This window comes from Aeromonas encheleia, assembly GCF_900637545.1.
In the GTDB taxonomy this organism is placed as follows: domain Bacteria; phylum Pseudomonadota; class Gammaproteobacteria; order Enterobacterales; family Aeromonadaceae; genus Aeromonas; species Aeromonas encheleia.
In genome coordinates, this window is the sequence record NZ_LR134376.1 from 123,583 (window position 1) to 180,408 (window position 56,826).

At 63.9% G+C, this 56,826-nt stretch carries 52 protein-coding genes and 1 tRNA gene (1 of these 53 only partly in view); 21 read left to right on the forward strand and 32 right to left on the reverse strand.

Annotation, left to right across the window (positions count from 1 at the left end; all coding sequences use genetic code 11):
- Positions 1-14: 14 nt before the first annotated feature.
- Positions 15-1,259 (forward strand): malic enzyme-like NAD(P)-binding protein, encoded by a 1,245-nt coding sequence (locus EL255_RS00590; RefSeq protein WP_042654427.1) that lies wholly within the window; start codon positions 15-17, stop codon positions 1,257-1,259.
- A gap of 94 nt (positions 1,260-1,353) precedes the next feature.
- On the opposite strand, the gene EL255_RS00595 is transcribed toward EL255_RS00590, so the two are convergent.
- The 4 genes from EL255_RS00595 to trmA form a co-directional block, all read right to left on the reverse strand.
- Complete coding sequence (locus EL255_RS00595) at positions 1,354-1,557, reverse strand: hypothetical protein (protein ID WP_042654426.1); 204 nt, start codon at positions 1,555-1,557, stop codon at positions 1,354-1,356.
- 54 nt (positions 1,558-1,611) lie between these two features.
- The gene (gene rstB, locus EL255_RS00600; RefSeq protein WP_042654425.1) at positions 1,612-2,937 is read right to left on the reverse strand and encodes a two-component system sensor histidine kinase RstB; all 1,326 of its coding nucleotides are present in this window, start codon (positions 2,935-2,937) and stop codon (positions 1,612-1,614) included.
- Between the two features lie 63 nt (positions 2,938-3,000).
- On the reverse strand, positions 3,001-3,705 hold the full coding sequence (gene rstA / locus EL255_RS00605; RefSeq protein ID WP_042654478.1) for a two-component system response regulator RstA: 705 nt from the start codon (positions 3,703-3,705) through the stop codon (positions 3,001-3,003).
- 134 nt (positions 3,706-3,839) lie between these two features.
- The gene (gene trmA, locus EL255_RS00610) at positions 3,840-4,946 is read right to left on the reverse strand and encodes a tRNA (uridine(54)-C5)-methyltransferase TrmA (protein ID WP_042654424.1); all 1,107 of its coding nucleotides are present in this window, start codon (positions 4,944-4,946) and stop codon (positions 3,840-3,842) included.
- Positions 4,947-5,115: 169 nt separating this feature from the next.
- On the opposite strand from trmA, the gene EL255_RS00615 reads away from it, so the two are divergent.
- Together EL255_RS00615 and EL255_RS00620 are read left to right on the forward strand one after the other, a co-directional pair.
- Positions 5,116-6,243 carry a DUF5610 domain-containing protein gene (locus EL255_RS00615; RefSeq protein WP_042654423.1) on the forward strand — a complete coding sequence of 376 codons (1,128 nt, stop codon included), beginning with the start codon at positions 5,116-5,118 and terminating at the stop codon, positions 6,241-6,243.
- Between the two features lie 95 nt (positions 6,244-6,338).
- The gene (locus EL255_RS00620; protein WP_042654422.1) at positions 6,339-6,872 is read left to right on the forward strand and encodes an ATP--cob(I)alamin adenosyltransferase; all 534 of its coding nucleotides are present in this window, start codon (positions 6,339-6,341) and stop codon (positions 6,870-6,872) included.
- A gap of 48 nt (positions 6,873-6,920) precedes the next feature.
- Here the strand turns inward: EL255_RS00620 and malZ are convergent, their stop codons facing one another.
- From malZ to EL255_RS00665, 9 genes are all read right to left on the reverse strand, one after another.
- Positions 6,921-8,750 (reverse strand): maltodextrin glucosidase, encoded by a 1,830-nt coding sequence (gene malZ, locus EL255_RS00625; protein WP_042654421.1) that lies wholly within the window; start codon positions 8,748-8,750, stop codon positions 6,921-6,923.
- Positions 8,751-8,870: 120 nt separating this feature from the next.
- A complete protein-coding gene (locus tag EL255_RS00630) occupies positions 8,871-9,719 on the reverse strand; it encodes an HDOD domain-containing protein (protein ID WP_042654420.1) in 849 nt (282 codons plus the stop codon).
- A gap of 69 nt (positions 9,720-9,788) precedes the next feature.
- On the reverse strand, positions 9,789-10,208 hold the full coding sequence (locus tag EL255_RS00635) for an META domain-containing protein (protein ID WP_042654419.1): 420 nt from the start codon (positions 10,206-10,208) through the stop codon (positions 9,789-9,791).
- Positions 10,209-10,491: 283 nt separating this feature from the next.
- Positions 10,492-11,853 (reverse strand): molecular chaperone, encoded by a 1,362-nt coding sequence (gene yegD / locus EL255_RS00640; protein WP_042654418.1) that lies wholly within the window; start codon positions 11,851-11,853, stop codon positions 10,492-10,494.
- Positions 11,854-11,955: 102 nt separating this feature from the next.
- Positions 11,956-12,945: a 2-hydroxyacid dehydrogenase gene (locus EL255_RS00645; RefSeq protein ID WP_042654417.1), complete on the reverse strand. Its 990-nt coding sequence runs from the start codon at positions 12,943-12,945 to the stop codon at positions 11,956-11,958.
- Positions 12,946-13,022: 77 nt separating this feature from the next.
- Entirely contained in the window at positions 13,023-13,487 is a 465-nt protein-coding gene (locus EL255_RS00650) for a CreA family protein (RefSeq protein WP_042654416.1), read from the reverse strand.
- Between the two features lie 16 nt (positions 13,488-13,503).
- Positions 13,504-13,953, reverse strand: coding sequence for an Mpo1 family 2-hydroxy fatty acid dioxygenase (locus EL255_RS00655; protein ID WP_042654415.1), 450 nt, complete (start codon positions 13,951-13,953; stop codon positions 13,504-13,506).
- A 103-nt stretch (positions 13,954-14,056) separates the two neighbouring features.
- On the reverse strand, positions 14,057-14,920 hold the full coding sequence (locus tag EL255_RS00660; RefSeq protein ID WP_042654414.1) for a type 2 periplasmic-binding domain-containing protein: 864 nt from the start codon (positions 14,918-14,920) through the stop codon (positions 14,057-14,059).
- 51 nt (positions 14,921-14,971) lie between these two features.
- The gene (locus tag EL255_RS00665) at positions 14,972-15,358 is read right to left on the reverse strand and encodes a TraR/DksA family transcriptional regulator (RefSeq protein ID WP_042654413.1); all 387 of its coding nucleotides are present in this window, start codon (positions 15,356-15,358) and stop codon (positions 14,972-14,974) included.
- Between the two features lie 463 nt (positions 15,359-15,821).
- On the opposite strand from EL255_RS00665, the gene EL255_RS00670 reads away from it, so the two are divergent.
- The 9 genes from EL255_RS00670 (at position 15,822) to EL255_RS00710 (ending at position 25,232) form a co-directional block, all read left to right on the forward strand.
- Positions 15,822-17,153: a glutamine synthetase family protein gene (locus EL255_RS00670; RefSeq protein ID WP_042654412.1), complete on the forward strand. Its 1,332-nt coding sequence runs from the start codon at positions 15,822-15,824 to the stop codon at positions 17,151-17,153.
- A gap of 356 nt (positions 17,154-17,509) precedes the next feature.
- Positions 17,510-18,871 carry an aspartate aminotransferase family protein gene (locus tag EL255_RS00675; protein ID WP_042654411.1) on the forward strand — a complete coding sequence of 454 codons (1,362 nt, stop codon included), beginning with the start codon at positions 17,510-17,512 and terminating at the stop codon, positions 18,869-18,871.
- Between the two features lie 54 nt (positions 18,872-18,925).
- On the forward strand, positions 18,926-20,023 hold the full coding sequence (locus EL255_RS00680) for an extracellular solute-binding protein (RefSeq protein ID WP_042654410.1): 1,098 nt from the start codon (positions 18,926-18,928) through the stop codon (positions 20,021-20,023).
- A 123-nt stretch (positions 20,024-20,146) separates the two neighbouring features.
- A complete protein-coding gene (locus tag EL255_RS00685) occupies positions 20,147-21,226 on the forward strand; it encodes a polyamine ABC transporter substrate-binding protein (RefSeq protein ID WP_232018890.1) in 1,080 nt (359 codons plus the stop codon).
- Positions 21,227-21,302: 76 nt separating this feature from the next.
- Positions 21,303-22,457: a polyamine ABC transporter ATP-binding protein gene (potA, locus tag EL255_RS00690; RefSeq protein ID WP_033129005.1), complete on the forward strand. Its 1,155-nt coding sequence runs from the start codon at positions 21,303-21,305 to the stop codon at positions 22,455-22,457.
- Positions 22,454-23,359: an ABC transporter permease subunit gene (locus EL255_RS00695; RefSeq protein ID WP_042654408.1), complete on the forward strand. Its 906-nt coding sequence runs from the start codon at positions 22,454-22,456 to the stop codon at positions 23,357-23,359. Before potA ends, EL255_RS00695 begins: the two co-directional genes overlap by 4 nt.
- Positions 23,356-24,198: an ABC transporter permease subunit gene (locus EL255_RS00700; protein WP_042654407.1), complete on the forward strand. Its 843-nt coding sequence runs from the start codon at positions 23,356-23,358 to the stop codon at positions 24,196-24,198. The genes EL255_RS00695 and EL255_RS00700 overlap by 4 nt, the downstream gene beginning before the upstream one ends.
- Before the next feature lie 89 nt (positions 24,199-24,287).
- Complete coding sequence (locus tag EL255_RS00705; protein WP_042654406.1) at positions 24,288-25,016, forward strand: MOSC domain-containing protein; 729 nt, start codon at positions 24,288-24,290, stop codon at positions 25,014-25,016.
- Positions 25,017-25,155: 139 nt separating this feature from the next.
- Positions 25,156-25,232: transfer RNA gene (locus tag EL255_RS00710), tRNA-Pro, on the forward strand.
- A gap of 117 nt (positions 25,233-25,349) precedes the next feature.
- On the opposite strand, the gene EL255_RS21290 is transcribed toward EL255_RS00710, so the two are convergent.
- Entirely contained in the window at positions 25,350-25,505 is a 156-nt protein-coding gene (locus EL255_RS21290) for a hypothetical protein (protein ID WP_157013113.1), read from the reverse strand.
- A 458-nt stretch (positions 25,506-25,963) separates the two neighbouring features.
- On the opposite strand from EL255_RS21290, the gene EL255_RS00715 reads away from it, so the two are divergent.
- Positions 25,964-28,942, forward strand: a complete 2,979-nt coding sequence (locus EL255_RS00715) for a hypothetical protein (protein WP_048823175.1) — start codon at positions 25,964-25,966, stop codon at positions 28,940-28,942.
- Between the two features lie 925 nt (positions 28,943-29,867).
- On the opposite strand, the gene EL255_RS00720 is transcribed toward EL255_RS00715, so the two are convergent.
- A complete protein-coding gene (locus EL255_RS00720; protein WP_042654404.1) occupies positions 29,868-30,395 on the reverse strand; it encodes an AbiTii domain-containing protein in 528 nt (175 codons plus the stop codon).
- 123 nt (positions 30,396-30,518) lie between these two features.
- The gene (locus EL255_RS00725; protein ID WP_042654403.1) at positions 30,519-30,983 is read right to left on the reverse strand and encodes a thioesterase family protein; all 465 of its coding nucleotides are present in this window, start codon (positions 30,981-30,983) and stop codon (positions 30,519-30,521) included.
- A gap of 133 nt (positions 30,984-31,116) precedes the next feature.
- Here EL255_RS00725 and recQ point away from each other — a divergent pair, with 133 nt between their 5' ends.
- Positions 31,117-32,952: an ATP-dependent DNA helicase RecQ gene (gene recQ, locus EL255_RS00730; RefSeq protein ID WP_042654402.1), complete on the forward strand. Its 1,836-nt coding sequence runs from the start codon at positions 31,117-31,119 to the stop codon at positions 32,950-32,952.
- Between the two features lie 43 nt (positions 32,953-32,995).
- On the opposite strand, the gene EL255_RS00735 is transcribed toward recQ, so the two are convergent.
- Entirely contained in the window at positions 32,996-33,298 is a 303-nt protein-coding gene (locus EL255_RS00735) for a c-type cytochrome (protein WP_042654401.1), read from the reverse strand.
- Between the two features lie 106 nt (positions 33,299-33,404).
- On the opposite strand from EL255_RS00735, the gene EL255_RS00740 reads away from it, so the two are divergent.
- The 3 genes from EL255_RS00740 (at position 33,405) to EL255_RS00750 (ending at position 36,015) form a co-directional block, all read left to right on the forward strand.
- A complete protein-coding gene (locus EL255_RS00740; protein WP_042654476.1) occupies positions 33,405-34,832 on the forward strand; it encodes a protein adenylyltransferase SelO in 1,428 nt (475 codons plus the stop codon).
- A 10-nt stretch (positions 34,833-34,842) separates the two neighbouring features.
- The gene (locus tag EL255_RS00745; RefSeq protein ID WP_042654400.1) at positions 34,843-35,130 is read left to right on the forward strand and encodes a DUF3630 family protein; all 288 of its coding nucleotides are present in this window, start codon (positions 34,843-34,845) and stop codon (positions 35,128-35,130) included.
- A gap of 210 nt (positions 35,131-35,340) precedes the next feature.
- Entirely contained in the window at positions 35,341-36,015 is a 675-nt protein-coding gene (locus tag EL255_RS00750) for a 7-cyano-7-deazaguanine/7-aminomethyl-7-deazaguanine transporter (protein ID WP_042654399.1), read from the forward strand.
- 272 nt (positions 36,016-36,287) lie between these two features.
- Here EL255_RS00750 and rraA read toward each other — a convergent pair whose 3' ends face one another.
- The 7 genes from rraA to EL255_RS00785 form a co-directional block, all read right to left on the reverse strand.
- Entirely contained in the window at positions 36,288-36,773 is a 486-nt protein-coding gene (gene rraA, locus EL255_RS00755; RefSeq protein WP_042654398.1) for a ribonuclease E activity regulator RraA, read from the reverse strand.
- 267 nt (positions 36,774-37,040) lie between these two features.
- A complete protein-coding gene (gene mgtE / locus EL255_RS00760) occupies positions 37,041-38,465 on the reverse strand; it encodes a magnesium transporter (protein WP_042654397.1) in 1,425 nt (474 codons plus the stop codon).
- 144 nt (positions 38,466-38,609) lie between these two features.
- Positions 38,610-40,016: a siroheme synthase CysG gene (gene cysG, locus EL255_RS00765; protein ID WP_042654396.1), complete on the reverse strand. Its 1,407-nt coding sequence runs from the start codon at positions 40,014-40,016 to the stop codon at positions 38,610-38,612.
- A 12-nt stretch (positions 40,017-40,028) separates the two neighbouring features.
- On the reverse strand, positions 40,029-40,841 hold the full coding sequence (gene nirC, locus EL255_RS00770; protein WP_042654395.1) for a nitrite transporter NirC: 813 nt from the start codon (positions 40,839-40,841) through the stop codon (positions 40,029-40,031).
- Between the two features lie 51 nt (positions 40,842-40,892).
- Positions 40,893-41,210, reverse strand: a complete 318-nt coding sequence (gene nirD, locus EL255_RS00775) for a nitrite reductase small subunit NirD (RefSeq protein WP_042654475.1) — start codon at positions 41,208-41,210, stop codon at positions 40,893-40,895.
- A complete protein-coding gene (gene nirB, locus EL255_RS00780) occupies positions 41,210-43,756 on the reverse strand; it encodes a nitrite reductase large subunit NirB (protein WP_042654394.1) in 2,547 nt (848 codons plus the stop codon). The genes nirD and nirB overlap by 1 nt, the downstream gene beginning before the upstream one ends.
- Positions 43,757-44,140: 384 nt before the next feature.
- Positions 44,141-45,061, reverse strand: coding sequence for a LysR family transcriptional regulator (locus EL255_RS00785; RefSeq protein WP_042654393.1), 921 nt, complete (start codon positions 45,059-45,061; stop codon positions 44,141-44,143).
- Positions 45,062-45,240: 179 nt separating this feature from the next.
- On the opposite strand from EL255_RS00785, the gene EL255_RS00790 reads away from it, so the two are divergent.
- Positions 45,241-46,647 carry an MFS transporter gene (locus tag EL255_RS00790; protein WP_408608792.1) on the forward strand — a complete coding sequence of 469 codons (1,407 nt, stop codon included), beginning with the start codon at positions 45,241-45,243 and terminating at the stop codon, positions 46,645-46,647.
- 74 nt (positions 46,648-46,721) lie between these two features.
- On the opposite strand, the gene hslU is transcribed toward EL255_RS00790, so the two are convergent.
- From hslU to argS, 4 genes are all read right to left on the reverse strand, one after another.
- Complete coding sequence (gene hslU, locus EL255_RS00795) at positions 46,722-48,050, reverse strand: ATP-dependent protease ATPase subunit HslU (RefSeq protein WP_042654391.1); 1,329 nt, start codon at positions 48,048-48,050, stop codon at positions 46,722-46,724.
- Between the two features lie 62 nt (positions 48,051-48,112).
- Entirely contained in the window at positions 48,113-48,661 is a 549-nt protein-coding gene (gene hslV, locus EL255_RS00800; RefSeq protein ID WP_042654390.1) for an ATP-dependent protease subunit HslV, read from the reverse strand.
- A 189-nt stretch (positions 48,662-48,850) separates the two neighbouring features.
- Positions 48,851-49,660, reverse strand: a complete 810-nt coding sequence (locus tag EL255_RS00805) for an SPOR domain-containing protein (RefSeq protein ID WP_042654389.1) — start codon at positions 49,658-49,660, stop codon at positions 48,851-48,853.
- A 3-nt stretch (positions 49,661-49,663) separates the two neighbouring features.
- Entirely contained in the window at positions 49,664-51,409 is a 1,746-nt protein-coding gene (gene argS, locus EL255_RS00810; RefSeq protein WP_042654388.1) for an arginine--tRNA ligase, read from the reverse strand.
- 314 nt (positions 51,410-51,723) lie between these two features.
- Between argS and EL255_RS00815 the strand changes: the two genes are divergently transcribed.
- From EL255_RS00815 to EL255_RS00825, 3 genes are all read left to right on the forward strand, one after another.
- Positions 51,724-52,290, forward strand: coding sequence for an LON peptidase substrate-binding domain-containing protein (locus EL255_RS00815; RefSeq protein WP_042654474.1), 567 nt, complete (start codon positions 51,724-51,726; stop codon positions 52,288-52,290).
- A gap of 125 nt (positions 52,291-52,415) precedes the next feature.
- Positions 52,416-52,985, forward strand: a complete 570-nt coding sequence (locus EL255_RS00820) for a sigma-70 family RNA polymerase sigma factor (RefSeq protein WP_042654387.1) — start codon at positions 52,416-52,418, stop codon at positions 52,983-52,985.
- Entirely contained in the window at positions 52,978-53,634 is a 657-nt protein-coding gene (locus tag EL255_RS00825; RefSeq protein ID WP_042654386.1) for a ChrR family anti-sigma-E factor, read from the forward strand. The genes EL255_RS00820 and EL255_RS00825 overlap by 8 nt, the downstream gene beginning before the upstream one ends.
- A gap of 64 nt (positions 53,635-53,698) precedes the next feature.
- Here the strand turns inward: EL255_RS00825 and bacA are convergent, their stop codons facing one another.
- The 4 genes from bacA to galK all read right to left on the reverse strand — a co-directional run.
- Positions 53,699-54,514 carry an undecaprenyl-diphosphate phosphatase gene (gene bacA / locus EL255_RS00830; protein WP_042654385.1) on the reverse strand — a complete coding sequence of 272 codons (816 nt, stop codon included), beginning with the start codon at positions 54,512-54,514 and terminating at the stop codon, positions 53,699-53,701.
- A 110-nt stretch (positions 54,515-54,624) separates the two neighbouring features.
- A complete protein-coding gene (locus EL255_RS00835; protein ID WP_042654384.1) occupies positions 54,625-55,620 on the reverse strand; it encodes an aldo/keto reductase in 996 nt (331 codons plus the stop codon).
- Positions 55,621-55,798: 178 nt separating this feature from the next.
- Complete coding sequence (locus EL255_RS00840; RefSeq protein WP_042654383.1) at positions 55,799-56,767, reverse strand: aldose epimerase family protein; 969 nt, start codon at positions 56,765-56,767, stop codon at positions 55,799-55,801.
- On the reverse strand, positions 56,764-56,826 hold the 3' portion of the coding sequence (galK, locus tag EL255_RS00845) for a galactokinase (protein ID WP_042654382.1). Its footprint extends 1,089 nt past the window's final position; 63 of the gene's 1,152 nt are visible here — the last part of the coding sequence; its start codon lies off the right edge, out of view; it ends in the stop codon at positions 56,764-56,766. Before galK ends, EL255_RS00840 begins: the two co-directional genes overlap by 4 nt.

Here is a 56,826-nt window from a genome sequence, read left to right on the forward strand (position 1 = left end):
TATCGGGGTCCCCCATGTCCGATCTGCGTCAGCAAGCGCTCGATTACCACGCCCAGCCCGTTCCCGGCAAGATTGCCATCGCCCTCACCAAGCCTGCCGAAACCGCCCATGATCTGGCGCTGGCCTACAGCCCGGGCGTCGCCGAGCCGGTGCGCGAGATCGCCGCCAACCCGGAAGATGCCTACCGCTACACCGGCAAGGGCAATCTGGTGGCCGTCATCTCCAACGGCACCGCCATCCTGGGGCTGGGCAATCTGGGCCCGCTGGCCTCCAAGCCGGTGATGGAGGGCAAGGCCCTGCTGTTCAAGCGCTTCGCCGGCATCGACGCCATCGACATAGAGGTCAAGCACGAGACCAGCGCGCAGTTCATCGACACTGTGGCGGCCATCGCCGACACCTTCGGTGGCATCAACCTGGAAGACATCAAGGCGCCGGAGTGCTTCGAGATCGAGCAGGCGCTGATCGCCCGTTGCGACATCCCGGTGTTCCACGATGATCAACACGGCACCGCCATCGTCACCGCCGCCGGCCTGCTCAACGCGCTGGAAGTGCAGGGCAAGCGCATCGAGCAGAGCCGCATCGTCTGCATGGGCGCCGGCGCGGCCGCCACCGCCTGCATGGATCTGCTGATCAAGTGCGGCGCCCGCCCCGAGCACATCTTCATGCTGGATCGGCAGGGGGTGATCCACAGCGGTCGCACCGACCTGAACCAGTACAAGCAACGTTTCGCCAACGACACCCCACTGCGCACCCTGATGGAGGCGATCGAGGGGGCCGATGTGTTCGTCGGCGTCTCGGGCCCGGACGTGTTGCCGGCCGAGGCGGTGGCCCTGATGGCGCCGCGCCCGGTGATCTTCGCCTGCTCCAACCCGGATCCCGAGATCAAGCCCGCCCTGGCGCACTCGGTGCGCAGCGATCTCATCATGGGCACGGGTCGCTCCGACTATCCGAACCAGATCAACAACGTCATCTGCTTCCCCTTCATCTTCCGCGGCGCGCTGGACGCCCGCGCCAGCCGCATCAACGACGCCATGAAGATCGCCGCGGTGGAGGCCATTCGCGGCCTGGTCAAGGAGCCGGTGCCGGCCGAGGTGCTGACTGCCGCCGGGGTGAGCGAGCTGTGCTTCGGCAAGGATTACGTCATTCCCAAGCCGATGGATGCCCGCCTGTTGCCGCGGGTGGCCCGTGCCGTGGCGCTGGCCGCGGTCGAGTCGGGGGTGGCCCGCGTCGCGTTGCCGGCGGACTACATGCTGGACTGAATCGCGGAGCGGGCCCCAGGCTCGCCAGCGGTAACAACAGAAGGGGCCCCGTATTGGGGCCCCTTCTCGTTAAGGCAAAGCCGAACTGTTGCTATCAGGCCTTGGGGGTTGCAGCCGTGGGTTTGGTCTTGGTGGTAGGCGCGACGGCGGTGTGGGCTGCCTTGTGGTGGTGTTTTTTCACGACCTTGGTCTGAGTCGCATGGGTGGCCGGCGTCGCCGGGGTGGCGGTGGCGGCCATGGTGAAGCCGGAGGTCAGGGCGAAGACAGCGGCCAGACTCAGGGGGATCAGCTTGTTCATATTCCAGTTCCTCGTTCGGGTTGATGGTATGGAGCTTTTCTCCATGGCTTCATCCTAGGGCTGTTCCCGATCCGCTTCAGTGAGTGGCTGGTGACGGTTTGTATCCAAATGTACCGGCAGCCGCAGGCAGAAGCAGGCGCCGCTCGCCGCAGGCAACAGCTGCACCTCGCCGCCGTGGTGGCGGGCGATGCTGCGCACTATGGCGAGCCCGAGTCCGGCCCCGCCGGTGCGCCTGTCCCGGCTCTGATCCAGCCGCACGAAGGGCTCGAAGATCTGGGGCGCGAGCGCGGGCTCTATGCCGGGGCCGTCGTCGCTCACCATCAGCAGATAGTCATCCTGTTGCCGCGCCATGCTCAGGCTCACCCGGCCGGCCGCGTGGCGCAGGGCATTGCCGATGAGGTTCTCCAGCGCCCGCTCCAGCAGCCTGGCATCCCCCCGCCAGGGCAGTGGCCCCGGGGGGATAGTGAAGTCGAGTCGCTTGTCCGGCCGCAGGGCCTGCCAGTCCCCCAGCCGTTCCCGGGCCCAGCCACCCAGCTCCAGCTCGCTGCACTGCAGCGGCAGGGACGGGCGATCGAGGCGGGCGTAGGTGAGCATCTCCTCGATGAGGGAGTCCAGCGCCCCGAGGTCGCGCTCCAGCCCCTGCCGATCCGCCTCGCTCGGCGGCGGCTCCAGCATGGCGAGCCGGTAGCGCAGCCTGACCAGGGGGGTGCGCAGCTCGTGGGCGATGGCGTCGGTCAGCTGCTTGCGGCTGGCCAGCATGGCCTGCAACTGCTCGGCCATCTGATCGAAGGTGCGGCCGACCCTGGCCAGGCTGCTGCCGGCGGGCAGGCCGGTGCGGCTGGAGAGATCGCCGTCGCCGACCCGGCGCGCGGTCTGCTCCAGTTGCTGCAGGCCGCGCCAGTGGGGCCGCAGCCAGAGCAGGATGGGCAGGCCGAGGGAGAGGCCGATGAGCAGCAGCAGGCCCACGTCGACCCAGTGCAGCTCGTGCAGGTAGGAGAGATAGGGCACGGGGCCGACGATCAGCACCTGATCGGTCTTGGGAATGCGCTGCAGGAAGGTGTCGTCCTCCTCGACGATGACGATGTTGCCCGCCTCGAGGAAGGCCTGATCGTCGCTGGCCAGCGGCTGGTTGGCGAGGGGCCCTATCTGCAGCGGCAGGTTGAGCTGACGGCTCTGCTCCGCCATGCGGGCGGGCCAATGCTCGGCCGGCAGCCGTGCCAGCTCGCCGGTGAGCAGGCCGAGGGAGCCTTGCATCATGCGTTCAAGATAGCGGTCACCGGCCCGCTCGGCGCTGACCTGATAGACCAGGCCGATCAGCAGGATGGCGAGGCCGAAGCAGCCGATCAGCAGCAGGTAGAACTGGATAAACAGGCGACGCATTGGCGCTCTCCCTGTGGGCAGAAGTGGGGGCTGGCCGTCGGCACTGGGCCGCCAGGCGCCCGATCAGTCCCAGGCCTGGGGGACCAGCAGATAACCCTTCTGGCGCACCGTCTTGATCCGGGTCGGGTTGTTGGGGTCATCCCCCAGCCGGCGCCGCAGGCGGGAGATGGCGACGTCCATGCTGCGATCCTGACCGTCGTAGTCGCGCCCCCGCAGGCTGCGAAACAGCGCTTCCCGCCCCAGGATCTGGCCGGCGTGGCAGGCCAGCTCCCACAGCAGATCGAAGTCGGCGGTGGAGAGCGGGATGCTGGTGCCAGCCAGCCGCACGTCCCGGCCCGGGCCGTCGATCTGCAGGCGGCCGAACTGCAGGCGCTGGGGCGGCGCGCTGGGCACGGCCGCGGCCGGCGCCCCCTGCTGGCGGAACTGGACCCGCAGCCGGGCCAGCAGCACGGGCGGTGGCGTGGTCTTGAGGATGTAGTCGTTGGCCCCGAGCTCCAGGCTGAGGATCTGGTTCATGTCGCTGTCGAGCGAAGTGAGCATGACGATGGGGCCCTGGAAGCGCGGCCGCAGATCCCGGCACAGGGAGAGGCCGTCCTGACCCGGCAGCATGATGTCGAGCAGCACCAGATCCGGCTGCTCGGCCAGGACTCTGGCCAGCGCCAGATCGCCTCTGGTCTCCAGCAGGACCTCGATATCGTGGCGGCCCAGCCAGCTGCTGATGAGCTGGCCTATCTCGGGATCATCTTCAACAAAGAGAACGCGTGGCATGGTGGCGTGACACCCCGGCAATGGCGCGGATGCGCGTGCCGCCAGCATAACGGCTCCCCCCGCTCTCTGCACCGGGATAAATAATCAAACAGGGCCCTTGGGCCCTGTCGTCATATTGGTTGCTGCCGCCTGCGTTATCTCGCCTTGCGCTTCAAGTAGACCCCGGCTTCCATATGATGGGTCCAGGGGAACTGGTCGAACAGCGCGAAGCGGGCGATCTCGTGGGTCTCGCCGAGGACCTGCATGTTGGCCTGCAGGGTCTCGGGGTTGCAGGAGATGTAGAGGATGTTGTCGTACTCCTGCACCAGCTTGACGGTGGCGTCGTCGAGCCCGGCGCGGGGCGGGTCGACGAAGATGGTGTTGCACTGGTAGCTCGCGAGATCGACCCCCTTGAGGCGGTTGAACTCCCGCTCGCCGCGCATCGCCATGGTGAACTCCTCCGCCGACATGCGCAGTATGATGACGTTGTCCACCCCGTTGGCGGCGATGTTGAATTGGGCGGAATCCACGCTCGGCTTGGCGATCTCGGTGGCCAGCACCTTGCGGAAGTTCTGGGCCAGGGCGATGGAGAAGTTGCCGTTGCCGCAGTAGAGCTCCAGCAGGTCACCGTCGCTCCCCCTGGTCACGTCCAGCGCCCAGCCCAGCATCTGCTGGTTAATCTCGGCGTTGGGCTGGGTGAAGCTGTTCTCCACCTGTTGGTAGATGAGTTGGCGGCCCTGCACCGTCAGCTGCTCGATGACGAACTCCTCCCCCAGGCAGATCTTCTGCTTGTGGGCGCGGCCGATCAGTCGCAGATCGAAGCCCTTGGCGCGCAGCTCGGCCTGCAGCGCCGCGGCGGCCGGTTGCCACTCCGCCTCGAGCCGACGGTGATAGAGCAGGCTGACACACAGCTGGCCGGATAGGGTGGAGAGGTAATCGATCTGGAACAGCTTCTTGCGCAGCACCGGGTGCGGGCGCAGGCCCTCGAGCAGCACCGGCATCAGCTGGTTGATGAGGCGGCTGGCGGTGGGGAACTGCTCGACCCGGATGATCTCCTTGGTAGCCGGGGCATACATGCAGTGGAAGAGGTCATCTCCCTCGTGCCAGATGCGGAACTCGGCGCGCATCCGGTAGTGCTCGGCGGGCGAGGCATGCACCTCCAGCGCGGGTGGATTGCAAGCGGCGAACAGCTCGGTGAGGCGGGCGCTCTTCTCGTCGAGCTGGGCCTGGTAGTCGGCGGGGGTCCGCTGGGATTGGGTCATTGATACCTCGCATGCACCGGGCAGGGCCGGACAGAAACCGGGGGAAGGCCAGAGGCCATCCAAAGGGGCCAGATTGTAAAAGCCAGCCGCAGATTCTCCAAGTTTTTATGGTCAAGAAGTGTGCAGTCAGGCCGATAACCGATCCACCACCATGGCGGGAGGAAGGATTATGCAGATAGATGGCGTGGGCGCGGCCCAACCCAAGGGAGTGGGTGCCTCCCCCAAGGCACCTCAGCAGGCGGCGGCAAAGCAGGCGGAGGAGGGGGAGGCGGTCACCCTGAACCGGCCGCCCAAGTGGGCGCAGGTGCTGATCCAGCAGGCGCTGCAGTTCACGCTTGAGCTCCATGGCCAGCGCTATCAGGCGCCCAAGAATCAGGAGTTCAAACTGAACCCGCCGGAGCCGATCACCCCGGAGACCCTGTTCGACTTCCAGTCGGTGGCGGACAACGTGCTGCAATTTGTCAGCGGGCGGTTGGGGGCAGCGCGCTCGGATGGCAAGAGCGATGACGAGCTGGCCGAGATGATGGCGCAGGCGCGCAAGGGGGTCGACATGGGCTTCAGCGGCGCCAGGGAGCAGCTCGGCGACTGGGCCACCGACAACGAGGAGATCAAGACCGGCATCGATAAGAGCTACAAGCTGATCCAGGATGGGTTGGAGTCCTTCGAGCAGGAGTTCTTCGGCGAGGTCTCGACCACGGATCTGGGGGCGGCCAAGATGGCCAGCCGGCAGCAGGCCTTCCTCGAGATAGAGACCCGGGATGGGGACCAGCTGATGCTGCGCTTCAGCGACAGCTGGCAGTTCAAGTCCCGCCGTGAGGAGGGCTTCAGCCTGAAGTCGAGCCAGAGCTTCGACTTCTCGCTGCAAGGGGCGCTCAGCGGCGACGAGATGGAGGCCATCGGCAAGCTGGTCAAGGGGTTGGACGACCTGGCCGGCCAGTTCTTCGGCGGGGATGACAAGACGCTGGCGGACAGGCTGAGCGCGCTGCAACTGGATGACAGCCAGCTGGCCTCTTACTCCCTCAAGTTCAGGCAGAGCAGCAAGCTGAGCCAGGCCTATCAGGGGGCTCACTCGCTGCAGGAGAGCCTGAAGCCGCTGGCGGACTATCTGCCCCTGCTGGGCCAGTGGCAGCGAGGGGCCGATGCCGCGCTGCCTGCTTCCTCCCAGCAGGCGCTGACGCCGGCGGTGCTGGCGGCGCGGGGTCAGACCGATCCGGCCCAGAGTGCGGGCTTTGTCGGCTTCAATCAGCGGATGCTGGAGGCCATGAGACTGCTCGGCCAGCAGATGGCGACGAGCTAGCCTGGCGCCATCGGCCCTGCCGACCCTGGGTACGGGTCGTTTGCCAGTCCGGGCCCGGGCTGGCAAACTGCCCTTTTCTCCAGCCAGAAGATGCCATGAACCCCAAGAAACCGAGAGACAAGCGCGAGCTCTGCTACCCCTTCATCTTCGAGACTCAGTTCCAGTGCGACTACGAGATCGCCACCGACGAGCTCTGCTGTCAGGTGGGGGCCGTGCTGGCGCAGCTGGCACCCAAGGCCGATACCGAGGCCATGCTGGCCGATCTGGGGGCCCTGCAGCGGCTCATCTACAACCTCAACGGCTCGGTGCGCGGCAAGCTGGGGATCTTCGAGGCGGATCTGGACTGGTTGAAGGGGCGTTACGATCACTACAACGAGGCGAGTCGTGGCCGGGTCACCGGCTTCGTGCTGCCCCAGGGGCCGCAACCCATCCCCACCCTGCATCTGTGCCGTTGCGGCAGCAAGAAGGTGGTGCGGCTGCTGGTGCGACTGGAGGAGAGCGGCGTGCGCTTCGATCCCATCCTCTACCGCTTCGCCAACCTGCTCGCGAACTTCTTCTTCGTGCTGACCGTCTACCTCAAGCAGGCCTGGGACGTGCCGGAAGTACCCTACGTCAGCATCAACTACTGAGCCTGAGCGCCAACAAAAACCGGAGCATCTGCTCCGGTTTTTTTTATCTCAGCTCGAGAGCAGCACCCTGGCCGAGTTGGCCGGGATGGTGAGTTGCAGCTGGCCCTGCACCACCTCGAACTTGTCGCCGTTGAAGGCGTCGGTGAAGCGGCTGGCGGGGCTGGCGGTCTGCCACAGGGGCAGGCTGATGGTGCGCGGTTCGGTGGGGTGGCGGTTGCAGGCCACCACCACCTGATCGCTCTGCAGGGTGCGGACGAACACATAGCTGTGGGGGCCGGCGTAGAGGGTCTGGATGTCCCCCCGGCGCAGGGCGGGCCGCTGCTTGCGCAGCTGGATCAGGCGCCGATAGTGATCGTGCAGCACATGATCCCAGTCGGTGGTCTCCCAGGGGAAGCAGCGCCGGCAGTCCGGATCGTTGCCACCGGAGAGGCCCACCTCGTCGCCGTAGTAGATGGACGGTACGCCTATGTAGGTGAGCAGCAGGGTGGCAGCCAGCCGCATGCGCTGCTTGTCCTCCCCCAGCAGGTGGAGGAAGCGGGCGGTGTCGTGGCTGTCCAGCAGGTTGAACTGGGCCAGCTGGTTCTTGAACGGGATGTGGGCCCGCGCCAGCTTGAGCCAGCTGTCCAGCTCCTCGGCGCTGATCCTGATGGGGTGATAGGCGATGTCCTGCGCCGCCAGGAAGGCGCGAATGGGGTGGGCGAAGCCGTAGTAGTTCATGGCGCCGTCCTCCTGATCCCCCTGCAGCCACTGGCTCGCCTCGAAGAAGTGCTCGCCGAGCACGTAAGCGTCCGGGTTCTCCTGCTTCACTGCGCCGCGAATGGCGCGCACGTGGCCGCGGTTGCCCATGGCCGTGCCACGTTCCCCCAGCATGTGGATGACGTCGAAGCGCCAGCCGTCGATCTGGTAGGGGGTGCGCATCCAGTAGCGCAGGATGGCGTTGTCGGCGCGATAGACGGCGTCCTGCACCTGGGCGCTGGCGAAGTCGAGCTTGGGCAGGCTGCGGATCCCCTTCCAGCTGACGTAATCCCCCTCCTGATCGAAGGTGTAGAAGCTGCGCCAGGGGGAATCCGGGTTGCTCTTGGCCCCCAGCGGCGGGCAGAACCAGGGGTGTTCGGTCGAGGTGTGGTTGACCACGGCATCCAGGATGATCCTCATGCCGCGCTGATGCAGGTTGCGGGTCAGCTCGGCGAACTGGGCATTGCTGCCGAGGTGCGGGTCGACGCCGTAGTAGTCCTGGGTGTCGTACTTGTGGTTGCTCGGCGAGTCGAAGATGGGGTTGAGGTAGAGCGCCGTGATGCCGAGGGACTGCAGGTAGTGCAGCTTGGCATCGATGCCCGCCAGATCGCCGCCGTAGAATTCACAGGCGGCATGGCCCTCCTCGTGCCGGCTGACCGGCTCTCCCCAGGCCTTGCTGATGACGGCCTTGCCCCGGTATTCGTACTCGTGATGACGCACGCTGAGGGAGGGGTCGCCGTTGCAGAAGCGGTCGGGGAAGATCTGGTAGAACACCTGATCCTGTACCCAGGCCGGCGGCTGATGCAGGCTGTTGAAGCGAAAATGCTGCTCGCGCGGCGGCATGGCGGCGCTGACACCGGCCCCGTGCAGCCACCACTGCTGCTCATCGGTGAGGCACTTGAAGCAGTAGAGGTGGATGTCCTGCCCCCTGGCCAGCGGCAGCTCGACCTGCCAGACCTGCAGCCGATCCCGGGTCGAGACCGGGGTCATGGCCAGCAGGTACTCCTCGTTGTCCGGCTCGTGGCGCAGCCACACCTCCCGGATCGGGCTGTCCAGCTCGCTGAACAGGGTGAGCAACAGGGCATCGGCACGCTCTTTGAACCAGGGTGCCACCTGGGGGTGAAACAGGAAGGGAGGAGTCATGATGTCTACTGCGTCAGAAGGTCGGCGAGGGCCATATTACTACCCTGTTCGTGAAGTTGTGGGTGTTGACCGACCAGAGTGAGACGGGGATCGGACCCGCTCTGGTCGGCCACCGTGGATCTACTGGGTCAGCAAGTCGGCGAGGGCATTGCCCTGTTCATGGAGCTGTTCGAGCTGGTCCGCCAGGGTGCTGGGATCCAGCCCGAGCTGGTCGGCGAGCGGCGTGGGGAAGCGGGCTATGATGGCCTGGGCCGGCACCCCGGCATGCCAGGCGAAGGAGACGAAGACGGCGAGCCGGATCAGCACCGCCTCCTTGCTGACCGGCTGATAGGAGAGCGGGTCCAGCTGCTGGGAGATGGCGTCGACGAAGGATGCCGACAGGTTCCAGCGCCGCGCCAGCTCGGCGCCGAGCTGGGCGTAGTCGTAGCCCAGCATCTCCCGCTGGGCCTCGACCCGGCTGCTGCCCTTCTCGATGGCCAGGCTGATGAGCTCGGCCTCCTCCGGCAGGGTGCTCTGGATGAGCAGTTCGCCGATGTTGTGGATCAGCGCGCAGGTGAAGGCGGTCTCCGCATCCACCACCTTGGTCTGCAGGGCCAGGGTGCGGGCTATGGTGGCGACCTGGAAGGTCTGGGTCCAGAAGCGGTTCTTGTCGAAGCTGGGGGGGGCCTTGAAGCTGCTGATGATGCCGGAGGCGACCACCACGGAGCGCAGCCGGTTGAAGCCGAGCCGGATCACCGCCTGCTCGATGGAGGTGACCTCGTTGCCCCGGCGCAGGGCGGCCGAGTTGGCCATTCGCAGCACCTTGACGCTGATGACCTGGTCCATGGCGATCTTGGCCGCGATCTCGTCGATGCGGGCATTCTCGTCGCTGAAACTCAGCATCAGTTCGTGCAGTAGCTGCGGGATTGTGGGCAGTTGCTTGATCTTGCCAAACAGGCGATCCATCGACATGGCTGAGGCAGCCTCCATTGCGAACAGTGCCTCATAGTGTGCCACAGGCTGGCCAGTTGTTCCTGTCGGCGAGTGGTTTTGTGAGCCCTAGTACACCCAATCGCGCAGCTGGTATTCCAAACGGTGCCGTTTCCCCTGCAGGATCAGGGTCTGGGGAGTCCCGCTCAGGCTGGCTCCCTCCATCAGGGTAACGATGACCGCCTGCTCTATGCTGTCGAGCTGGGGCTGGCAGGCCATGGCCGTGCTGCCGAGGCTGGTGACCCAGAATCTGTTGCCCTCGAGGTGGCCCTGGCCGAAGTAGCGGTTGCAACCGGCGATGCCGTTGACGGTGAAGTGCTCACCTATCTCGATATCGGGCGGGTTGATGCGGGCGCTGGCGATGGGCTGACCATCCAGCTTGTCGAGCACCCAGTGGTGGTGCTGCAGATCTTGCTGGACGAAGACGGGAGTACTGCTGCAGGCGCTGAGCAGAAGCAGGGCGAGCAGCAGTAGCAGAAATCTGGGCATCGAAGGGGCTCCGGTGATGGGAGCGACAAGCATACCCTCGGCGCCGCCTGCGGGGCAGGGCGGCGGAGGGGGAGCCCGACTGCTTCTGTCGCCCTCATGGGCGGGGGGGTGTCGGCAAATGGCAACACTCGGTCCGGCTGAGCCTCGAATCCGGCAGCAGGGGCCCCAGCGGGCCCTCAGTTGGCGAACCGCCGCTCGGCATGACGGGCGAGGCCCGCGACCACCGAACCGACGTCTCCCCCTTCCAGCGCGTATGACAGGCAACTGCTGGAGGGCAGACTCGTTAGTTGGCGAACAGCCGCTCGGCGTAACGGGCGAGCCCCGCGGCCACCGAGCCGAAGTCATCCCCCCCTTCCAGCGGTATGGTTGGCAGTTTTTGGCGGATGAAGGCGGCGATCAGCGGCGAACGGGCGCTGCCGCCGGTGACGAAGATCCGATCCGGCTGCACGCCGGCGGCGGCAATGGCCTGATCCATCAGCTCGCCGATCTTCTCCAGCAAGGGCGCCGAGGCGCTGGCCAGCTGCTCGCGGCTGAGTTCCGCTTCCAGCCCCTTCTCCAGCTCGCTCAGGGATTGCTGATTGAGCTGGTGGTCGGACAGCGCGATCTTGCCCTGCTCGGCGCGCCACACCAGCTGGTGGCTCAGCTTGTGGGCGCGCAGGCAGGCGAGCCGCGCCAGCTTGCTGCCAGGCTGGCTGTCGAGCTGCAAGTCCTGCAGCTGGCGGGCGGTATCCAGGCTGTAGAAGCGGCTCTGGGCGCTGACGTCGTTGATGGCGGCCGCATCCCAGAACAGCGGATGGGGCAGCGGCTTGCCGGTCTTGAGGGTCTCGTGCATGCCGAGCAGCGGCATCATGCCCTCCACCGTCAGGCGGATGTCGAAGTCGTTGCCACCGACCCGCTGGCCGCTGTGGCCGAGCAGGTCGCCGCTGCGATCCAGCCGATCGCGATGGCTGGGGCCCATGCGCAGCATGGAGCAGTCGGTGGTGCCGCCGCCGATGTCCACCACCAGCACCACGGCATCCTCGCTGAGGCGGGCCTCGAACTCGAAGCCGGCCGCCACCGGCTCATAGAGAAACTCCACCTGCTCGAAGCCGGCCAGTCGGGCCGCCTCGGTCAGGATGGCGATGGCCTGGCGGTTGCTCTCCTCCCCCGCCAGCCCCTGGAAGTTGACCGGGCGGCCGATCACGGCGCCGCGCACCGGTTGGCCGAGCTGCTGCTCCGCCTCCTCGCGGACCCGCAGCATCATGGCGCAGACGATGTCCTCGAACAGGGCGATCTGGGGGGCCTTGAGGCCGTAGGCGCCGAGGAAGGACTTCGGCGACTTGATGTAGTAGCCGTCGTCCGGCTCCTCCAGGTAGCGCTCCAGCGCCGCATTGCCGAAGCTGAGCTCGTCGATGAGCCCCTCCTCGCGCATCTGGCGCCGTACCGCCTGGGCCCGGGTCACCACGGGGCCGCGCAGCTTGAGGTACTCGGTCTGCCGGGCAGGGGTCAGCCGTTCGGCCAACAGGCCGGCGATGGCATCCCTGTGGGGGGCGTGCAGGGTGGAGGGGAGGTAGCGGGAGCCTGACAGGGTCAGCAGCCGGGGGCTGCCTTGTTCCATCACGGCAACGGCGCAGTTGGAGGTACCGTAATCAAATCCGATAAACATGGGCGGCCAGGCTCCTGCATAAAAAAGGGCTGGTAGCCTACCCGAAGGCGCCGGGTCTCACAACCCGGCGCGCCTGAATGACGGACTAAATGCGAGGAATGCTTACTCCACCTCGTTGTCGCTGCGGCCCTGCTGCTCGATGGCCTGGACGTTGCTGAGGGTGGTATCGGCGATGGCGTGCAGCGCCTCCCGGGTCAGGAAGGCCTGGTGACCGGTGAACAGCACGTTGTGGCAGGCGGAGAGGCGACGGAACACATCGTCGGTGATCACCTCGTTGGACTTGTCGGAGAAGAAGAGATCTTCCTCCTCCTCGTATACGTCCAGCCCCAGGGCGCCGATGCGGGCGGTCTTGAGCGCCTCGATGGCGGCGTTGGAGTCGAGCAGGCCGCCGCGGCTGGTGTTGATGATCATCACCCCGTCCTTCATCTTGGCGAAGGCCTCCTTGTTCAGCAGGTGATAGTTCTCCTTGAACAGCGGGCAGTGCAGGCTGATGACGTCGGACTGGCGGAACAGGGTGTCGAGATCCACGTACTCGGCGCCGAGATCCAGCGCGGCCTGATTCGGATAGGGGTCGCTCACCAGCAGGCGCATGCCGAAGCCCTTGAGGATGCGCAGGGTGGCGATGCCTATCTTGCCGGTGCCGACGATGCCGGCGGTGCGGCCGTGCATGTTGAAGCCGACCAGCCCTTCCAGCGAGAAGTTGGCGTCGCGGGTGCGCTGGTAGGCCTTATGGATGCGGCGGTTGAGGGTCATCATCAGGCCGACCGCGTGCTCGGCCACTGCCTCCGGGGAGTAGGCGGGCACCCGCACCACCTTGAGCCCCAGCTCCTTGGCGGCGACCAGATCCACGTTGTTGTAACCGGCGCAGCGCAGGGCGATCACCTTGGTGCCGTTGGCGGCCAGTTCGGTCAGCACCGCCCGGTCGGCGTCATCGTTGACGAACAGGCAGACCACGGGGAAGTGGTGGGCGAGGCGGGCGGTCTTGGCTTCCAGCCGTACGTCGAAGAACTCCAGCTCGAAGCCGTACTGGCTGTTGGCCTGATTGAAGTGTTCCTTGTCATAGCTCTTGGTACTGAAAACGGCGACTTTCATGATGCGCTCTCCGCAGATATCGATGTAGTTAAATTACAACAGCTTGAGGTGTTGAGCACGGGATAAATGGTGGGGGATCAGCCCCAGGGCATGATGGGAACCGCACTCACCGCGCTCTTGTAAGAACCATCTACCAATTTGGTGCTGTAAGTCAGGTAGACCAGGGCGTTGCGCTTTTTGTCGTAAAAACGCACCACTTTCTGCTCCTTGAACACCAGGGAGGTGCTGACATCGAACACCTCTTCCCCCGCCTTCAACTTGGCGGGCAGGGTGATGGGGCCAATCTGGTGGCATGAGAGGGAGGCATGGGAGGGATCCTCCGCCAGCCCCAGCCCGCCCTTGACGCCGCCGGTCTTGGGGCGCGCCAGATAGCAGGCGACGCCATCGATGCGGGGATCGTCGAACGCCTCCACCAGGATCTTGTGGTTGGGGCCGACCAGCTTGAAGGCGGTGCTCACCTCGCCGACGGGGTCGGCCTTGTCCGCGAGGGCGGGGCCGGCGAGCAGGGCGACGAGCAGCAGCAGGGGATGACGGTACGACATTGAGACTCCTCCCGGCCTATCGGTAAGACAGGCCCAAACGACTGTAGAGACTGGCCAGCACCCAGGCGGGGCCGATCAGCAAGAATTGCAGGTCGGCGAGGAAGGAGGGGCGCTTGCCCTCGATCCGGTGGCCGACAAACTGGGCTATCCAGAGCAGCACGAACGCGACCAGCGCCGGCAGCAGCAGGGGCCCCTGCCACAGGGCGCAGGCCACCAGCCCCAGCGCGGTGAACCCTGCCATGCCCCAGAACAGGGGGCGTGACAGGCGCAGGTAGAACAGCAGCACCGGGATGGCCGCCAGTATTGCCCAGTTGAGCCCGAATGGCAGGGGCCCCCTCGGCAGGCACCAGAGCAGGGCGAGCCCGCACAGGTAGATGCCGGGGACCGCCACCTTGTGGATCGCCACATTGGTGGGGTGGCGGTGGCTCTGGCCATAGTCGCCGAACCAGTCATCGAGTCGTTTCATGGCACCTCCCTGGTGCTGTAAGTGAAACTCATGGCCCACCTCTCCCTGGCGGGCACCAGATCTGTAGTGGCCTCATGGGGCCCCAGGCTGTGATCGTGCTGCCTTACTGCCCCTGCCGGGGCGGATATTCCCAATATTGGGCCGGGATGCTCCTGAGCAAGGGGGTCATGTCCGGATTGACCAGCGGAATGGTCAGGCGTTGCTCCAGGTTCGCGCTGGCCAGGGCCTCGCGGACCTTGGGATTCTCCCGGAAGAACTGCATGAAGCTGCCGTCGGCGTAGGCGCGTTCCAACCCGGTCTGGATCGCCTTGGCCAGCTTGGGGGACTCGGGGCTGACGAAGAAGAACTCGGCGAAGGGGTAGCGCAGCAACAGGTGCTGCTCGATGGCGAGGTTGGGGTACTGGGCCAGCAGCTCATGGCTCTCGGCGTAGACCTCCACCAGGCCGCGGGGGAAGAAGTCGAGCTTGTCGCCGTCGTTGATGAGCCGGAACAGGTTGCTGTAACGGCCCGCGTAGGTCGGGATGCCCGCCAGCTCCAGGATCTTGTTGTCTGCCCAGCCGACGCCCTGAGCCGCCTTCATGACCTTGAGGTCGGCCAGCGAGCCGACCTGATTGAACTTCTCCTGGGCATCGCGATGGATGAAGGCGATCCTCAACCCTTCCAGGCCACGGAACAGCGGGATGGGGATGGGGATGAGGGCGGATTCGAGGGTGCTGGAGGTACCCATCCAGAACACGTTGATGGTTTTGCCCTTGCGCAGCTCTTGCTGCAGGCTGTACTGATTGAGATTGAGTTCGACCCGCTCCAGCTTGAACGGCTGACCGGCGTGGTTGAGTGCCAGTTCCAGCAGCTTGAGCTGGTATTCGTTATCGAGGTCGTTGATCGGCCGGCTGGGGACCTTGACGGTGAGAGTCTGTGCTTGTGCCAGCAACGGCAGGCACAAACACAGCTTGATGAGCCATTTCACTCTCTGCTCTCCTGATAGATTCCGGGACTTGCCCGGAGTCTATCAGAAGAATCAGGCGACGCGACGGAACACGTGGGTATCGTTGAATTCCTTGGTGCTCTGGCATTCGACGCAGAAACGGGACTCAGGGCGAGCCTGCAGTCGCTTGAGGGATATTTCGTCACCGCAGGATTCGCAGTAGCCAAATTCCCCTTCATTGATGCGTTTCAACGCCCCTTTCAGCTTGCGCAGATGCAACTTGTCGTGCTCGATGCGATTCAGCTCCAGACGGCGGGCTTCCTCGATGCTGGCACGGTCAATTTCATCAGCCATCTCGTTGGTATCGGTGGCGATGGCCTGGCTGGCTTGGGAGTTGAGACGATCTTCGAGTTCGACGATTTGTCGCTCGATCTGACCCTTGTAAAAGGCCAGTTGGTCTTCAGTCATGAAATCACACATAGCGTTTACTACCAGTCAGTTTCCCAATTTTCCCTATTTATGGGGGCTGTCTGCTTGCAGACCAAGCCCCTGTATCCCGATTTGCACCAAATCCATGCAGGAGAGTGCAAATCAGGGCGGGCCTTGTACCAAAAAAATGCAGGCATGCAAAGCAGATCGGATAAGGACTGTGCGCCCTTGCAAAAAAATGGCCCTTTTCGGACAGGCCCTGACGGAGCCTGGCCCCCTGAGCGGCCCGCCGTTGGCACTGGGCTTGCAGTGAGCTGATGGTGATACAAGGTGTTTAGTATTTGGTGCCGGCCTGGTCATTATATAGGCCATTAATTATAGTTTTTTAAACACCACCGCTTGACAAAGGCCATTATCACGGGCTTTTATGGTGCTGTTGATTACATTTTTTTAACAGGGGTGTTCCATATATTAGACACCCTTGCCAATGACAACCGTAGAGTCGGGGTTTAACATGGACAGTATCAAGGGCTGGATGGAGAGTAATCGCATCACGGAAGTGGAGTGCCTGTTTCCGGACTTCACCGGCAATGCCCGAGGCAAGATCATTCCAGCCAATAAATTTCTGCGCGAGGGGGGCATGCGGCTACCCGAGATCATCTTCACCCAGACGGTGACCGGCGAGTATCCGGATGACGACAGCATGATAGACCCGCTGGAGCGGGACATGCAGCTCTACCCCGATCCCAACACCATTCGTTTCGTGCCCTGGGCGCTGGAGCCCACCGCTCAGGTGATCCACGATTGCTTCGATATCAATGGCAAGCTGATCGACATAGCGCCGCGCTCCGTGCTGCGCCGGGTCCTGTCATTCTATGAGAAGCAGGGCTGGAAGCCGGTGGTGGCCCCCGAGCTCGAATTCTACCTGGTCAAGCGCAACGAAGACCCCGACTACCCGCTGGTGCCGCCCGTGGGTCGCAACGGCCGCCCCGAGACTGCCCGCCAGTCGTTCAGTATCGATGCGGTCAACGAATTCGACCCCATCTTCGAGGACATGTACGACTACTGCGAGGCGCAGGAGCTGGAGGTGGACACCCTGATCCACGAGTCCGGTGCCGCCCAGATGGAGATCAACTTCCTGCACGGTGACGCCATCGACCTGGCGGATCAGGTGTTCCTGTTCAAGCGCACCATGCGTGAGGCGGCGCACAAGCACGGCATCTACGCCACCTTCATGGCCAAGCCCATGAGTGAAGAGCCGGGCTCCGCCATGCACATCCACCAGAGCCTGGAGGATGCCGAGGGGAGCAACCTGTTCGGCACGGACAATGGCGGCAACACCGAGCTGTTCATGCACTTCATCGCCGGCCTGCAGAAATATACCCCGGCCGTGACCGCGCTGCTGGCACCGAACGTCAACTCCTACCGCCGCCTCACCTTCGGTGAGAGTGCGCCGCGCAACGTGCAGTGGGGCGTGGAGAACCGCACCTGCGGCCTGCGGGTGCCCTTCTCCGAGGCCAGCGCGCGTCGGGTGGAGAACCGCTTCGCCGGCGCCGATGCCAACCCCTATCTGGCACTGGCCGCGACCCTGGCCTGTGGCTACCTCGGCATGATGGAGAAGCTGGAGCCGATGCAGGAGATGAAGGCGAGCGCCTACGACCTGCCCTACAGCCTGCCCCGCTCGCTGGAGGAGTCGCTGAGCCACCTGGAACAGTGCGAGCCCATCAAGGAGATGCTGGGCGAGCGTTTCATCCGCGCCTTCGTCGCGGTCAAGCGCAAGGAATACGAGACCTACTTCGGGGTGATCAGTCGTTGGGAGCGGGAATTCCTGCTGCTGAACGTGTGATGTCGGTGCGTGCAAGGCGCACGCAACCCCGACAGGGGGAGGTCGAGGCCGGCCTCTCCCGCCGAGAGTGAAAGCACCAAACAGCAACAAACCGGGTCGCACGCCGCGCATGATGAGTGGCGGTGCAGGGCGATGAGTACCCGCCGCTCCCGTATGACGACAGCACCAAGCAGAAACAAACCGGGTCGCACGCCGCGCATTATGAGTGGCAGTGCAGGGCGACGAGTACCCGCCGCTCCCGTATGGCGATAGTACCAAGCAGCAGCAAACTGGGTCGCACACCACTCGAGGGTGGTAGTGCATGGAGGCTGATACCGGCCTTTCCCGCTCATATCGAAGGAACCGAGGAGCAAGCAATGCAGCACACCACTCGTGAGTGGCAACAACTGGATGCCAGCCATCACCTGCATCCCTTTACCGATTTTCAGGCGCTGAACAACAAGGGCAGCCGCATCATCACCAAGGCCGAGGGGGTCTATCTGGAAGACTCCGACGGGCGCCGCATCCTGGACGGGATGGCGGGCCTGTGGTGCGTCAACATGGGTTACGGTCGCCAGGAGCTGGTGGATGCCGCCACCAAACAGATGCAACAACTGCCCTATTACAACCTCTTCTTCCAGACCAGCCATCCGCCCGCTGCCGAGCTGGCGACCCTGCTGGCCGAGATCACGCCGTCTCATCTCAACCATGTCTTCTTCACCGGCTCGGGTTCAGAGTGCAACGACACCGTGCTGCGCATGGTGCGCCACTACTGGGCCAGCAAGGGGCAGCCGGACAAGCAGGTGATCATCAGCCGCCACAACGCCTACCACGGTTCCACCGTGGCGGGGGCCAGCCTGGGTGGGATGAAAGGCATGCACGCCCAGGGCGGGCTGCCGATCCCCGGCATAGTCCACATCGATCAGCCTTACCACTTCGGTGAGGGGCAGGGGGTGAGCGCCCATGAGTTCGGGCTGGAGCGCGCCCGTCAGCTGGAGCTGAAGATCCTGGAACTGGGGGTGGACAAGGTCGCCGCCTTCATCGGCGAGCCCATTCAGGGGGCCGGCGGCGTCATCATCCCGCCCGACAGCTACTGGCCCGAGATCCAGCGCATCTGTGACAAGTACGGCATCTTGCTGATCGCCGACGAGGTGATCTGCGGTTTCGGTCGCACCGGCCACTGGTTCGCCAGCGAAGACTTTGGCATCAAGCCGGATCTGATGTGCCTGGCCAAGGGCATCACCTCGGGCTATCTGCCGATGGGGGCCGTGATGGTCGGCGACAGAGTCGCCAAGGTGCTGGTGGAAGAGGGGGGCGAGTTCAACCACGGCTTCACCTATTCCGGTCATCCTGTGGCCTGCGCCGTGGCCATCGCCAACATCCAGCTTATGCAGAGGGAGAGCATAGTTAAGCGAATTCATGATAGCATTGGCCCCTATTTGCAACGTCGCTGGAGCGAGCTTGCCGATCACCCGCTGGTGGGAGAAACCCGGGGTAAAGGCCTGGTCGCCGCGTTGGAAATAGTCCAGGACAAGCAGACCAAGCGTCGCTTCCCGGCCCAGCAGCAGGCGGGGATGACCTGTCGGGAGTTCTGCTTTAACAATGGCTTGGTGATGAGGGCGGTCGGCGATACCATGATCATATCGCCCCCCTTGGTGATCACCGAGGAACAGGTAGATGAATTGGTCAAACTGGCCAGGCTCAGTCTGGATCTGACGGCTGCGAAGCTGCAGGAATAGGCTGTACCCGAGCAGGTTGGCTTACGCATACAATTTGCTTAGGAGACAAGGACTATGTCTTTTAAAACGGGAATGCTGACCGCCTCAGTGGCGCTGGTCATGGTCAGTACTGGGGCGATGGCCGATGACAAGGTACTGCACGTCTACAACTGGAGCGACTATATCGCGCCAAATACCCTGGAAGATTTCCAGAAAGAGACGGGCATCAAGGTCATCTATGACGTGTTCGACAGCAACGAGGTGCTGGAAGCCAAGTTGCTGGCAGGGAGTTCGGGCTATGACATCGTCGTGCCGTCCAACCCCTTCCTGGCCAAGCAGATCAAGGCCGGGGTGTTCCAGAAGCTGGACCGCGCCAAGCTGTCGAACTGGAAGAACCTGGACACTACCTTGCTCAAGGCGCTCGAGCCGAGTGACCCGGGCAACTTGTACTCCATCCCCTACCTGTGGGGCACCATCGGCTACGCCTACAACATCGACAAGGTGAAGGCGGTGCTGGGTGCCGATGCGCCGGTGAACTCCTGGGATCTGGTGTTCAAGCCGGAAAATATGGCCAAGTTGAAGGAGTGCGGTGTCTCCTTCCTCGACTCACCGACCGAAATGCTGCCGGCGGCCCTGCAATATCTGGGCTTCAAACCGGATAGCCAGAAGCCGGATGAGTTGAAGAAGGCGGAGGAGTTGTTCCTCTCCATCCGTCCCTATACCGCCTATTTCCACTCTTCGAAATACATTTCGGATCTGGCCAACGGCAACCTGTGCGTGGCGGTCGGTTACTCCGGGGACTTGCAGCAATCCAAGTCCAGGGCGATCGAGGCCAAGAATGGTGTCAATCTGACCTATGTGATCCCGAAAGAGGGGGCAGGCAGCTTCTTCGACATGCTGGCCATCCCGGCCGATGCGAAGAACGTGGAAGAGGCCCATGTCTTCCTCAACTATCTGATGAAGCCTGAGGTGATTGCCAAGATCTCGGATGCGGTCAGCTATCCGAGCGGGAACAAGGCCTCGGTGCCGCTGGTCTCGGAGGCGATCCGCAACGACCCGGGTATCTACCCGAGCGATGAGGTCCTGGCGAAGCTGTACGTCTTCCCGGATCTGCCGGCCAAGGTGCAGCGTCTGATGACCCGCAGCTGGACCAAGATCAAATCAGGCAAGTAAGTGACGAGTGCCCCTCCCGGTCCGCAGTTCGGCCGGGAGGGTAGTGACCACCCGAACAGGTTGGACGGCGTGTATGGATGCGCGACTGGCAAAATCACAATATGAGGACTGATCAAAGTGCACATGACCAAGATAGCAACGCTGGCCCTGACCCTGGGGTTTGCAAATCTGACCCAGGCAGCCCCTGTGGTTCATTTTTACAACTGGTCCGATTATATCGGCGAGACCACCCTCAGTGACTTTCAGCAGAAGACCGGGATCAAGACCGTCTACGACGTGTTCGATTCCAATGAGACGCTAGAGGGCAAGCTGCTGACCGGGCGTACCGGTTATGATCTGGTCGTGCCTTCCAACAATTTCCTGGCCAAGCAGATCCAGGCGGGGGCCTTCCAGAAGCTGGATCCTGCCCAACTGCCCAACATGGTCAACCTGGATCCCCTGCTGCTCAAGCAGCTCGACAAGGTGGATCCCGGCCATCAGTACGCCGTGCCCTACCTGTGGGGTACCAACGGCATCGGTTACAACGTCGACAAGGTCAAGGCGGTGCTGGGGGTCGACAAGATCGATTCCTGGGCGATCATCTTCGAGCCGGGCAACATGGAGAAGCTGTCTCATTGTGGCGTCGCCTTCCTCGATTCGGCCGATGAGATGATCCCGGCCGCCCTGAACTACCTCGGCCTCAACCCCAACAGCCATGATCCGGCCGATCTCAAGCGTGCCGAGGAGCAGTTGCTGAAGGTGCGCCCCTATGTGGCCTACTTCCACTCCTCCAAGTACATCGGCGATCTGGCCAACGGCGACATCTGCGTGGCGGCCGGCTTCTCCGGTGACATCCTGCAGGCGGCGGCCCGGGCCAACGAGGCAGGCAAGGGGATCAATATTGCCTACAGCATCCCCAAGGAAGGCGGCAATCTCTGGTTCGACATGATGGCGATCCCGGCCGATGCCACCAATGTCAAAGAGGCACACGCCCTGATCAACTATATTCTCGAGCCGCAGGTGATCGCCAAGGTGAGCGACTATGTGGGTTATGCGAACCCCAACACCAAGGCGGGAGAGTACATGGAGAAGCGCGTGCGCGATGACGAATCCGTCTATCCCCCCCAGGCGGTGCTGGAGCGGTTGTATGTGCAGGAGTCACATCCCCGTTCGGTACAGCGCCTGATCACCCGGAGTTGGACCAAGATCAAGTCCGGAACCTAACCTTGGCGCCCACCCCGGGGCGCCAGATTGTCTTTATGGATCGGCCCCGGCCGGTATCACGTGTGGGAGTTTGGTAATGGCGATAGCCTCCAGTGCCTATAAAAAAGCCCTCGAGGGCAGCCAGCAGCGTAAAGAAGTGCTGGTCAAAATAGATCGGGTAAGCAAGCAGTTCGACGAAACGCTGGCGGTCGATAACGTGTCTCTCAACATCCATAAAGGCGAGATCTTCGCCTTGCTGGGTGGCTCCGGCTCCGGCAAGTCGACCCTGCTGCGGATGCTGGCCGGGTTCGAGCGCCCCACCGAGGGACGGCTGTTCCTGGATGGCGTCGACATTACCGACATGCCGCCCTATGAACGTCCGATCAACATGATGTTTCAGTCCTACGCCCTGTTCCCCCATATGACGGTGGCGCAGAACATCGCCTTCGGCCTCAAGCAGGACGGTCTGCCCAAGGCAGAGGTCGATGCCCAGGTCGAGGAGATGCTCAAGCTGGTGCAGATGACCCAGTATGCCCGTCGCAAGCCCCATCAGCTCTCCGGTGGCCAGCGTCAGCGGGTGGCCCTGGCCCGTTCCCTGGCCAAGCGCCCCAAGTTGCTGTTGCTGGACGAGCCCATGGGGGCGCTGGACAAGAAGCTGCGCTCGCGGATGCAGCTCGAGCTGGTGGAGATCATCGAGCGGGTCGGCGTGACCTGCGTCATGGTGACCCACGATCAGGAAGAAGCCATGACCATGGCCGAGCGGATCGCCATCATGCACCTGGGCTGCATCGAGCAGATCGGCAGCCCGATGGACATCTACGAGACCCCAGCCAGTCGGCTGGTGTGCGAGTTCATCGGCAACGTCAACCTGTTTGACGGCCTGCTGGTGGAGGACGAACAGGACCACGCCACCATCGCCTGTGCGGATCTGGAGCAACCCATCTACGTGGGTCACGGCATCAGCTCCCGCGCCGAGAACAAGAAGGTGAGTTATGCCCTGCGGCCGGAGAAGCTGCTGATGAGCACCCAGAAGCCGAGCGATCTGGAGCATCCCGACTTCAACTGGACCAAGGGGCTGGTCTACGACATCGCCTATCTGGGCGGCCACTCCGTTTATCACATCCAGCTGCCCTCGGGCAAAATCGTTCAGGCTTTCATCGCCAACGCCGAACGCCACGGCAAGCGGCCAACCTGGGATGACCAGGTGTTCCTCTACTGGGAAGATGACAGCGGCGTGGTGTTGCAATCATGAAGGCATTGAGACGACTGAAGCGACTGGGCGGGCGCCAGCTGGTGATCGGCATCCCGTTCTTCTGGCTGTTCCTGTTCTTCCTGCTGCCCTTCATCATAGTGGTGAAGATCAGCTTCGCCGAAGCGGACGTGGCCATCCCGCCCTACACCGATGTGGTGAGCTGGGCCGATGACCAGCTCACCATCCTGCTCCACCTGGGCAACTACCTGCTGCTGCAGGAGGATGATCTCTACATCGCGGCCTATCTGGGCTCCCTCAAGATGGCCCTCATCAGCACCATTCTCTGCCTGCTGATCGGTTATCCCATGGCCTATTCCATCGCCCGGGCCAACAAGGAGACCCAGACCGTTCTGCTGCTGCTCATCATGATGCCGACCTGGACCGCGATCCTGATCCGGGTCTACGCCTGGATGGGGATCCTCAGCAACAACGGCCTGCTCAACAGCCTGCTGATGGGCATAGGTCTGGTTGACGAGCCGGTGCAGATCCTCAACACCAACCTGGCGGTCTACATCGGCATCGTTTACTCCTACCTGCCGTTCATGGTGCTGCCGCTCTACGCCAACCTGGTCAAACATGATCAGAGCCTGCTGGAGGCGGCCTCCGATCTCGGTGCCCGCAACCTGACTAGGTTCTGGCGGATCACGGTACCGCTCTCCAAGAACGGCATCATCGCCGGCTGCATGCTGGTGTTCATTCCCGTGGTGGGCGAGTTCGTCATCCCCGAGCTGCTCGGCGGCCCCGAGACCCTGATGATCGGCAAGGTGCTGTGGCAGGAGTTCTTCAACAACCGCGACTGGCCGGTGGCCTCCGCCCTGGCGGTGGTGATGCTGGCGGTGCTGATCGTGCCGATCATTCTGTTCAACCGTAACCAGGCCAAGGAATTGGAGGGGAAAGTATGAAGCGCTTCGGTTTTGCCAAGCTGATGCTGTGGCTGGGGCTGCTGTTCATCTACCTGCCCATGGTCATCATGGTGATCTACTCCTTCAACGCCTCCAAGCTGGTGACGGTGTGGGGAGGCTGGTCGCTGAAGTGGTACTTCGGCCTGCTCGAGAACAAGCAGCTGATAGGCTCGGTGCTGCGCTCCCTGGAGATCGCCTGCTACACCGCCATCGCCGCGGTGGCGCTGGGGACCACGGCCGCCTTCGTGCTGACCCGGATACCGCACTTCCGTGGCCGGACCCTGTTCGGTGGCCTGGTGACGGCGCCCCTGGTCATGCCGGAGGTGATCACCGGTCTGTCGCTGCTGCTGCTGTTCGTGGCCATGGCCCAGCTGATTGGCTGGCCGGCCGAGCGGGGCATGCTGACCATCTGGATAGCCCACACCACCTTCTGTACCGCCTATGTGGCGATAGTGGTGTCGGCCCGGCTGCGGGAGCTGGATCTCTCCATCGAGGAGGCGGCCATGGATCTGGGGGCCAAGCCCTGGAAGGTGTTCTTCCTGATCACCATCCCGATGATTGCGCCTTCGCTGGCGGCGGGCGGCATGATGTCGTTCGCCCTGTCGCTGGATGATCTGGTGCTGGCGAGCTTCGTCTCAGGCCCGGGCTCCACCACCCTGCCGATGGAGGTGTTCTCGGCGGTGCGACTCGGAGTGAAACCCGAGATCAACGCGGTGGCCAGCCTGATCCTGCTGTCGGTGTCGCTGTTTACCTTCGGCAGCTGGTATCTGATGGCCAAGGCGGAGAAACGCCGTCGTGCCGAGATTGCAATGACCACCCAGATGCAGGCAGTCGCCTGACCACAGGGCTGTTGACGAAGCAACGCGGCTTGCGCCAAAGCATCGACAGCCCCTAAGATCCGCATTCTCTCATCCAGCAGGAGGACAGAATGCGGATCTCCCTCTTTATCGGCCAGAGTGCCGAGTTGAACGCCGAACTGGTTCCCGGCCTGGTATCGGCCATCCACAAGCAAGCAGCGGACAGACCCCTGTGGTGCCGCTTCTCGGGCCTGGACGGTGATGAACAGAGCGACCAGCGTCATCACGGTGGCCCGGATCGGGCGCTGCATTACTATCCCGCCGATCACTATCCCTGGTGGCAGACCTGGCAAACCGCGCTGGGCTTGCCCGCACCCCGTACCCCCTGGCAACCGGCGGCCTTTGGCGAAAACCTCTCCGGCCTCGGGCTGACCGAGGCGCAGGCCTGCATCGGCGATGTCTACCGGCTCGGCGAGGCGCTTGTTCAGGTAAGCCAACCGAGATCCCCCTGTTTCAAGCTGAACCAGCGTTTTGGCTATCCGCACCTCTCGCTGGTGATGCAACTCAACGGCCGCTGCGGCTGGTTGCTCAGGGTGCTGGAGGAGGGGTGGGTTGCCCAGGACGAGGAGCTGTTGCTGGTCGACCGGCCCTATCCCGAGCTGACGGTGAAGCGCACCGCCGACATCCTGTTCAACCAGGTCCGCAACGAGGGGGAGCTGCAGCTGTTGCTGGACAATCCGGCCCTCTCCCCCAACTGGCGCCAGCATGCGGCCCACTGGCTGGAGCACGGGGTGGTGGCCGATTGGCAAAAGCGGCTGCTGGGGCCGGTCGAATTCCAGCTGCCGACGAAAGGGGTATGACACCGCGCCATGTAGCGCCGCTTGCCACGTTTTGCGCAAAGCGCTGCATTGTTGAGCGGAAAACGGCTTTTTTTCATCAGAAACAAAAAAAGGCTTGTGTCATGTCGGGGCTTTCGGTAAATTCTCGCCCCGCAGACATCGGTGTGTAGCGCAGCTTGGTAGCGCACTTCGTTCGGGACGAAGGGGTCGGAGGTTCGAATCCTCTCACACCGACCACATTAGAAAAGGCCGCTCCATGAGCGGCCTTTTCGCATTTGATATACCCCGGTTCTGTGGGGCATCTCTTCTGGATAGCCTCTTCAAATTGCCCTCCCTCTCTCAGTGCATTCCCCCTCATGCAACGACATATCCCTCGGGATGGTCACGGGCATCTGGTCCCATCCCCTTGCGCCAGGCACTCTGCTCTTCCACGGCCTTCGCCAGCGCCAGACCCTCGTCGGCGGTCTGCTGGACATGCCGTTGGGCATTCGCGTCATAGCTTCGACCCACATCGACCTAGACGCTGCCATCGAGGTGGGCGATTCCGCGAGGCGCCGTATGACCGCCTGATTTCTATGGCCTGCCAGTCGACGATACTGGCCAGCTCGAAATTCCGCGCACCGGCCGCTCGACGAGCGGCATGGGGCAGACTCGCAAGCCGAATCTAGGGCCGGTGCCGCCTCAGGCACCGGAACCCGCTGTACCAATAGCGAGACAGTGTGCGCCAGGCTCGGTTGGTTCAGTTATCAACGACTTGCGGTCAGCCACGACCAGTCGGGCGTGTCAGCTGTCTCATCCCTGTGACAGGTCCTCGTTTCAGTGGCTCGTAAGTCATTGTTTTTCCACACCACACCCATCGGCACAGGGCTTGCTATCAAGGTCTCGTCATGACGACCGGCGGTTGCAGGTGATCGTGTCGATCGGCGCCACCCGGCCACACAAGGAAAGACGTCAAAGGAGACATCGATATGTTAGTCAATAAACGATGGATGACGACGCTGGGAGCCCTGCTCACGCTAGGGCTGCTCGGCGCGACGCCGGTGCAAGCCGCTGACCCCGTTGGGGTGCAGACCACCTTGGAGGGATGCCGCAAAGACGCGGGCTTCACCTTCCCCGATGGCGGTCCCTACATTTGCCCCGACACTGACTACACCACCGGCAACCTCGGCAAGACGTGGAACGAACTCGACCTCGTTCCTTACCGCATCACGCTGCAGGCCGGCAACTCAGCCCCTGCCAACCAGACATACACCCTTGGCGTGGTGCTGGACAACGAGGATGCAAGCCGCCCCGGATATGACATCCTGTCGACCCCGGTGCTGAACCTGGCCAAGTCGAGCGCGTCCTGCCAAGCTGTCCAGTCGACGGCGCAAACACCTAAGGCGCCCGGCGTCGGTGGAACCGACGTCTCTATTTACCGGCTGATCACGGTCACACAGGCGGAAAACACCACCTGCGTCTACGACTACTACGGCCGACTGGCTCTGGGTTCGCACCTGTTCCCGGGCTCGTCGCTGCACGCCAATCTCCTGGCCGAAGACCTCGGTACGGGCGGCGCTGGCGCACGGGACGTTTCGATCCCCGTCAAGGAGATCGAGCCGCAGGAAATCTCCAAGACGATGACCGCGCACCAGGGGTCGGAGCAGACCTGGAATATCTCCAAGGGAACCGAAGATACGTTGGACTTCGGCAACGTCTGCCGCAGTGACGCGCCAGAGTCTCTTCCCGTCCAGATCACTGTCACCTGGACCAAGGCGGAGGTTATCGGCGGCAAGGTTGCGGTCAACATAGTGCTGAACGCGAAGAATCCGGCCGCGCGCACTATCACCATCGACTTGACGGACAAGCTGTACAAGGGCTCGAACAACTCTGGAGCCTTGCTCGGCACCTTCAACAAGGGTCCGTTCGATCTCGCTGCCGGCTTCAACGGCATGGTCGCCGAATTCACAGAGGAATTCGATGCGGCGACGGCGGGCAAGGTCGGTGACTGGTTGCACAACGAGGTGTCAGGGACCTATACGGATAAGGCAACTGGCATCCCGGTCCCGGGCACGACGACGGCGGTTGCGGACGCACAGATCCAGCAGGGTGCGGTCACTAATGCCTCGACGACCATCAAGGACGTGGAGGACATCGACGGCGTGGGCCTGATGTATGCAGTCGGGGCTCCGTCGTTTGGCGGCTTCCTGGATGGCTACCTCGCGGATACGCAGACTGACGGCGTGGTCACCTGGGAGGCGACCGGCCTGACAGACGGTGGCTCCATCACCTTCGACAAGGAGGTTTACCTCGACGATCCGAAGCGCGTCACGACGGGCATGCTGAGCGATATCGCCTATCTGTCCGCCTCGGACGGGTTCATTGCCCAGACCGATCAATTGCAGATACCCATCGCCTCGTCGGTGAAGGCCAAGCTCACTATCCAGAAGAGCATCCCGAGCTTCCTGGATACGGGCGAAAAACTCGAGGTGACGTTCCACATCACCCGCGCGGATGATCCGACGTTCAGCAAGACGAAGGTCATCACCTTTACCGGTGGTGGCGCGACGACAGAGTCCGTCACGGCGTGGGGCCTGGTGCCCGATCTCTACTACGTCGAGGAGCAGGGCAACATGTTCTTCGCCGCAGGCAGCGACACGGGTGAGCCCGCCAATCTGGTCGACAAGCGCGATCCAGCCGTGTACCCGAACCCCAGGCCGGTAGATCTCCGTCTCGAGGAGGGCATTGCCACGCATTGCGCGGCGACTGCCGACTTCCAGAATGAACCAGGGGATCGCCTTGCCTTGGCGCAGGTGCAGAAGACCACCGAGCCGCTACTCGAAAGCTCGGACGACGACTATGACTGGACCTTCAGTCTGTATGGTCCGGGCGGTGGCTTGCTGAGCACGCAAGTGGTTGGCGCCGGTGCAGGCTACGGCATGTTCCAGGGGGCGGGCGGCGACTTGGAGCTGCTGGCCGAGGGCACCTACACAGTCGTGGAGACGACCAAGACGGGTTGGGACCTGATCTCGGCCGATCCGGACTCGGTTCCGAAGGACCAGATCTGCGACTTTACGGTTGACTACCCCGAGGATATTGGCAAGACGTTCTCTTGCTCGTTCCTGAACCGCAAGCTCGGCAGGGCGCAAGTCCTCAAGACCATGAACGGCCTCCCCGACCTGGGCAGCTACTCGTTCATCTTCGTGCTGCGGCAGGGTGCCACACCCTCGGTTAACGGCCTGACCCTCGAGTCTATGTCGGCCAATACCGGGAACGGCGGCACTCTGGCGTTTACGACGGCGCTCGTCCCGAACCAGATCTATCAGATCTGCGAGATCATGCTGCCGGGGTGGCTCAGCAACTTCGGGACCTTCGTTCCGAATGCGTTCATGCCGCCGGATGGAGTGGTCATCAACCCGAATGTCGACAACAGTATTCTCTGTGGCAATTTCTCGGTTGGCCCGGGTGAGACGAAGGTGTTCACGATCGACAACACCCAGCCCCCGGGTGGCCGCGCGTTGACCATCGGCTACTGGAGGAACTGGGCGTCCTGTGCCAAATCCAACGGCAAGCAAGAACCCGTGCTTGATCAGACGCTGGCATCCTTTGCCGGTGGTGGGGTCTACATAGGTAACCTGTTCGTGGATACCTGCCAGGAAGCGGTACGCATCCTGAGCAAGCAGGACGTCGGGACCGGCAAGCAGAAATCGAGTGATCCGGCGTTCAACATGGCAGCGCAACTGCTTGCAGCCATGCTGAACGTGCAAGCCGGGGCCGGCCAGTGCCCGAACGCAGTCACGGCTATGGTCGCGGGCCAGGCCATTCTCAATGGACCGCCGCCTAGCTATGCGGTGAACTTCACCGGGATGGGTGATTATCCGAAGAAGGGCCAGTTCGCGACCGAGGCGAACAACCTCGCCACGACGCTGGATCAGTACAACAACAACTACCTGTGCACAGGACCGTAACGGCGTAACACCGTTGCATCCAACCGAAGGGCCCGGCGCAAGCCGGGCCCTCTTCTTATGTCTGGCGACGTGGAATCCTCAGCGAAGGTCACTTGCGCTTGGCTGCAAACCGGCGGTGACCCTGCTGCACGCGTTCGATTCATTACCCACCCTGTCCACCGTGCTAGTCGGCATGTACCAGCGAGTCAGCCACGCCTGCGTCGGTGGTGGCCGTGGTGCCAGTCAGCACACAGTTGCACTCCGGGGTACAGTATTCCCGTGATAGCCACCTTGAATGGTGTTCCCTGATTTTTGCGGTCATGCAGTTCTCTTCTGTTCACTGCCTGCGTCGTCGTTAGTTCAGTGAGCCAAGTCTTCCCGCTTGCGACGGGCTGTTCCCGTCAGCCGCTATCCTCGTTTGGCCATTGGCAGGGGCTGCCTTGTTACCCGCAGAGAGAGCCGACCCGCTCCGCCCACAGGCCATGGCTGGGCGGATCCTGGCTGGGCCTGGACCCCGCATACTGCTGATGCCCCGACACCCCGATGCTGATGGTGTGGCTGGTGGCAAGCTCTGCGACGCGCTAGTCCGAAGGCAAGCATTGGCGTCATGGCGGTGCGGTGCAGATCGTGCGGAGTCCAATGGGGGATGATGTAGTCGTCACGCCAGGACTCGTGCAGGTTTTGTTCGGGACTGAGAGGACTAAGGTGCGGATACTCTCACACCGACCAGATTAGAGAAGGCCGCTCCATAAGCGGCCTTTTCGTATCTGAAGTTTGCCTGATGCCTTCGGCAGGGTGGGGGCTCAGGCCCCGAACGCCGGCCATTAAAAGGGCCACCGCTCGGTGGCCCAGGGGTGGAGTCTGATCCTGACTCCGGCACTCTAGATTGTGGCAATCTCGTTGTGGGTCTTGTCGATGCTGCCCTCCTTGCGCCCGGGGCGCTTAATCAGATATGCCAGTGTTGATGGCGCAATGCCTTGAAGCCGTGCTGAGTTTGCAGAGCCGCATGCTTGGGGTACTCACTAATGAAATGTTCGATTCCCTCCATCAGTTGTAGACGCAACGAAGACACGGGCTCATGCCAGGCTTGCAGGCAGAGATGGCCGGGGATCAACTGCTCTTGATACTCTTCCAGCAGTTGTTCTGGCCAAGGTTCGATACCGGAATCGTGTCGCAGTAGATAATGGGCGGCGGGCTCACGGGCATAGATGAACTGAACTTGGGCCAAGTCGCGTTGGCTTAGCGTTTGACTGCCGATGTGGCAAGTCAGATATTTTCCCGTCTTCAGATCCAAGAAGTGACCGCGTTGCCGACAGGCTATGATGCGATACCAAGGCAAGGGCGAACAGAGAGAATACCCTTCCAGCTCCTGTTCCAACCAGTGGCGACACTCGGGCGTATGTACCTCGTCGAGCAGGAGCTCGATCTGTGTCAGCAAGGCTCTGGATGGTTTGGTAGCCAGCATCGCGCTCATCGTCTGCACTCCTCCCTCTGCACACAATCCCGACTTTCAGTATGGACCCTGGGTGGCGGCGGGGGTAACAATTCTAATGATTAAAATCGGCTTAGAAGTGCAGTTTTTATGCAATAACGGCCATTAGCCGACCAGGTAGGTGCCGGTGCCGAAGGCGATGTGGGTGCCTTCCTCGTTGTGCAGCTCCATGCGGGCAACGGCCACCTTGCTGCCGGCGCGGATGATGTGGGCGGTGGCGATAAACTCGTTGCCGCGGCCGGGCCGCAGATAGTCGACCCGCAGATCTATGGTGCCTAGGCGGGAGAAGCGCTCCTTGAGATAGCTGGGGGAGAAGTCTTCCAGTTCGTCGATGCAGGAGGCCGCGACTATCATGCCACCCGCCACGTCCAGCAGGCTGGCGGTGACGCCGCCGTGCAAGATGTTGTGGAAGGGGTTGCCGATGAGTTTGTCCTCCATCTTGATGCGCAGCTCCACCTTGTCGAAGTCGTAGTGGGTCACCTGCATGCCGATCAGCTTGTTGAACGGCATCCGTTCGGCGAACAGGTTGGCGATACCACTGAGCGCCATCTTCTTCAGCATCTGTTTCATTCCCTGAGCCCAATCCCTGGCGCTAAAGCCGAGTAAAAACTCCAGCCAGTCTGCAACACTTCCTTAACAGTCGCAATGGCAGGTTTATTGTGAGCGGCGGCTGCTTTAGAATGGCGACCCCAAAGGAGAGCCCATGACCGCTGTTGCCGACACCCAGCCCGACTTTCAACCAGAGAGTCCGCTTGCCCTGCTGCAGGCGGTCTTCGGCTACCAGCAGTTTCGGCCGGGCCAGCTGGAGATCATCGAGCAGATAGTGGCGGGGCGCGATGCCCTGGTGCTCAAGCCCACCGGTGGCGGCAAGTCGCTCTGCTTCCAGATCCCGGCGCTGCTGCGCCCTGGCTTGGGCGTGGTCGTATCCCCGCTTATCTCCCTGATGAAGGATCAGGTCGACAGCCTGCGCGCCAACGGCGTGGCCGCGGTCTACATCAACTCGGCCCTGAGCCGGGAGGAGATGATCCAGAACTTCGCCGCCATGCGCCGCGGCGAGATCAAGCTGGTCTATGTCTCGCCGGAGCGGCTGCTGCAGCACGAGTTTCTGGACCGGCTGGCGGAGCTGCCGCTCGGCCTGTTCGCCATCGACGAGGCGCACTGCGTCTCCCAGTGGGGCCACGATTTTCGGCCGGAATACGCGGCGCTGGGGCGACTCAAGCAGTGGTTTCCCCAGGTACCCGTGGTGGCGCTCACCGCCACCGCCGACGAGGCGACCCGCAGCGACATGCTGCACCGGCTGGAGCTCAATGACCCCTTTATCCACACCGCCAGCTTCGATCGTCCCAACATCCGCTACAGCCTGGTGGAGAAGTTCAAGGCGGCGGAGCAGCTGCTGCGCTACGTGCAGAGCCAGAAGGGCAACTGCGGCATCGTCTATTGCTCCAGCCGCAACCGGGTGGAGGAGGTGGCCGAGCGGCTCTCCCGCCACGGCTGCAAGGCGGCGCCTTATCATGCCGGCCTGCCGCTGGAGCAGCGGCTGCGCACCCAGGATGCCTTCCTCAAGGATGATGTCGAGATAGTGGTGGCGACGGTGGCGTTCGGCATGGGCATCGACAAGCCGAACGTGCGCTTCGTGGTGCACTACGACATCCCCAAGAACATCGAATCCTACTATCAGGAGACGGGGCGGGCCGGCCGTGACGGCACCCCGGCCGAGGCGCTGCTGCTGTACGATCCCGCCGACATCGGCCGGGTGCGGCGGCTGCTCGACAACATCGAGAACCCGCAGCAGCTGCAGGTCGAGCAGTACAAGCTGAACGTGATGGCGGCCTTCGCCGAGGCCCAGACCTGCCGTCGTCAGGTGCTGCTCAACTACTTCGGCGAGTACAACGACAAGCCGTGCGGCAACTGCGACATCTGCCTGGATCCCCCCAAGAGCTACGATGGCACCGAAGACGCCCAGAAGGCGCTCTCCTGCGTCTGGCGGGTGGGGCAGAACTTCGGGGTAGGTTATGTGGTCGAGGTGCTGCGCGGCTCGCTGAACCAGCGCATCAAGGATCACGGCCACGACAAGCTGTCGACCTACGGCATCGGCAAGGATCAGAGCCACGAGTACTGGATGAGCGTCATTCGCCAGCTGATCCACAAGGGCTTGCTGACCCAGAACATCACCCGCAACCTGGTGCTGCAACTGACCGAGGCGGCCCGCCCGGTGCTGCGCGGCGAGGTGCCGCTGGAACTGGCGGTGCCACGGCTGCAGCCCATCTCCAGTCGCAAGGAGAAGCGCAATGGCCTGCTCGACAGCGCGAACTACGACAAGCGGCTGTTCAAGGTGCTGCGCAACCTGCGCAAGCAGATCGCCGAAGAGGAAGAGGTGCCGCCCTACGTGGTGTTCAACGACGCGACCCTGGTGGAGATGGCCCAGCTGATGCCGATGACGGAAGACGAGATGCTGGCCGTCAACGGGGTGGGGCACCGCAAGCTGGAACGCTTCGGTGAGGCCTTCATGGACCTCATCATCGAGTATTGCCGGCGCTAGACGGCCGGTTCGCCGCCGGCCGTGGCTTCTTCCCGGTTCCCCGTTATTTCAGGCTGGCGTAGTAGGCCGCCAGGTTGTCCATGTCCGCCTCGGTGAGCGCGGCCATGAAGGGGGCCATCATGGGATCCTGGCGCTTGCCCTCCTTGAAGGCCTTCAGCTGCTTGACCAGATAGGGGGCATTCTGGCCCGCCAGATTGGGATAGACGGGTACGCTGGCCTTGCCCTCAGGCCCGTGGCAGGCGGCGCACAGGGCGGCCTTCGCCTTGCCCGCGTCCACATCGGCCGCCCTGGCGTGCTGACCCCAGGCCAGCGCCAGCAGGGGCAGGACATACAGCCATTTTTGCATCTTCTTTTCCTCGATTTGAAATAGAACACAGTCCCGTTGGCCTGACGCAGGCCAACGGCGGTATAAAAGAGTGACACGAGCATACGCAGGGATGAACCACGCCACCATGAAGCTGATCAACACTTTCGCCACCGAACTGCCCTGGGCCTGCGAGCCGGTGGCCCCCCAGCCCCTGCACAACGCCAGGCTGCTGCACCTCAACCAGGATCTGCTGCGCGAGCTGGGGTTGGCGGACGTCAGCGCGGCCGACTGGCTCGCCTGCTGCGGCCAGGGCCGGCCGCTGCCGGGCATGATGCCGGTGGCCCAGGTCTATGCGGGTCATCAGTTCGGCGGCTACAGCCCGCGCCTCGGTGATGGCCGGGCCCTGCTGCTGGGTGAGCAACAGGCGCCGGACGGCCAGCGCTGGGATCTGCACCTGAAGGGGGCGGGCAAGACCCCCTTCTCCCGCTTCGGCGACGGTCGCGCCGTGCTGCGCTCCAGCATCCGCGAGTATCTCGCCTCGGAGGCGCTGCATGCCCTCGGCATCCCCACCACCCGCGCCCTGGTGCTGGTGGGCAGCGACGAGCCCATCTACCGGGAGCAGACCGAGAGCGGAGCGACCGTGTTGCGCACCGCACCGAGCCACCTGCGTTTCGGCCACTTCGAGTACTTCGCCTGGAGCGGCCAGGGGGAGAAGATCCCGCAGCTCATCGACTATCTGCTGCGCCACCACTTCCCGGAGCTCAGCAACGGGGCCGAGCTGTTCGCCGAGGTGGTGCGCCGCACCGCGCGGCTCATCGCCAAGTGGCAGGCCGCCGGCTTCTGCCACGGGGTGATGAACACCGACAACATGTCCCTGCTCGGATTGACCCTGGATTACGGCCCCTACGGCTTCATCGACGCCTATGTGCCGGACTTTGTCTGCAACCACTCGGATCCGGGGGGCCGCTATGCGCTGGATCAGCAGCCGGCGGTCGGTTACTGGAACCTGCAGAAGCTGGCCCAGGCGCTGGCGGATCAGGTGGACGGCGACGCCCTGGCGGCGGCCCTGGCCCAGTACGAGCATCAGCTGATGCTGCACTATTCGGAGCTGATGCGGGCCCGACTCGGGCTGGAAAGCTGGGAAGAGGAAGACCCGGCCCTGTTCCGCCAGCTGTTCCAGCTGCTGGCGAGCCAGGGGGTGGACTATCACCTCTTCCTGCGCCGTCTGGGTGGCTTGACCCAACAGGGGGAGTGGCCTGCCTCCCTGCTGGCGTTGCTGCCGGATCCCGCGCTCTGGCAGGGGTGGCTCGAACTCTATCGGGCGCGGCTGGTCCGCGAAGGCAGTGACGATGGGACCCGCAAACTGCAAATGGAGGCCGTCAATCCCAAGTATGTGCTGCGCAACGCCCTGGCCCAGCAGGCGATAGACGCCGCCGAGGCGGGCGACATGGCCCCGTTCGAGCGGCTGTTTGCGGCCCTGCGGCACCCTTATGACGAGCAGCCCGACTACGAGGATCTGGCGACCCCGGTTCCCCAGTGGTATTGCGGCGGTGAGCTCTCCTGCAGCAGTTGAGGAGTATATGATGAGTTGGCGTGTAGCGCAGATAGACACGGAATCAGCGGTGCTGATGCTGGCTTGCCCCGGCCTCTGCTGGGACAACTTTCCCAGCCTGGCCGACGCCTTGCTGCAGGAGTGGGAACTCGGAGTGCTGGAGCGGGAGTGGGGAGCGGATCGCCACAGCTGGCTGCTGACATTTGAGGGAAGCCAGCTCAGGCTGGAGTTCGATCACCACGGCGGCTGCTGGCTGGAGGCGCTGCGCCCGGATGATCGAGAAGTGGTGCTCTGGCTGGGTCGGCAACATAGGGTCTGAGCCCAAGACGCCCAGTGCCTCGGTTGTCGCATCAGGATTGAACTGTCGGCCTGGGATGCATGACGTTGTCCTTCGATGAGCGTTGCCGCAGGCCGAACCCATAGCATAAGGATTGAACTATCACGCCGGGGGCGTATAATCTCGCCCCTCAATTATCGCCAATGGTGGCGGTATGGGTTCCCTAACCCCATTAACCAAAAAGGTCACAACATGAATCTGACCCCTGCTCAGCACCATACGGCGCTGGTGCGCCTCTCTTTGTTCCACATTCTGATCATTGCCAGCAGCAACTATCTGGTGCAGCTGCCGATCACCGTCTTTGGCTTCCACACCACCTGGGGCGCCTTCAGCTTCCCGTTCATCTTCCTGGCCACCGATCTGACGGTGCGGATCTTCGGCGCCGGGCTGGCCCGCAAGATCATCCAGACCGTGATGCTGCCAGCGCTGGCCATCTCCTATGCGCTCTCGGTGTTGTTCTTCGAGGGCAGCTACCAGGGGATCGGCAACCTGGCCGAGTTCAACCTGTTCGTGGCGCGCATCGCCCTGGCCAGCTTCATGGCCTATCTGGTGGGCCAGTTCATGGACGTGGTGGTGTTCAACCGCCTGCGGCTGCTCAGGGCCTGGTGGGTGGCGCCGGCCGCCTCGACCCTGTTTGGCAACCTGGTGGATACCATCGCCTTCTTCAGCATCGCCTTCTGGCGCAGCACTGATCCCTTCATGGCCGAGCACTGGGTCGAGATAGCCACCGTGGATTATGTCTTCAAGCTGCTGATAAGCTTGGGGTTGTTCGTGCCGCTCTATGGTGTGCTGCTGCGCTACCTCAGCCGCAAACTGGTGGGGGAGGCCGGCCTTGCTGGTTTGCAACCGGCGAGCCGTCAGGCCTGACGAGAATGACCACCGCATGGGTGGTCATTTTTTTTGCACTTCTCGCAAATAAGGCTTGCACAGTTAAATGAGAATGATTATTGTTACCTTGTTTTCCGGGAAAGACTTCATTCGTTCCAACGTGATGGACTTCTTGTGAAGGCACGACATTGCTCACATTGCTTCCAGTTAAGGGGCCAGTTTTTTACTGGCCCTCTTTTTTTGGCTGTTTTTCCGCAAGTTGCAGTCATAAAAAATGGGAGCCTTGGCTCCCATCTTCAGTCTGTGTCGGCTCACTCTATGTCGAGTGCATCGGGGGAGAGGATCACCCCCGTGGTGTCCGCGTAGAGGTGATCGTCCGGCAGGAAGGTGACGCCGCCGAAGTTGACCGGCAGATCGGTCTCACCCACGTCCTTGTGGTCGGCGCCGACCGGGATGGCGGCCAGGGCCTGGATGCCGATATCCAGATCTTCCAGGATATCGACCTCGCGCACGCAGCCGTAGCAGACGATGCCTTCCCACTCGTTCTCCGCCGCCGTGGTGGCGATCTCGCTGTCGATCAGGGCCCGGCGCATGGAGCCGCCGCCGTCGATCAGCAACACGCGACCGACGCCGTTCTCCTTGACCAGTTCACGGATCAGGCCGTTCGATTCGAAGCATTTGACCGTGGTGATGACGCCGCCGAAGGAGGCACGGCCGCCGAAGGAGCAGAGCATGGGTTCGAGTACATCCACCATGTCCTGATAGATGTCGCACAGTTCTGAAGTGTTGTATTCCATTGAGTCAAATCCACCGCTGGAAACAGGTGGATCCAGTATAAGGAGTGGGACTGGCATTTCAATGAATATTCCTTGAACAAGCATGGGGATAAGAGGCGGCGCATCGATTCCCCGCAGCCCATCGCCTGGTCGCCGAGAGGCTCAGAGTACCGAGCTGCCATGGGGGATTTTCATCACCCGTCTTGCGGGCCAGGGAGCATGAGCCCGCCCTCCCGGCCGAAAAACAAAGGGGCCATCAGGCCCCTTCATATTGGCGCCGATCCGGCACTAGAGCAGGAACAGGGTCGCCAGCCCGAGGAAGATGAAGAAGCCGCCGGTGTCGGTGATGGCGGTGATCATCACGCTGGCCCCCACCGCCGGATCCCGGCCGAGGCGGGTCATGGTCATGGGGATGATGACCCCCATCAGGGCCGCGACCAGCAGGTTGAGTATCATGGCGAGCGTCATCACGGCGCCCAGCGCCGCATCCTGATAGAGGAAGTAGGTGGCGACTCCCATGGTGCCGCCCCACACCAGGCCGTTGATCAGCGCCACCCCCAGCTCCCGCCACAGCAGGAAGGAGACGTTGCCCGGCTGGATGTGCTGCAGCGCCAGCGCCCGCACTATCATGGTGATGGTCTGGTTGCCGGTGTTGCCACCTATGCCCGCGACTATGGGCATCAGGGCCGCCAGCGCCACCAGCTGCGAGATGCTGTGCTCGAACAGGCCGATGACGCGCGAGGCCATGAAGGCGGTGCAGAGGTTGAGGGCGAGCCAGGCCCAGCGGGTCTTGACCGCCTTGCTGACCGGGGCGAACACATCTTCATCCTCGCTGATCCCCCCCATGCGGCGCAGATCGGTGTCGCTCTCCTCATAGACCAGATCCACCACCTCGGCGACGGTGAGCCGGCCCATCAGCTTGCCCTTGCCATCCACCACGGCGGCGGAGATGAGATCGTCCCGCTCGAAGGTGCGGGCCGCGGCCTCGTCGTTGTCTTCCGGATCGAAGGTGACGGGGTTGCGCTCCATCACGTCCCCCACCTTGGTATCGGGCTTGTGCAGCAGCACTGTGGTGAGCGGCAGCTCCCCCTGCAGCCGATTGCGCCTGTCGGTGACGAACAGCTTGTCGGTGTTGGTGGGGATCTTGCCGAGCTGGCGCAGGTAGCGTTGCACCGTCGCCAGGCTTATGTCGGCCCGCACCGTGATCAGCTCGAAGTCCATCATGGCGCCGACCGTGTGCTTGCCGTAGCGGATCACCTCCCGTACCCGATCGCGCTGGTCGGGGGCCATGGAGGTGAGCAGCCGCCCCATCAGGTTGCGGGGCAGGTATTGGCCGAGGTAGATCTGATCGTCGATGTCGAGGGTGCGCAGGGCGTGCAGCAGCGCCTTGTCGCTCATGCCGCTGATCAGGCTGTCCCACACCGTCTCCGATGCCTCGACCAGGATCTGGCCATGCCTCTCCGGGTCCACCTGCTGCCAGAGCACGTGGCGCTCGTCCGGCGGCAGGGATTCCAGCGCATCGGCGACGTCGGCGGCCGGCAGGCTGTTGACCAGACGCGTCAGCTCGCTGGTCTGATCCCGCAGCTCGGCGTCCTGCACCCCCTGCGGATCCAGCAGGCTGTCGGTGAGGGCATCGTCGGCCAGCAGCAGCGTGAGGATGCGGGATCTGTCGTGTTCACGCTGCTTGGCGCTGTTCTTGGGGGGGAGAGACATGCAACAAGATTCCTGAATTCGGTTGGCCGGATGGCCGTGCCCCATAGGATACCAGACCCAAAACAATAGGTTATGACTGTAAATGCAGTAAAAAAACGCCACCCTCAGGGTGGCGCTTGCAATACAGGGGAGTTGGGCACCGGATCAGGCGGATGCCATCGTCTGCAGCGGGTCGCTGGCCTGACCGAACCAGGCAAGCTTGCTGGCCAGGGTCACCACAGAGCCGACCATGATGAGGGCCGGGCTCTCGACCCCGACCGCCAGCTCGGGCAGCTGGTCCAGGGTGCCACGGATGACCCGCTGGCTCGGCTGGGTGCCGCGCTCGATCAGCGCCACCGGGGTGTCGCCGGCCTTGCCGTGGGCCATCAGTCGCTCACGGATCACCCCACAGGATGAAAGCCCCATATAGAACACCAGGGTCTGCCGATCCCGGGCCAGCAGGGGCCAGTCGAGATCCTGGGCGCCGCCCTTGCCGTGGGCGGTGACGAAGCGCACGCTCTGGGCGTGATCGCGGTGGGTGAGGGGGATGCCCGCGTAGGCGGCGCAGCCGCTCGCCGCCGTGATCCCCGGCACCACCTGGAAGCCCACGCCGCTGCCGACTAGCGTCTCCAGCTCCTCGCCACCCCGGCCGAAGATGAAGGGATCGCCACCCTTCAGCCGCACCACCCGCAGCCCCTTCCTGGCTTCCTCCAGCAAGAGTTGGTTGATGCCCTCCTGGGGCACGCAGTGGTTGCCCGCCTGCTTGCCGACGAAGATGCGTCTGGCATCGCGCCGCACCAGTGCCATCACCTCGTCCGACACCAGCCGGTCATAGACCACCACATCCGCCTGCTGCATCTGGCGCAGGGCGTGCAGGGTGAGCAGGCCGGGATCGCCGGGGCCGGCGCCCACCAGGATCACCTCGCCCTTGGCGGCGGCATCCTCGGCAAAGAGCGCGTCGGCCAGCTGGTTGGCGGCGGCCTTGTCGCCGCGCGCCAGCGCCTGACCGAGCCGGTCGGCGCCGAGCAGCTGCTCCCAGAACTGGCGTCGCTCCCCCATGCTGGCGAAGCGGGCCTTGACCCTGTCTCTCAGGCCGCCGGCAAAGGCCGCCACCGCGCCGAGGTGCTGGGGCAGCAGGGTCTCCAGCTTCTCGCGCAGCAAGCGGGCCAGCACAGGGGCCTTGCCACCGGAGGAGATGGCCACCATCAGCGGCGATCTGTCGATGATCGACGGCATGATGAAGCTGGAGCGTTTGGGATCGTCCACCACGTTGGCAAAGATGCCCGCCTGGTTCGCGCTCTGGTAGACCAGCGCATTGACCTCGCGCCTGTCGGTGGCGGCCACCACCAGCCACTTGCCCGTCAGCTGCGCCGGCTCGAATTCACCGGCCAGCCAATCAATGGTCCCGTCGGCGGCCAGCCCCGCCAGCTCGGAGTCGAGCTTTGGGGAGACCACCGTCAGTCGGGCGCCGGCGTCCAGCAGCAGGCGCGCCTTGCGCTCCGCCACCTCACCGCCGCCAACCAGCAGCACGGGTTTGTTGTCGAGTCGGCAAAAGATGGGCAAGTAGTCCATGGGGCCTCCGGATCAGGCGGTTTGGGTCTGGCTGGCGGTGGCGCTGGCGTCGGTCACGGGGACGGGGCGCTCCGCCTTGGGGGTGGCATACCAGTAACCGAGGCCCATGAAGATCGCGCCGGAGACGGTGTTGCCGAGGGTGACCCACAACAGGTTGTGGCCTATGCCACCCAGGGTGTAGGCCTCGGAGTGGGCGCCGAACCAGGAGAGGGCGAACAGGGTCATGTTGGCGATCGAGTGCTCATAACCGGAGGCGATGAAGGCCAGCAGGCACCACCAGATGGCGATGAACTTGGCCGCGCCCTCGGTGCGCAGCGCCATCCAGATGGCGAGGCAGACCAGCCAGTTGCACAGCACCCCCTTCATGAACAGGGTCAGGGCCGGCGCCTGGGTCTTGGCCAGCGCCACCTTGTGGGCCAGGCTGCCCGCGTCCGGCAGCAGGCTGCCGCCGTAGGAGTAGATCAGCGCCACCGCTATGGAGCCGAGCAGGTTGCCGGCCCAGGTCTGGGGCAGGATGCGCAGCAGGTCCCCCATGGAGATCTTGCCCGCCTTCACCCCGAAGGTGAGGAACATGGTGTGGCCGGTGAACAGCTCGGAGCCGGCGATGATCACCAGGGTCAGGGCGATGCCGAAGGTGGCCCCCATCACCAGCGGACGGATGGCCGGATCCACCAGGTTGCCTAGGGTGAAGATGAGGATGATGCCCAGGCCCACATAGGCCCCCGCCATGGCGGAGCTCAGCCAGAAGCCGAGTTTGTCGTCCCGCTCGAAGCGGTTGATGCGGGCCGCGTTGGCGGCGCACTTGTTGATGGTGTCGGTATACATGCTGGTTCTCTTTAAACGGGCCGCCCGCAGGCCGCCCTGATGTGTATGGGATTAGACGGCGACCCAGACCTGCTGGTCACGCACTTCAACGGGGTAGCTCTGCACCGACATGGCCGGGTTTTCGAAGCAGTGGCCGTCGCTCAGGCGAAAGCGCTGCTTCTTGAGCGGGCTGGCCACCCAGAGCGCGCCGTCGTGTTCGCAGATGATGCCCCGCGACAGCACGTTGGCGGCGAAGAAGGGATCCCGGTTGTCGATGGCGAACACCTCGGCCGCCGCGCTCGGGCGGAACAGCGCGATCTGGCGCCCCTCGAGCAGAGCGCAGACGCCGGTTCCCGGCAGTATGTCGTTGAGTTGGCAGGCAAGTTTCATCATTTGGTTTCCACCTCGATCTGGTAGACGGGGATGCGCTCCGCCGGGGTGGCGGGCCTATGCTGGTCACGCTCGCGGACGAACTGCACGTCAGGGTCGCGTTTGCCGCTGTTGATGAAGTGGCTGAAACGCTTGAGCGCCTCCTCTTCATTCAGGGTGCGAGACCACTCGCACTCGTAGCCGTCGATCAGCACCTGGATGTCACGTTCCAGGGTCTCATTCAGTCCCAGCTTGTCGTCGACTATCACCTCGCGCAGGTAGTCGACGCCCCCTTCCAGGTTGCCGAGCCAGACCGAGGTGCGCTGCAGTTTGTCGGCGCTGGTGACGTAGAACATCATGAAGCGGTCGATCAGCTTGATCAGCGTCTCGCGGTCGAGGTCTGAGGCCAGCAGATCGGCGTGGCGCGGCTTCATGCCGCCGTTGCCGCCCACATAGAGGTTCCAGCCCGCGTCTGTGGCGATAATGCCGACATCCTTGCCCTGGGCTTCCGCACATTCGCGGGTACAGCCGGAGACACCGAACTTCATCTTGTGCGGGGTGCGAATGCCCTTGTAGCGGTTCTCGAGGAAGACCCCGAGGCCGACGCTGTCCTGCACGCCGAAGCGGCACCAGGTGCTGCCGACGCAGGTCTTGGCCATGCGCAGTGCCTTGGCGTAGGCCTGGCCGGTCTCGAAGCCGGCGGCCAGCAATTTCCGCCAGATGGCGGGCAGATCATCCTTCTGGGCACCGAACAGGCCGATGCGCTGGGCGCCGGTGATCTTGGTGTAGAGCTGGTAGTCGCGGGCCACCTCGGCCACCGCCAGCAGCCCTGCCGGGGTCACCTCGCCACCGGCCATGCGCGGGATGACGGAGTAGCTGCCGTCCTTCTGCATGTTGCCGAGGAAGATGTCGTTGGTGTCCTGCAGCTGGGTGTTCTGCGGGCTCAGCACATGGCCGTTCCAGCAGGAGGCGAGGATGGAGCCGACCGTGGGTTTGCACACCTCGCAGCCATAGCCCTGACCGTGCCTCGCCAGCAGCTCGTCGAAGCTCTTGATCCCTTCCACCTTGACCAGGTGGAACAGCTCCTGGCGGGAGTGGGGGAAGTGGGCGCAGAGGTGGTTGTTGACCTCTATACCCTGCTTCACCAGCTCGGCGTTGAGCACCTGGCTGATGAGCGGCACGCAGCCGCCGCAACCGGTCCCGGCCTTGGTGTGCTGCTTGATGGCGGCCAGCGTGGTGTGACCCTCGGCCACCGCCTGGGCGATGTCGCCCTTGGAGACGTCGAAGCAGGAGCAGATCTGGGCGGTGGACGGCAGGGCATCTACCCCCAGGGTCGGCTTGGCACCGGCATAGGCGGGCAGGATCAGGGTGTCCGGGTGGGATGGCAGCGGCATGACGTTGAGCATCAGCTGCAGCAGGTTGCCGTAGTCATCCACATCGCCGACCAGCACGGCGCCGAGCAGGCGACTGTTGTCTTCGCTCACCACTATCCGCTTGTAGACCCCGGCCTGATCGTCCTGGAACACATAGCTGTGGCTGCCGGGCGTGCGGCCGTGGGCATCGCCGATGGAGCCGACGGAGACGCCGAGCAGCTTGAGCTTGGCGCTCATGTCCGCCCCCTCGAAGCGGCTGTCGCCGCCGAGCAGGTGATCCACCGTGATCTGGGCCATCTTGTAACCCGGTGCCACCAGGCCGAAGAAGCGGCCTTGCCAGGCGGCGCACTCGCCGATGGCATAGATGTCGGGGTCGGAGGTGAGGCAGTGATCGTCGACCACGACGCCGCCACGCGGGGCTATGGCCAGTTCACAGTAGCGGCCCAGGGTGTCCTGCGGACGTATGCCGGTGGAGAAGACCACCACATCCACGTCAAGCGTGCTGCCGTCGGCGAAGGCGAGGCGGTGTTTGGCCTCCTTGCCGCCGTGCATCAGGATCTCGCTGGTGCTCTTGCTGGTGTGCACCTGCACGCCCATGGACTCGATCTTGCGGCGCAGCAGCTGGCCACCCTGACCGTCGAGCTGCTCCGCCATCAGCACAGGGGCGAACTCCACCACGTGGGTCTCGAGGCCCAGCGCCTTGAGGGCACCGGCCGCCTCCAGCCCGAGCAGACCGCCACCCACCACCACGCCGCTCTTGCCGCTCTTGGCGGCGCTGCGGATGGCCTTCAGATCCTCGATGGTGCGATAGACGAAGCACTCGTGGTGCTGGCTGCCCTGGATCGGCGGCACCCAGGGGTAGGAGCCGGTGGCCAGCACCAGCTTGTCATAGCCGACCACTGTGCCCTTGTTGGAGTGCACCTCGCGGGCCGCCCTGTCGATTTTTTTCACCGCCTCGCCGAGCAGCAGACGGATGCCGTGCTTCTCGTAGAAACCGGGTTTGACGAGGGAGAGATCTTCGCTGGTGTGGTGGGAGAAGTAGGAGGAGAGATGGACACGATCGTAGGCGGGACGGGGTTCTGCACCGAAGACGGTGATCTCGAACCGGCCCGGATCGGCCCGCTCGATCAACTCTTCGATGAAGCGGTGCCCCACCATGCCGTTCCCTATGACGGCCAGTCTGACTTTGCTCATGATTGCCTCTGATTTGGAGTAATAAAACGTCATTCTGGCGTTAGGCTACCCAGTCACGGGGGGCGGGCAATTGATGCAAATCAAGTGTCTATTTATATATCCCCTCAGAGGTAAGTTGGTGAAATAGAAAGCTATGCATAAATAGGTATACCAGTGGTGCAATTAGGCTGGTTGCGTGTCAAATGGCAATAGGGGGCTGCGGCCACCGTCGGTGGGTCGGCGGTCAGGCGGGGAGGGTGGCGATAGACCGGCGGCTCGTTCGTGGGCCGCAGCTCGTTCACTTTCATCATTCGGCTGGGTGGCCTGGCTCGCCAACCATGATGAAAAAACACCTCGGCGAGGAGGTGTCTATCGCACGCTCCCACGCGGGGAGCTGCCCCGGGATCAGCGCGCCGGCTGTGGCGTTTGATAGGGCGCGCGGGCGCAGGTCTCACGGATGAGATGGCGCAGCCAGCGGTGAGCCGGATCGGCATCCAGCCGGGGATGCCAGAGCAGGGCCAGGGTGATTTTGGGCAAGGGGAAGGGCAGGGGCAGGGTCACCAGATCGGCGTGCAGGGCGGCGCAGTGCAGGGCGGGCACCGTGGCCACCAGATCGCTGCCCCGCACCAGCGCCAGCGCAGTAGCAAACCCCGGCACCAGGGTGGTGATGGTGCGCTCCAGCTTGAAGACGGCGAGCGCCTCATCGACGGGGCCGTGCTCCTGCCCCCGGCGTGACACCATGATGTGGCGGGCGGCGGCATAGCGGGCGGCGGTCAGGGGGCCTTCGCACAGGGGATGACCGGGGCGCACCACGGCGACGAAGCGATCCTGGAACAGCGCCTGGGTGTGCAGCTCGGGCGCCGTGTTGGCGCCGATCACCCCGGTCTCGAAATCCAGCTCACCGCCGCGCAGGGCGTGGCTCTCCTTGTCGGGCTTGGCCATGAAATGCAGCCGCACCCCGGGCGCCTCGGTGGCGAGCCGGGTCAGCAGGGCCGCCCCGACGCTCTCCACGAAACCGTCGCTGGCCCTCAGCCGGAAGGTGCGCACCAGGCTGGCCGGATCCACCTCCTGCTGGGGGCGCAGCACGGCCTCTGCCTCCTGCACCAGCTGGCTGACCTGCTCGCGCAGGACCAGGGCGCGCGGGGTGGGCACCAGCCCCCGGCCGGCCCGCACCAGCAGAGGATCCCCCGTGGTCGCGCGCAGCCGGGCCAGCGCCCGGCTCATGGCGGAGGGGCTGAGCCGCAGCCGTCTGGCGGCGCCGGCCACGCTGCCCTCATCGAGCAGCGCCTCCAGGGTTAGCAGCAGATTGAAATCGGGTGTGCTCATGATCTTTGCCTCGCCGAGCCTTCAGGGTGACCGCCTCATGGCGACGCCTCTCGCCTCATCATACGCGAGAATGGGCGCCTTCATATGGCGTGCCGTGCAGCTATAAGCTGCAAGTCGTGCGTCTTCCGCCGGTTCAGCTTGCTGGCTAGCCTTGTCGGCATCCTAGTCCGCCGGAGCTCATGCCCATGCCACACAATATCGTTCTTTCGCCCCCTCTGACTCGCCGCCTCGGCCTGCTGGCGCTCGGGCTCGCCACCCTGCTGCCCATGCTGGCGGGGAGCATGGCCAACATGGTGCTGCCGGCGTTGGAGCAGGCGTTTGCCGTGCCCTTTGCCGGCGTGCAGTGGGTGCTGGTGGCCTACCTGCTGGGGCTCACCTGCCTGACGGTGGTGGCCGGGCGGCTCGGTGACCGGCTCGGCCGGCGTCGCCTGCTGCTCTGGGGCCTGGGGCTGTTTGCGCTGGCCTCCCTGCTGTGCGCCCTGGCGCCCTCCCTCGGCTGGCTGATCGCGGCGCGGGCCCTGCAGGGGGCCGGGGCGGCCTGCATGCTGGTGCTCGCGCTGGCCATGGTGGGGCAGCTGGTGGGGCCGGCGCGCCGTGGCTGGGGCATGGGTCTGCTCGGTACCCTGTCGGCCTGCGGCACTGCCCTCGGCCCCTCGTTCGGCGGCCTGTTGATAGGTGCGTTCGGCTGGCAGGCGCCCTTCCTGCTGCTGGTGCCCGTCAGTTTGCTGGCGCTGGGGGCCGGCCTGCTCGGCCTGCCTGCGGAGGGTGCACCGCCGAAAAAGGAAAGCATCCCCCTGGCGCGCCTGCTGATGCTGGTGATGGCGCTGCTCTGCTACGGGCTGGCGCTGACCTCGGGGGGCGTGCTGGCGCTCTGCTGGGGAGCGGGGGCGCTGCTCGTCGCCGCGCTGTTCGTGCGCCACGAGCGCCTCGCTTGCTCCCCCTTGTTACCGCTGGCGCTGCTGGCCGAGTCCCGCCTGCGCGGCGGCCTGCTCGCCAGTGCGCTGGTGGCCAGCGTGATGGTGGCGAGCCTGCTGATCGGCCCCTTCTACCTGCGGGGAGCGTTCGGCCTCGATCTGGGGACGGTCGGGTTCATGATCTCGGGCGGGCCGCTGCTGGCGGCCCTGACGGGGATGCCCGCCGGCTGGCTGGTGGACAGGCTGGGTGCCGGGCCTGTGGTGCGGCTGGGGCTGATGGCCATGGCGAGCGCGGCCCTCGGGCTGGCGACCCTGAGTAGCGGGCTGGGCCCGCTCGGTTATCTGCTGCCCATCTTGCTGCTGACCGCCGGCTATGCCCTGTTCCAGACTGCCAACAACAGTGCCCTGGTGGGGGCGGCGAGCGAGCAGACGAGGGGGGCCGTGGCCGGCTTGCTGACCCTGTCGCGCAATCTGGGCCAGCTGACGGGGGCCGCCGGGCTCGGTGGCCTGTTTGCCAGCCTGGCCGGCACGCACAGTCTGGCTACGGCCATGGCGGCGGATCTGGCGTTTGCCATGCAGGCCAGCTTTGCCCTGGCAGGCTTGTTGATCGGCGGGGCACTCTGGCTGGTCGGACGCCGCCTCGAGGGGGCACTGGCGGTGAGCCGAGATTGAGATGACGAGGAAACGATAAGGCATAAAAAAACGCCTCCATCGGGAGGCGTTTTTAGGGCGTAATAGCGTCGGCCTTACAGGATAAAGCGGCTCAGATCCTCGTCCTCGATCAGCTTGCCGAGGTGGGCGTTGACGTAGTCGGCGTCGATCACGAAGGTCGCGCCGGACTGCTCGGAGGCATCGTAGGAGATGTCCTCCATCAGCCGCTCCATCACGGTGTGCAGGCGGCGGGCGCCGATGTTCTCGGTGCGCTCGTTGACCTGCCAGGCGGCCTCGGCCAGGCGGCGGATACCATCCTTGGTGAACTCGATCTTGACCCCTTCGGTCGCCATCAGCGCCTGGTACTGGTCGGTGAGGGAGGCGTTCGGTTCGGTCAGGATGCGCTCGAAGTCTTCGGTGGTCAGCGCGGTCAGCTCGACCCGGATCGGCAGACGGCCCTGCAGCTCGGGGATGAGATCCGACGGGCGTGCCACCTGGAAGGCGCCGGAGGCGACGAACAGTATGTGGTCTGTCTTCACCATGCCGTGCTTGGTGTTGACGGTGCAGCCCTCGACCAGCGGCAGCAGATCCCGCTGTACCCCCTCGCGGGAGACGTCGGGGCCCGAGCTCTCACCGCGCTTGCAGATCTTGTCGATCTCGTCGAGGAAGACGATGCCGTTGTTCTCGACCGCGTGGATCGCCTTCTGCTTCAACTCTTCCGGGTTGACCAGACGGGCGGCCTCCTCCTCGATCAGCACCTTCATGGCCTCCTTGACCTTGATCTTGCGCTTCTTCTTCTGCTGCTGACCCAGGTTCTGGAACAGGCCCTGCAGCTGGTTCGCCATCTCTTCCATGCCCGGCGGGGTCATGATGTCGACCCCCATGGGGCTGGCGGAGAGCTCGAGTTCGATCTCCTTGTCATCCAGCTGGCCTTCCCGCAGTTTCTTGCGGAACACCTGGCGGGTGTTGGAGTTGTCGGCCTTCTCCTCCTCGCCCCAGCTGTTGCGCGGGTTGGGCAGCAGGGCGTCGAGGATGCGCTCCTCGGCGGCTTCCTCGGCGCGGTATTTCATCTTCTCCATCTCGGTCTCGCGCACCAGCTTGATGGCGACATCGGTCAGATCGCGGATGATGCTGTCCACTTCCTTGCCCACGTAGCCCACCTCGGTGAACTTGGTCGCTTCCACCTTGATGAAGGGGGCGTTGGCCAGCTTGGCGAGGCGGCGGGCGATCTCGGTCTTGCCGACACCGGTCGGGCCTATCATCAGGATGTTCTTCGGCGTCACCTCGTGGCGCATCTCCTCGCTGAGCTGCATCCGGCGCCAGCGGTTACGCAGGGCGACGGCCACCGCCCGCTTGGCATCGGCCTGGCCGATGATGTGGCGGTCCAGCTCGTGAACGATTTCTCTCGGGGTCATCTCGGACATGATGGCATTCCTGTATCCGGGGCGGGCAGGGCCCACCCCTTGCAAATTGGCAAAGAGGGGCCTTACTTCGGCTCGGTCTCTTTGGGTGCGTACTCCAGCACTTCAACCGTGTGATGCTGGTTGGTGAAGACGCAGATGTCACCGGCGATCTTGAGGGACTTCTCGACGATGCTCTTGGCATCCAGCTCGGTGTTCTCCAGCAAGGCGGTGGCCGCCGACTGGGCGAAGTTGCCGCCCGAGCCGATGGCGATGAGATCATGCTCCGGCTGCACCACGTCACCGTTGCCGGTGATGATGAAGGACTTGTGCTCATCGGCGACCGCCAGCAGGGCCTCGAGGCGGCGCAGGGCGCGATCGGTGCGCCAGTCTTTGGCCAGCGCCACGGCGGCGCGCTCCAGATTGCCCTGGTGGGCCTGCAGCTTGGCCTCGAAGCGCTCGAGCAGGGTGAAGGCATCGGCGGTACCGCCGGCGAAGCCCGCCAGCACCTTGCCGTTATAGAGACGATGAACCTTGCGGGCGTTACCCTTCATGACGGTGTTGCCGAGGGATACCTGGCCATCCCCCCCGATCACGACTTGGCCGTTGCGGCGGACTGAAACTATGGTAGTCACTTTACTTACCTCGCTTGAGCCGAAAAACGGCCTGACTGTGCATGGCAAGAAAGATGGGGGTCAGGCCGGAGTTTTTCAACCCTGCCGATGGCGCGGATAAGAGAGGGCGTCATATGGCCTGCAGGCCAAACGGCGGATAAAAAGAAGGCAGGGTGTTGAGCCCTGCCTGCTGTCTGGAGCGAACGAGTATCAGCCCTTCTTGGGGATACAGCCGCTGATGCCGGCGCCTTGCAGCTTGCGGTTGGCGGCATCGACGGCGGGCTTGCCGCTGAAGGGGCCGACCATCACCTTGTAGACGGTGCCGTTGGCGCCATTCACCACCTGCAGGCTGGAGGAGAGGCCGGCGCCGAAGGCGATGCGCGCCTTGAGCGATTCGGCGGAATCCTGTGAGCGCAGGGCGGCACACTGCATCATGTAGCGACCACTGTCTGCCGCCGCAGTCTGCTGCGCCGCGGCCGCCTTGGCCTTCTCCTGCTCGGCCCGCAGCTCCTTCTCCATCCGCGCGAGCTCGGCCTTGCGGTCGATCACCTGCTCCTGGGCACTGGCCACGGGGGCCGGCTTGGCGGGCTGAACCGGTTGCGGCTGGTACGGCTGCACCTGGCCGATGGGCGTCCCCGGTTGGGGGATGTCGGTCGGTACCGGCTGCGGCAGTTTCTCGGGCTGCAGGGTGAGGGTGGGCGCCGGTGGCGGCACCCCCGGCTGGGGCGGCGGCTCCATGATGTCCACCTGCTTGTTCTCCAGCCGCTCGATGTAGCTCCACTTCTCCTGTGGCAGGCCACTGCCCTGCGCCTTCGGCTTGTTGGCCTTGACCTGCTCCTCTATGGTCGGGGCATCGGCGCCCTTGCCATTGATCAGGTAGAGGAAGGCGCCGAAGCCGACGAGCAGGGCCCCGGCCAGCAGTGCCGGGATAACAGGAAAGCGGCGAGGTGCCGCTTTCTTGGTGTTACGACCACCGGCCCGTCTTCTCGGGCTGTTGCCGACGTAATCCCGGGTTGCCATCTATTACATGCGCTCCAGGGTATGGATGCCCAGCACGCCCAGACCCAGTTTCAGGACCTTGGCGGTGGCGGCGCACAGCAACAGACGGCTCTGGCGGCTGACCTCGTCGACGCCGTCCTTGTTGATCGGGCAGGCTTCGTAGAAGGTCATGAAGTTGCCGGACAGCTCGTACAGGTAGGTACAGAGCAGGTGCGGCATCCCCTTGTCCGCCACGCCGTTGATGGCATCGGAGAACTGGATCAGCTTCTGGGCCAGCACCTCTTCCGCCTCTTCGTTCAGCACCACCTTGCCGCCCAGGGTCTCGGCGTCGACGCCGGCCTTGCGGAAGATGGACTGGATGCGGGTGTAGGCGTACTGCAGGTAAGGGGCCGTGTTGCCTTCAAAGGAGAGCATCATGTCCCAGTCGAAGATGTAGTCGGTGGTGCGGTTCTTGGACAGATCCGCATACTTGACCGCACCCATGGCGATGGCGTGCACCACCTGGGCCTTCTCCTCGGCGCTGAGGTCGCTGTTGCGGCTCTCCAGCAGGGCGGCGGCGCGCTCCTCGGCCTCGTTCAGCAGATCGACCAGCTTGACGGTGCCGCCGGAGCGGGTCTTGTAGGGACGGCCATCCTTGCCCAGCATCATGCCGAAGGCGTGGTGCTCGAGGGGCACGGACTCCGGCACATAGCCCGCCTTGCGGGTGATGGTCCAGGCCTGCATCAGGTGCTGGTGCTGACGGGAGTCGATGAAGTACATCACCCGGTCGGCGCCCAGGGTCTCGTAACGGTACTTGGCACAGGCGATGTCGGTGGTGGTGTAGAGGAAGCCGCCATCGCTCTTCTGGATGATGACGCCCATGGGCTCGCCATCCTTGTTCTTGAATTCGTCGAGGAACACCACGGTGGCGCCTTCGCTCTCGACCGCCAGCCCCTTGGCTTTCAGGTCGGTGACGATGGCGGGCAGCATGTCGTTGTACATGGACTCGCCCATGATGTCCTTGTTGGTCAGGGAGACATTCAGGCGGTCGTAGTTGATCTGGTTCTGTTCCATGGTCATGTCGACGAGCTTCTTCCACATGGTGCGGCAGTACTCATCGCCACCCTGCAGCTTGACCACGTAGTTGCGGGCGCGCTCGGCGAAGGCTTCGTCTTCGTCGTAGCAACGCTTGGCCTGGGTGTAGAAGGCTTCCAGATCCTTGAGCGCCATGTCGCTGGCGTGCTCGTTGGCCATCTTCTCCAGATAGGCGATCAGCATGCCGAACTGGGTGCCCCAGTCGCCGATGTGGTTGGCGCGCACCACCTTGTGGCCGAGGAACTCCAGGGCGCGGGCCGCCACGTCACCGAGCACGGTGGAGCGGATGTGGTGCACCGCCATCTCCTTGGCCACGTTGGGGGCGGAGTAATCCACCACCACTGTCTGCGGGGTCGGCAGCTTCACGTTGGCGTTGGCGGAGGTCACCATGGCCTCGACCTGGCCGGCCAGCCAGCGCTGGTCGAAGAAGAAGTTGATGAAGCCGGGGCCGGCGATCTCGACCTTGGCGATCAGGTCGGAGGCGGGCAGGTGCTCGATGATGGCAGTGGCCAGCTCGCGGGGATTCTTGCGGGCCGGTTTGGCCAGCAGCATGGCCAGGTTGGTGGCCAGGTCACCGTGAGCCTTCTCCTTGCATCGGTCTACTTGCACCCGGGCTTCCAGGTCGGCCGGCAACACGCCCGCGGACTTGAGATTGGCTACCGTTTGTTCAAGTAGATGATGAATATGCTCTTTCATAACTGACCACCGAGGTTGCGCGTCGAAAAATGACTGACTAGATAAGGGCGTGAATTTTACCCGCATCGGGCCGAGAAAACTATAGGAATGGCCCGCCCGTATTGGCACGGCGGATATTTCACTGCGTTTTCCACCACAATACAGAATATTGATTGGAATAAGTGGTGGTTATCCATTTCTACTGCATATCGAAGCGGCTTGTCCAGGCTATTTTCCCCTGATTGTTAACGGGTTTTTTATTCCATCTCGATCTGAATGATCCCGTCCCGTGCCACGGTCGTATCATCAGAGGAAGTCGTTGGAGGATGATCCTGATGAAACTGGCGCTGTTTCCGCTCTCCGCTCACCTGCTGCCCGGTGGCATCATGCCGCTGCGCATCTTCGAGCCCAGGTATCAGCGCATGGTCGCCGAGGCGCAGACGCGGGAATTTGCCATCTGCATGCTGGATCCCCGTCAGCCGGAGGCGCTGCGCAACATGTACCCCATCGCCACCCGGGTGCGGATCATCGATTTCGATCTGCTGCCGGACGGCCTGCTCGGCATCACCGTGCTCGGGGTGGCGCGGGTCAGGATAGTCGATCTGTGGCAGGAGTCCGATGGTCTGCGGGTGGGCGAGGTGGAGCCGCTGCCCCCCTGGCAGACCAGCCGGCTCAATGCGGATCAGCACTCCCTGGTCAAGGCGTTGCAGGATGTGTTCAACGATTACCCCGAATACGCGGCGCTCTACCCCACCCCCGACTGGGATGACGCCAGCTGGGTGGCGCAGCGCTGGCTCGAGGTGCTGCCCATCCCGGTGGAGCAGAAACAGTGGCTGGTGGCGGCCGAGAACAACCAGCCGGCGCTCTCGCTGCTGAGCGGGCTGCTGGTGGCGAGCCATTGACGGCATGGGGCGGGATGATCTTTTTTCACTGGCCGTCGTACTGGCAAGGGCGATAGCCATCAAGGTAGGGCGCGATGACATATACTAGCCACCCATCACTTATCCGTCACAGGACCTCGACCCGCATGGATAACCCAGATGGTGACCTGAAGGCGAACCTGCTGCGCGTGGCGGAGCAGGCCGACAAGGCTGCCTTCGCCGCCCTGTTTCACCACTTCGCCCCCCGCATCCGCGGCTATGGCCTGCGCCATCTCGGCAGCGAAGCCAATGCCCTAGAGCTGGTGCAGGAGACCATGCTGCTGGTCTGGCAGAAGGCGCGGCTCTATCACCCCGAGCGGGGCGCCCCCACCACCTGGATCTACACGGTGATGCGCAACCAGTGTTTCGACATGCTGCGCCGGCGCCGGGCCAGCAAGGAGGATCTCTGCGCCGAGGAGCTGTGGCCCGTGCTGGAGTTCAGGGCGGAAGAGGATCGGCTGAGCGAGGGGGAAGGGGCCGTGCTGACGAGCCAGATGGCGCACCATCTGGACGCCCTGCCCCAGGCCCAGCAGCAGGTGGTGCGCGGCATCTACCTGCAGGAACTCTCCCAGCAGGAGCTGGCGGATCTGCTTGGGGTCCCGCTCGGTACCATCAAGTCCAGGCTGCGGCTGGCATTGCAGAAGCTGAAAGAGCATGTGGAGCAAGAGCATGATTAAAGCCCATCCCACCCACGTCATGCTGCGCGCCTTTGCCGCCGGCGAATTGCCACTGCCGCTGACGGTCGGCGTCTCGGCCCACTGCGAACTCTGTGCCGATTGTGGCGCCTGGCTGCACGCCTGCGAGGAGGAGCTGGCGGCCCGCCATCTCGAGACCCCGGCTCCCGAAGAGGCCATGGTGCCGGTGCTGGATGCCATGCTGGCGGAGATACTGCAGCAACCCCTGCTGCCCATGGTGAGCGCCGCCGACCCCGTCCCCGAGCTGCGGGTGGCCGGCCGGGAGTATCCCCTGCCCAAGGCCCTTGCCCGTTACCATGAGGCTGACTGGCGCCATGTCGGCGCCATCCGCCAGCACCGCCTGCCGTTGGTGGAGCAGGGGGCGCGGGCCAGCCTGCTGCACATAGAGGCGGGCGGGCGCATCCCGGAGCACACCCATCAGGGCTACGAACTGACCCTGCTGCTGGCGGGCAACATCCAGGATGGCGAGGTCCGCTATCAGGCGGGGGACTTCATCTGGCGCGATGCCAGCCACTCCCACAGCCCGCACACCCCGGACGGCTGCCTCTGCTACACGGTGCTGGATGCCCCGGTCCGCTTCACCAGGGGGCTGTCACGGCTGCTGAACGGCCTCAGGGATCGGCTCTACTGAGGCCGGTCGCAGGCATAAAAAAAGGGACCCATCGGGTCCCTTTTTGTTGGTCGCTCGGCGTGGCTCAGGCCACGAACACCAGATAGACGGCGAAGGCCACCACGAAGCGGTAGATGGCGAACGGGATGAAGTCGAGCCGGCGGATCAGCGCGAGGAAGGTCTTGATGGCGATCATGGCCACCACGAAGGCGGTGACGAAACCCACCGCGAACATGGGGAAGTCGGCCATGGAGAGGAAGTCGCGGCTCTTGTAGAGATCCAGTCCGCTGGCGGCCACCATCATGGGCACCGCCAGGATGAAGGAGAACTCGGCCGCCGCCTGACGGCTGATCCCCATCAGCATGCCGCCGCTGATGGTGGCGCCGGAGCGGGAGAAGCCGGGCCAGAGCGCCAGGCACTGGAACAGGCCTATGCCGAGCGCCTGCTGGTAACTGATGTCATCCAGGGTCTCGGAGCGCACCGAGGGGCGGAACTTCTCGGCGATGATCAGCAGGATGCCGCCGGCGACCAGGGCATACATCACCGTCTCGGGGCCGAACAGGTTGGCCTTGATCCAGCTGTGAATGGCCAGGCCTATGACCACGGCGGGCAGCATGCCGAGGATGATGTGGATCAGCGACAGGGTGGCGTGGCCCTTGGCTGGCTTCTGGCCGAAATGGATGCCAATCAGCCCGAACAGCCGGCGCCAGAACACGGCCACGACCGCCAGTATGGAGCCCATCTGAATGACCACCTCGAAGGTGGCGGCCTTGGGGCCTTCGAAACCGAGCAGGTGGCCGACGATGATCATGTGGCCGGTGGATGAAACGGGCAGAAACTCGGTCAGGCCTTCCACTATGCCCAGCACAAAGGCGACAAACAGGGCGTAGGACTCTGTCATGATTCAGATCTCTTGGTTGATTGGTCCGGATAAAAGCAGCCCCGAGCAGAGTCGGGGCGACCAATGATGGCGGAAAATAACCCAGGCAACCAGAGAATATTGCGCCGCAGTCAGCGGAGCACCGCCAGGATTTTTTGCTGCCACTCGGCATCCAACGGCGGCAGGTTGAGGGCATCGACCGCGCTGGCTATCTGCTGCGGATTGCTGGCGCCGATCAGGGCGCAGCTCACCACGGGATCGCGCAGCACCCATTGCAGTGCCAGCTGTGACAACTCCTGCCCCCGCTGCTGTGCCAGGGCATGCAGGGCCCGGATCCTGACCAGTTTCTCCGGGGTGATCTGATCGGGCTGGAGGAAGGGGCTGGCGCTGGCGGCGCGGGAATCCGCGGGGATCCCGGCCAGGTAGCGATCGCTGAGCAGGCCGCCGGCCAGGGGGGAGAAGGCCACGACCCCCACCCCCTGCTCGCGGCAGACCGGCAGGGTCTCGGCCTCGATCTCCCGCTGGAACAGGGAGTATTTGAGCTGATTGACCAGGCAGGGGGTACCGAGCTCCGCCAGCCGGGTCGCCGCCCTGGCGGCCAGTTCGGCCGGGTAGTTGGAGAGGCCGACGTAGAGCGCCTTGCCCTGACGCACCATCAGCGCCAGCGCCTGGCAGGTCTCCTCCAGCGGGGTGCGGGAGTCCGGCCTGTGGTGATAGAAGATGTCGACGTAGTCGAGGCCGAGTCGGCGCAGGCTCTGGTGCAGGCTGGCAAACAGGTACTTGGCGCTGCCGCCGTCCCCATAGGGGCCATCCCACATCACGTAGCCCGCCTTGCTGGCGATGATCAGCTCGTCTCTATAGGGGGCCAGGCTGCGCTTGAGCACGGTGCCGAAGGTGGTCTCGGCGGAGCCGGGGGGCGGTCCGTAGTTGTTGGCCAGATCGAAGTGGGTGATGCCCAGATCGAACGCCTGATGCACCATGGCCTTCACCTTGGCGGGATCGCTGCCCTCGCCGAAGTTGTGCCAGAGCCCCAGCCCTATGCTGGGCAGGCGCAGGCCGTGGCGGCCCACGGCGCGATAGGGTTGGCGCTGGTAACGGTCGGGTGCCGCTAGGTAGTTGTCATCCATAAAAACTCCTGGGTTGGGGCTGGTTCACGATATTGGATTTGAGCGGTCAGATATTCCCTGCATTACCCACCCTGCTCCCGCGAGGGGAGAAGGGGACTGGCAGCCGCCATCACCCAGCGGTGACGACGGCAACGCAACCCTAATCCCTTCTCCCTCCCTTTGGGAGAGAGAGTGGGGCTTAGCGCGCGGGGATCAGGCGATAACGGGTGACGTGGCGGTAGGTCTCGCCCGGTTGCAACCAGGGATCCCCCAGCTCGGGGCGGTTGGGGCTGTCCGGCAGCTGTTGCGCCTCCAGGCAGAGTCCCTGATGGTTCTGCCACTCGCCGCCGCCTCTGGCCGGGGTGCCCGCCAGCCAGTTGCCAGTGTAGAGCTGCACGCCAGGCTGGTCGGTATACATCTCCATGCGAAGGCGCTCATCGCCCGAGACCAGGGTCACGGCGGCTTGACCGGGGAGCGGGTTCAGCAGGAAGCAGTGATCGTAGCCACAGGCCCCGATCTGCTGCGGGTGACTCAACCACTCCTCACCAACGAGGCGGCGCTGGCGCAGGTCGAATGGGCCCGTCACCTCGGCCTTGCCCAGCGGCAGCGAGTGCTCGTCGATCGGCAGGTAGTGATCGGCCGCGATGCTGATGCTGTGCTCGCGCACATCGCCGCCATCCAGATTGAAGTAGGCGTGGCTGGTGAGATTCACCGGCGTCGGCGCATCCGTGGTGGCGGTGAGTTCGATCACCAAGTCCTGCTGTTCGAGCCGGTACTCCAGGTTGACATCCAGGTTGCCGGGGAAGCCCTGCTCGCCGTCGGCCAGCCGGGTGTGTAGGCGAATGCGATCCCCGGCCAGCTCGGATACCTGCCACTCCCTGTTATGCAACGACTGGCTGCCGCCGTGCAGGCAGGTGGTGCCTTCGTTGGCATCGAGGGACCAGTGCTGGCCGTCCCGTGTCAGGCGGGCGCCACCGATGCGGTTGGCAAAACGGCCGACGATGGCACCGAGATAGGCGTTCTGCCCGGGGTAGTCGGTCGGTTCGCAGGCGAGCAGCACGTTGCGATAATGGCCATCGACCGGCAGCTCGAGGGCGGTCAGGGTGGCACCGAAGTCGAGCACGCCGAGGCGCAACCCGGCGTCATTCTGCAGATGGAACTCCTTCATGCGATCACCCCGGCTCCGGCGCTGGCGCGGCAGACATAGCTGTCCGCCTTGAGGCCGAA

Bases quoted from the DNA above. Each gene is read 5' to 3' on its own strand.
- EL255_RS00840 (WP_042654383.1), bottom strand. From the start codon at position 56,767: ATGAAGGAGTTCCATCTGCAGAATGACGCCGGGTTGCGCCTCGGCGTG.
- EL255_RS00835 (WP_042654384.1), bottom strand. From the start codon at position 55,620: ATGGATGACAACTACCTAGCGGCACCCGACCGTTACCAGCGCCAACCC.
- EL255_RS00615 (WP_042654423.1), top strand. From the start codon at position 5,116: ATGCAGATAGATGGCGTGGGCGCGGCCCAACCCAAGGGAGTGGGTGCC.
- EL255_RS00715 (WP_048823175.1), top strand. From the start codon at position 25,964: ATGTTAGTCAATAAACGATGGATGACGACGCTGGGAGCCCTGCTCACG.
- rraA (WP_042654398.1), bottom strand. From the start codon at position 36,773: ATGGAATACAACACTTCAGAACTGTGCGACATCTATCAGGACATGGTG.
- EL255_RS00680 (WP_042654410.1), top strand. From the start codon at position 18,926: ATGTCTTTTAAAACGGGAATGCTGACCGCCTCAGTGGCGCTGGTCATG.
- EL255_RS00785 (WP_042654393.1), bottom strand. From the start codon at position 45,061: ATGAGCACACCCGATTTCAATCTGCTGCTAACCCTGGAGGCGCTGCTC.
- bacA (WP_042654385.1), bottom strand. From the start codon at position 54,514: ATGACAGAGTCCTACGCCCTGTTTGTCGCCTTTGTGCTGGGCATAGTG.
- EL255_RS00675 (WP_042654411.1), top strand. From the start codon at position 17,510: ATGCAGCACACCACTCGTGAGTGGCAACAACTGGATGCCAGCCATCAC.
- EL255_RS00620 (WP_042654422.1), top strand. From the start codon at position 6,339: ATGAACCCCAAGAAACCGAGAGACAAGCGCGAGCTCTGCTACCCCTTC.
- EL255_RS00670 (WP_042654412.1), top strand. From the start codon at position 15,822: ATGGACAGTATCAAGGGCTGGATGGAGAGTAATCGCATCACGGAAGTG.
- nirB (WP_042654394.1), bottom strand. From the start codon at position 43,756: ATGAGCAAAGTCAGACTGGCCGTCATAGGGAACGGCATGGTGGGGCAC.
- EL255_RS00805 (WP_042654389.1), bottom strand. From the start codon at position 49,660: ATGGCAACCCGGGATTACGTCGGCAACAGCCCGAGAAGACGGGCCGGT.
- EL255_RS00665 (WP_042654413.1), bottom strand. From the start codon at position 15,358: ATGTGTGATTTCATGACTGAAGACCAACTGGCCTTTTACAAGGGTCAG.
- EL255_RS00645 (WP_042654417.1), bottom strand. From the start codon at position 12,945: ATGAAAGTCGCCGTTTTCAGTACCAAGAGCTATGACAAGGAACACTTC.
- EL255_RS00635 (WP_042654419.1), bottom strand. From the start codon at position 10,208: ATGCCCAGATTTCTGCTACTGCTGCTCGCCCTGCTTCTGCTCAGCGCC.
- EL255_RS00720 (WP_042654404.1), bottom strand. From the start codon at position 30,395: ATGAGCGCGATGCTGGCTACCAAACCATCCAGAGCCTTGCTGACACAG.
- nirC (WP_042654395.1), bottom strand. From the start codon at position 40,841: ATGTATACCGACACCATCAACAAGTGCGCCGCCAACGCGGCCCGCATC.
- malZ (WP_042654421.1), bottom strand. From the start codon at position 8,750: ATGACTCCTCCCTTCCTGTTTCACCCCCAGGTGGCACCCTGGTTCAAA.
- EL255_RS00725 (WP_042654403.1), bottom strand. From the start codon at position 30,983: ATGAAACAGATGCTGAAGAAGATGGCGCTCAGTGGTATCGCCAACCTG.
- EL255_RS00750 (WP_042654399.1), top strand. From the start codon at position 35,341: ATGAATCTGACCCCTGCTCAGCACCATACGGCGCTGGTGCGCCTCTCT.
- EL255_RS00595 (WP_042654426.1), bottom strand. From the start codon at position 1,557: ATGAACAAGCTGATCCCCCTGAGTCTGGCCGCTGTCTTCGCCCTGACC.
- rstB (WP_042654425.1), bottom strand. From the start codon at position 2,937: ATGCGTCGCCTGTTTATCCAGTTCTACCTGCTGCTGATCGGCTGCTTC.
- cysG (WP_042654396.1), bottom strand. From the start codon at position 40,016: ATGGACTACTTGCCCATCTTTTGCCGACTCGACAACAAACCCGTGCTG.
- rstA (WP_042654478.1), bottom strand. From the start codon at position 3,705: ATGCCACGCGTTCTCTTTGTTGAAGATGATCCCGAGATAGGCCAGCTC.
- EL255_RS00695 (WP_042654408.1), top strand. From the start codon at position 22,454: ATGAAGGCATTGAGACGACTGAAGCGACTGGGCGGGCGCCAGCTGGTG.
- mgtE (WP_042654397.1), bottom strand. From the start codon at position 38,465: ATGTCTCTCCCCCCCAAGAACAGCGCCAAGCAGCGTGAACACGACAGA.
- EL255_RS00790 (WP_408608792.1), top strand. From the start codon at position 45,241: ATGCCCATGCCACACAATATCGTTCTTTCGCCCCCTCTGACTCGCCGC.
- EL255_RS00820 (WP_042654387.1), top strand. From the start codon at position 52,416: ATGGATAACCCAGATGGTGACCTGAAGGCGAACCTGCTGCGCGTGGCG.
- recQ (WP_042654402.1), top strand. From the start codon at position 31,117: ATGACCGCTGTTGCCGACACCCAGCCCGACTTTCAACCAGAGAGTCCG.
- EL255_RS00735 (WP_042654401.1), bottom strand. From the start codon at position 33,298: ATGCAAAAATGGCTGTATGTCCTGCCCCTGCTGGCGCTGGCCTGGGGT.
- EL255_RS00745 (WP_042654400.1), top strand. From the start codon at position 34,843: ATGAGTTGGCGTGTAGCGCAGATAGACACGGAATCAGCGGTGCTGATG.
- EL255_RS00650 (WP_042654416.1), bottom strand. From the start codon at position 13,487: ATGTCGTACCGTCATCCCCTGCTGCTGCTCGTCGCCCTGCTCGCCGGC.
- potA (WP_033129005.1), top strand. From the start codon at position 21,303: ATGGCGATAGCCTCCAGTGCCTATAAAAAAGCCCTCGAGGGCAGCCAG.
- trmA (WP_042654424.1), bottom strand. From the start codon at position 4,946: ATGACCCAATCCCAGCGGACCCCCGCCGACTACCAGGCCCAGCTCGAC.
- nirD (WP_042654475.1), bottom strand. From the start codon at position 41,210: ATGAAACTTGCCTGCCAACTCAACGACATACTGCCGGGAACCGGCGTC.
- EL255_RS00705 (WP_042654406.1), top strand. From the start codon at position 24,288: ATGCGGATCTCCCTCTTTATCGGCCAGAGTGCCGAGTTGAACGCCGAA.
- EL255_RS00590 (WP_042654427.1), top strand. From the start codon at position 15: ATGTCCGATCTGCGTCAGCAAGCGCTCGATTACCACGCCCAGCCCGTT.
- EL255_RS00815 (WP_042654474.1), top strand. From the start codon at position 51,724: ATGAAACTGGCGCTGTTTCCGCTCTCCGCTCACCTGCTGCCCGGTGGC.
- EL255_RS00630 (WP_042654420.1), bottom strand. From the start codon at position 9,719: ATGGAGGCTGCCTCAGCCATGTCGATGGATCGCCTGTTTGGCAAGATC.
- yegD (WP_042654418.1), bottom strand. From the start codon at position 11,853: ATGTTTATCGGATTTGATTACGGTACCTCCAACTGCGCCGTTGCCGTG.
- EL255_RS00685 (WP_232018890.1), top strand. From the start codon at position 20,147: ATGACCAAGATAGCAACGCTGGCCCTGACCCTGGGGTTTGCAAATCTG.
- EL255_RS00825 (WP_042654386.1), top strand. From the start codon at position 52,978: ATGATTAAAGCCCATCCCACCCACGTCATGCTGCGCGCCTTTGCCGCC.
- EL255_RS00655 (WP_042654415.1), bottom strand. From the start codon at position 13,953: ATGAAACGACTCGATGACTGGTTCGGCGACTATGGCCAGAGCCACCGC.
- hslU (WP_042654391.1), bottom strand. From the start codon at position 48,050: ATGTCCGAGATGACCCCGAGAGAAATCGTTCACGAGCTGGACCGCCAC.
- argS (WP_042654388.1), bottom strand. From the start codon at position 51,409: ATGAAAGAGCATATTCATCATCTACTTGAACAAACGGTAGCCAATCTC.
- EL255_RS00700 (WP_042654407.1), top strand. From the start codon at position 23,356: ATGAAGCGCTTCGGTTTTGCCAAGCTGATGCTGTGGCTGGGGCTGCTG.
- EL255_RS00740 (WP_042654476.1), top strand. From the start codon at position 33,405: ATGAAGCTGATCAACACTTTCGCCACCGAACTGCCCTGGGCCTGCGAG.